The following is a 57,671-nucleotide window of genomic DNA, read 5'->3' on the forward strand; positions in this document are numbered from 1 at the left end:
CCGCCGAGGCCGACTTCGAGAATCATCACGTCGAGTCCGGCGTGCGCGAACAGATGCACCGCCGCCAGCGTGCCGTACTCGAAGTACGTTAGTGGCACATCGCCGCGCGCGGCCTCGACCGCGGCAAACGAAGCACACAGGGCTTCGTCGCTCGCTTCGGTCAGATCGATGCGCACACGCTCGTTGTAGCGCAGCAGATGGGGCGATGTGTACAGGCCGACCCGATAGCCGGCGGCACGCAGGATCGCTTCGAGCATGGCGCAGGTCGAGCCCTTGCCATTGGTGCCGCCGACGGTGATCACCACCGGCAGGGCCGGCAGGGCCAGCGCGTCGCGTACTTGCGCCACGCGCGCCAGGCCGAGCTCGATGGGACGGGAATGCTGCTGTTCGATGTAGGCCAGCCATTCCTGCAGGCTGGTCGGTTGATTCGCCATCAGTTGGTCACAGCCGGCTGACGGGACAGGAGCGTCACAACGCTGGAGAGGCGCTCACGCAGTTGGCGACGGTCGACGATGATGTCGATGGCGCCCTTCTCGAGCAGGAACTCCGAGCGCTGGAAGCCTTCCGGCAGCTTTTCGCGCACCGTCTGCTCGATCACGCGAGGGCCGGCAAAGCCGATGAGCGCACCGGGTTCGGCCATCACCACGTCGCCGATGAACGCGAAACTGGCCGACACACCGCCCATGGTCGGGTCGGTCAGCACGGTCACGAACGGCAATTGCTGCGCAGACAGACGATTGACCGCCGCCGTGGTCTTGGCCATCTGCATGAGAGAGAACAGGCCTTCCTGCATGCGCGCACCACCCGTGGCGGTGAAACACACGAACGGCAGCCCTTGTTCGACGGCGGCATTGACGCCGCGCACGAAGCGCTCGCCCACCACCGAACCCATCGAACCGCCGAGGAAGTCGAACTCGAATACCGCGACGACCATCGGCACGTTGCGTACGGCGCCCTGCATGACGACCAGAGCGTCGACTTCGCTGGTTTCCTCGACGGCGGCGGCAATACGGTCGGGGTATTTCTTGCTGTCCTTGAACTTGAGCGGGTCGACCGGCACGACTTCGGCGCCAATCTCAAAACGGCCTTCCGGATCGAGCAGCAGGTCGAGCCGATGGCGGGCGCGGATGCGCTTGTGGTGGCCACACTTGGGGCAAACGTATTCGGAGGCTTCGAGGTCCGAGCGGTACAGCACCGCTTCGCAGGACTCGCACTTGCTCCACAGCCCCTCGGGGATCGACTTGCGTGTCGGCTGGTCGCGATTGATCTTCGGCGGCAACAGTTTGGTCAGCCAACTCATGCGTGTGCTCCTTGGGTCGCAGCGTCCATGGCGCTGCGGATGGACTTGATGAAGGCCCCGACGCGCGCGGCCAGTTCTTCACGCGGAGATTGTTCGATTTCTTCGACGAGGCGGCTGCCGATCACCACGCCTTCGGCGGTGGCGCCGATGCGCGCGGCAGATTCGCCATCACGGATACCGAAGCCGACAGCCACCGGCAAGCCGGATTTCTGGCGGATCAACGGCACGCGACGCGCAACTTCGTCGACGTTGAGCAAATGCCCTGCTCCGGTCACGCCCTTGAGCGAGACATAGTAGATGTAGCCACTGCCGATCTTGCCAACCTCTTCCATGCGCGCTTCCGTCGAGGTGGGCGCAAGCAGGAAGATCGGATCGATGTTCACCGCCTTGAGCATGCCACCCAGCACTTCGCATTCCTGCGGCGGGTAGTCGACCACCAGCACGCCATCGACGCCAGCTTCCGCAGCGCCCTTCGCGAAGGCATCAAAGCCCATGGCTTCGATCGGATTGGCGTAGCCCATCAGCACGACCGCGGTGGCGTTGTCGGTCTGGCGGAACTTGCTCACCACGCCCAGCACGTCGGCCAGCGACACGTTGTGACGCAAGGCGCGTTCAGATGCGCGCTGGATCGTCGGGCCATCGGCCATGGGGTCGGAGAACGGCACCCCCAGTTCGATGACGTCGGCACCGGCGGCAACCATGGCATGCATGATCTCCAGCGTGGCTGCGAGATCGGGGTCGCCGGTGGTGATGAACGGAATCAGCGCCTTGCGGCCTTCGGCTTGCAGACGCTGAAAAACGGTTTGGATTCTCGACATGTTCTGTTCACACGACGAACCCTCGCGGGTCAAGCCAAGCAGCCTGGCGCGAGGGTTCAGGTTCTCGAAATTTTAGAACTTGATACCGGATTTTTCAGCAACGGTGTGCATGTCCTTGTCGCCACGACCGGACAGGTTCACCAGCAGCACTTTGTCCTTCGGCAATGTGGGCGCCAGCTTGGCCGCGTAGGCCAGTGCGTGCGACGACTCCAGCGCCGGGATGATGCCTTCGAAGCGGCACAGGTCGTGGAAGGCCTGCAGTGCCTCTGCGTCGGTGATGCCGACGTAGTCAGCACGACCAATATCCTTGAGCCATGCATGCTCGGGGCCAACGCCCGGATAGTCGAGACCGGCGGAAATCGAGTGCGTTTCGATGATCTGGCCGTTGGCATCCTGCAGCAGGTACGTGCGGTTGCCGTGCAGCACGCCCGGGCGCCCCTTTTGCAGCGACGCTGCATGGCGGTCGGTGTCCAGTCCGTCGCCAGCGGCTTCGACGCCAATCAGTTTGACGTCGGAGAAGTCGATGTACGGGTGGAAAATGCCGGCGGCATTCGAGCCACCGCCTACGCAGGCGATGACGTAATCCGGCTGGCGACCGGCCATGTCCGGCATCTGTTCGATGCATTCCTTGCCGATCACGGTCTGGAAGTCGCGCACCATTTCCGGATAGGGTTGCGGACCGGCCACGGTGCCGATGATGTAGAACGTATTGCCGATGTTCGTGACCCAGTCGCGCATCGCTTCGTTGAGCGCGTCCTTGAGCGTCTTGGAGCCGGACTCGACCGGCACGACCGTCGCGCCCAGCAATTTCATGCGGTAGACGTTGGCAGCCTGGCGGCGAACGTCTTCGCTGCCCATGTACACCACGCACTCCATGCCGTAGCGCGCCGCCACGGTGGCCGTCGCTACGCCGTGCTGGCCAGCGCCGGTTTCAGCGATCACGCGGGGCTTGCCCATGCGGCGAGCCAGCATGGCCTGGCCGATGCAGTTGTTCACCTTGTGCGCGCCGGTGTGGTTGAGGTCTTCGCGCTTGAGGTAGATCTGTGCGCCCCCCAGCAACGAGGACCAGCGCGCAGCGTGGTAGATCGGGCTCGGACGCCCGACGAAATGCTTCAGCTCGTAGGCCAGTTCGGCCTGGAACTCAGGATCGGTCTTGCTCTTGGTATAGGCCTGGCGCAACTCATCGAGCGCGGGGATCAGCGTTTCGGCGACGAACAGACCGCCGTAGGGACCAAAGTGCCCGTGCTCATCCGGCAGGTCATAGGGCTTTTCAGCCATCTGCATTACGAACTCCTGAAATGAATGCTTCGATCAGCGCCGCATCCTTGATGCCCTTGCCCTGCTCCACGCCGCTGCTCACATCTACCGCCCACGGCCGCACCTGGCGCACCGCCTGCTCGACGTTCTGGGGGTTGAGGCCGCCCGACAGGATGAGGGGCAGCGAAAGGCTGGCCGGAATGAGGCTCCAATCGAAGGTTTGTCCGCCGCCGCCGTAGCCGTCGACAAATGCGTCGAGCAAAAGGCCGGAAGCCGACGGAAATCCAGCCGCGTAGTCTACCAGATCGAGCCCCGGCATCACCCGTGCCGCTTTGATGTACGGACGCGCGTAGCGCTCGCAGTCGGCCGCGCGCTCGTCGCCATGGAACTGCAGCAAGGACAGAGGCACTTCGGCGAGGACTTCGCGCACACGGCCCGGGTCTTCGTTGACGAACAGCCCGACGGTGCTCACGAATGCGGGCACGACACGACACAAGGCGCGTGCGCGTTCGATATCCAGCGCCCGCGGGCTTTTGGCGTAGAACACGAACCCGATGGCGTCGGCGCCCGCCCGCACGGCGGCGGCAATGTCGGCCTCGCGCGTGAGGCCGCAGATTTTGATTCGGGTGCGATTCATGGTGTTTCCGTTGGGCCGAGCATGGGCCCGAGGGGCGCGATGATACGGCCACCGCCGGGCAACTGCCAGTCATCAGGATACTCGACACCGCACAGGTACAGCCCTGCGGGTGAGAAGGTCGGTGGCGAGCGACGACGGTCGCGTTCGTCGAGCAGGCGTGCGATGTCCTCGGACCGCAACCGCCCGTTGCCGACATATACCAGCGCGCCGACCATGTTACGGATCATATGGTGCAGGAAGGCGTTGGCTTCGAAGTCGAAGAAAATCCATTCGCCACGCCCCCCGACGCTTGCTTCCGTCAGCGTGCGCACGGGCGATCTTGCCTGGCACTCGGCGGCCCGGAACGCAGAGAAATCGTGTTCGCCACGCAGATGGGCCACGCCCGCCCGCATGGCGTCGATGTCGAGCGGCGCGTGATACCAGCCGACCTTGCCATCGAAAAGCGCACTGCGAACGGGAGAATTGAACAACACGTAGCGGTAGCGGCGCGAGCGCGCGGAAAAACGCGCATGAAAACTGTCGTCCACCCGACACGCCCAGCGCACGGCGATCGATCCCGGCAGATGAGCATTCACGCCGCGCACCCAAGCGTTGTCGGCACGCTCGACATCGCAATCGAAATGCACGACTTGCGCGGACGCGTGCACACCGGTGTCCGTGCGCCCTGCACAGACGGTTTCAATGCGACGCGCAGCAATCACCGCAAGCGCATCTTCCAGCGTGTCCTGCACAGTCCGGCGATGCGGCTGGGTCTGCCAGCCTTCAAAGGCGCGCCCGTCGTATTCAAGGCCTAGCGCGATGCGAGCCACCACAACACTCCCGTTCCCAAAACCCATAAGGCCGCCAGCAGCCCCCAATCCCGCAGTCCGGGCCATTCGATCGCCCACGACGCCGCTGGCACGGCTTCGACATCGTCGGACAGCCATTCGCGCCAGCTTCGCCGCTGCGTACTGTCAGCCGCCCGCAGCACAAGGTTCAAGCGGACGGCAAAACGCTCCGGGGACACGCCGATCAGGCGCAAAGGCATCGCGAGCACGAACAGCCCGGCAACCCAGCTTTCGACACTGAGGGCGCTCATGAGGATCGCCACCACATCGACGACCGCCACGAGACGCAGGACGTGCATGAGCGCCTGTACGGCACCGTCCACCGTCGGACTCCACCCGCCCAGAGCCGGAATCAGGAGCGTTCCCGGTGTCTGCCACAGGAAGAGCACGCACACGGCCAACAGAATGTATCGCATGCGCCGCAGCAGGCGCCACCAGCGCGCCGCATCGCGGACCAGCGCGACGACCGTGAACAGCGCCACGGACACCACGAGCGGCAACCCTTGCAGTAACTGCAGCAGCACCAACAAAAAGCATCCGGCCGTCACTAGGACGGCCGGATGGATACTGGAATGTCTCAACGACAAGCTGGAGCGTCAGGCGATACGCGCAAGCATCGAGCGAGCCTGATCCTGTTGCGCACCCTTGCCGCCCGCGACAACCTCTTCGAGCAACTCGCGGGCCCCTTCGACGTCCCCCATTTCTTCGTAGGCTCGCGCGAGCTCCAGCTTGGTGCTGATTTCGTCATCGACGTCGATGTCGTCGATGGCGGCGGCACTGCTATTGGCGGCGGCCAGGGAAACGCCGCCGGTGCTGACTGCGGCCGATTCCGTGTGCAGACGCACCCCGGTCAAGTCAACGCTGCGATCGGCCGGCACGTTGCGCGCCTTTTCGTCGCCAAGTTCAAAGTCGAAATCGAGCAAGTTGCCCTCAAAGTTGGTGGTTTCCAGATCGACAACCGACAGCGAGGCTTGCTCGGCGGCTGGTTCGATACCGATGTCGAACTCAGTCTGATCGCCCGCCGGCACGATCGGCGCGGCCTTCGCAACAGCCGGCGCGGATACGGGTGCCGCGCTCGCCGCGAACTCCAGCGGCGCGACCTCGTTTTCGGGCGCTGGCGCAGGGGCGCTTTGTTTTGTCGGGAATTCCGGCAGGCTGGTACTGAAATCCAGTGGCGCGATGTCATGCTCAGCAGCGTCTGCCACGACGGGTGCCGGCGCAACAGCAGCGGCTTCCGCCTCTTCCGGCAATTCGAGATCGAGGTTGAAGTCGAGATTGAGATCGGGCGAGGTTGCCGTCGCGGCCTGGGTCGCCGTATCGACGACTTCGGCCGTGCTCGTGGCATCCGGCGTGAACTGGTTCAGGTCTCCCGGCAGCGTCCACGTAGCACGCATCTGCGACAGGCTTTCGGTCCCGAAGGTCACGGCCGGGGCCGCGCTTTCTTCGCTCGTGGCGCCAGTACTGGCCGCAGCAGCGACGGCAGCGAGCGCGACGGGTGCGGCCGCTGCCGCGACGTTCGTTGCGGAAGCCTGGACGGCGGCAGAACCTGCACCTTGGTAGAGCGGATTGGCGGGGTCGATACGCGCACCCAATGCGACGGCCTTGGCCCAGTCATCCCCAGTACCGCCGGTTTGCGCATACAGATCGCTGGCAACGTTCTCGAATTGCTTCGTGGCGCCGCGCTGCGCGTAGATTTCGAGCAGCTTGAGGTAGACCGGAATGCGCACCGGGTCATTCTTGAGCGCGTCGAGGAGGATTTCCTCGGCCTGCGCGTCGCGCCCATAGGCCATGTAGACATCGGCTTCAGCGACGGGATCGACGCCTTCATCCGTATCGATGGCCGACAGGCCCGATTGGCTGAAGTCCGTATGCAGCATGCTCGTGCCGGTATCGATCGTCTGCCCGCCGGCATTGCCGAACACCGAATTCGGACTCGTCGACAGTTCGGACAAGCTCGCTTGCGTCAGCCCGGTCGTCTGCGGTTGGCGACGACGGTTGCGCAGGGCGACATAGCCGGCGCCCAGCAGTGCGATCAGGATGGCACCCAGCGCAAGCGGGCTCGTAAAGAAGTTCTCTTCTTCCACGGCCGGTGCCGGCGCAGGGGCGACCTTCTCATGGATGACCGGCGCAGCGGGCTTGGCCGCTTCGGGGGCGGAGGCTGGAGCGCCTTCAGCGCTGCCCGCAGCAGTGGCCGGTTCGGACGCGGCACCAGCCTCGGGCGCAGAAGCCGCAGCCGCACTGGCTGCCGCTGCTGCAGTTGCCGGTGCGGCGGGAGTTGCGGCGGCCTTCGAGGCATCGGCAGCCGCTGCGGCCTGTTTCTGCAGGTCGGCCATGCCTTGAGATTTCATCTCCAGCAGTTTCTGCAGTTCGGCGACGTTCTTTTCGAGATCGGCCACGCGCGAATTGGCTTCCTGCAACGCCTTGCTGCGAGCGGCCACATCTTCTTCAAGTGCCTGCACGCGCGCATTGCTGCCATTCGCGCCCGCCTCGGCAGCGCTGGCGACCTGGGTCTTGCTGATCTTGAGCTGGTCACGCGACGGCGTCTGGGTCGGAACGGACTCCTGGATCTTCGGGCTGACTGCGCCGCCGCCACTCTGAGTGGCTTGCGTCGTCTTGGCCGGCCCTGCCGCGGCGGCGGAGGCCACCGACTGGCGGTAACTGTCGAAATTCGAGGCCTTGAGGATGATCTGGCGGGCTTCGCTGCGCGAAATGCGCTGAGCGTCGGAGTTCTCCGGCACCTTCAGCACGCGGCCCGCTCGCAGACGGTTGATGTTGCCTCCCGTAAAGGCCGCGCTGTTGGCCTGGTAGAGGGCGGCGATCATCTGGTCCTGAGTGACATCGTCGTTACGCGCATCGTTGGCGATGCTGCTCAACGTGTCGCCCTTCTGCACTGTGTATTCGCTGCCAGCCGCCGCCGATCCGGAGGTTTGCGCAGCCGGACGTGCAGCGGCGGCCGGTGCAGGACGCGCTGCCGCAGGGGCTTGGCGGCTCGCCGCCGGCGTCGACGGGGCGGTTGCACGCGGAGCCGTTGGGTTGGCCTGGGCAGCAGCCGGGGAACGTTCGCCGGATTCTGGGCGGCCCAGTTGCGGAGCATTGACGCCCGGGCTCGCCAACTGCCCACCGTTGGCACTGCTCGGATCGAGCAGGAAGGTGTATTCGCGCAGCATGCGCCCGCCTGCCCAGTTCAGTTCGACAAGCATGTCGACGAACGGGTCATTGAAGGGGCGATCGGAATTGACCCGGATGACGGCAGCGTCGCCAGAACGGCGCTCAATGACCATGCGCACGCCGCTCAGCGCAGGCGCAAAGTCGATGTTGGCCTTGGCGAAGGCGTCCGGCGTGGCCAGACGTGCGCTCATCGTCTCCAGTTCGGCAGGAGTGGCTGCGATTTCGACTTCTGCACGCAGCGGCTGCCCAAGGGCGCTGAAGACGCTGATGCGACCCAGTCCGGCTGCGTTGGCGCCGCTGCAAAGGGCAGCGACGGCTACAGCCAGCAAGGTGCTACGAACGATTGGTGTGTTCATTTGGTGTCGACGCGGCATGCGAGCCCATTCAATTCCGGTTTAAAACGGGGAACCCGGCCGATGCCGCGAGCGCTGCGCGACGTATCGGAAAGCCACAAAAGTTCCCGGATCAACATAACATCAGCAATTTACCGCTGCAAGCTAATGCTTTTCCTCAAAATCGCGCCGAACGACAAGCCCGAGCCCCTTGGGCGGCGCCCCGGAGCGGACGGACGCTGTCTATGCCTTAGGCATCAACGGCCGCTGAAACAAAAAACGGAGTCCGAAGACTCCGTTCTTTTCGCTCATCGTTCAATGAGGATGCGCAACATACGACGCAACGGCTCGGCAGCGCCCCACAACAACTGGTCGCCAACCGTGAATGCCCCCAGATAATCGTCGCCCATCGCCAGCTTGTGCAGACGCCCTACCGGCACGTGCAGGAAGCCCGTCACCGCCGTCGGCGTCAGTTCGCGTTCGGAACGCTCACGCTCGTTCGGTACCACACGAACCCAATCGTTGGCCTGCGCGATGATGTCGTTGATCTCGTCCAGGGGCACATTCTTCTTGAGCTTGATTGTCATCGCTTGGCTGTGACAACGCATGGCACCGATCCGGACACAGAGACCGTCGATCGGAATGCTGCCCGGCGTGCGGAATGCGGGACGGCCGAGAATCTTGTTGGCCTCCGCGCCGCCCTTCCATTCTTCCTTGCTTTGGCCGTGGTCGACCGGCACGTCGATCCAGGGGATCAGGCTGCCTGCCAGCGGCACGCCGCGGAAATTCTGGCGCGGAAAATCGTCCGAACGCATGGTTTCGGCCACCTTGCGGTCGATTTCGAGGATGGCCGATGCAGGATCTTCCAGCAAATGGGCGACCGATCCGTGGATGCGGCCCATCTGGGCGATCAGCTCGCGCATGTTCTGCGCACCGGCGCCCGAGGCGGCCTGGTAGGTCATGGAGGTGGCCCACTCGACCAGGTCGTGCTGAAACAGGCCGCCCAGCGCCATCAGCATGAGCGAAACCGTGCAGTTGCCGCCGACGTAGTTCTTCACGCCACGCGCCAAACCGTCCTTGATCACATTCAGGTTGACCGGGTCGAGCACGATGATCGCGTCGTCCTTCATGCGCAGGCTGGATGCCGCATCGATCCAGTAACCGTTCCAGCCTGCGGCGCGCAGTTGCGGGAAGATCTCGTTGGTGTAGTCGCCCCCTTGGCAGGTCAGCACGACATCCATTTCGCGCAGCGCGTCGATCGACTTGGCATCCTTCAGCGGCGGCGTGTCGCGACCAATGTCCGGGCCCTTGCCGCCGACGTTGGAGGTGGTGAAGAACACTGGCTCGATGTGTGCAAAATCGCCCTCTTCGCGCATGCGTTGCATGAGCACGGAGCCCACCATGCCGCGCCAACCGACTAGACCTACTCGCATTGCAGATTTCCTTTTTGATGACCGCTGTTTGTTCCCGCCGACTTTTCCCGCCTGTCCCACCGCGGCGGGAACCCAGGCGGCAAAACAGGCGCAAATCAGCCGGTAACGATAATGATCGTTTTCGTGGTGATGATCGTAGTGGACGCAACGACGCCTGCGCGGATTGCGCAAGCAGGCGTCGGGCAGAAATGTTCGCGTCCGGTGATCATGTGATGTGTTCTTGAGCGAGCTTCGGGGCCTTACAGGGCGGCCAGCACGGCGTCACCCATTTCGCGGGTGCCAACACGCTTGGCGCCTTCTTGCCAGATATCGCCGGTGCGCAGGCCCGAGGCCAGCACACTGCGGACAGCTTGCTCGACGCGCGCAGCCGACTGCTCATCGCCGAAACTGTAGCGCAACATCATCGCTGCGGACAGGATGGTTGCCAAAGGATTTGCAACGCCTTTGCCTGCGATGTCGGGCGCCGAGCCGTGAATGGGCTCGAACATACCCTTGTTGCTGTCGTCGAGCGAGGCCGACGGGAGCATACCGATAGAACCGGTAAGCATGGAGGCCTCATCCGAGAGAATGTCGCCGAAGATGTTGCCGGTGACCACGACGTCGAACTGCTTGGGTGCCTTGACCAGTTGCATGGCGGCGTTGTCCACCAGCATGTGGGACAGCTCGACGTCCGGGTATTCCTTGGCCAGTTCGATCATGACGTCGCGCCAGAGCTGCGTCGTTTCCAGCACGTTCATCTTGTCGACCGAGCACACGCGACGATTGCGCTTGCGGGCAGCTTCGAAGGCAACGCGGCCGATGCGGACGATCTCGGATTCCGAGTAGATCATCGTGTTGAAACCGACGCGTTCGCCATTGCGCTCTTCGATGCCCCGCGGTTCGCCGAAGTAGATGTCGCCGGTCAGCTCACGGACGATCAGGATGTCGAGCCCCGCCACGACCTCAGGCTTGAGCGTCGAAGCACCGGCCAGTTCCGGATACACCACGGCCGGACGCAGATTGGCGAAGAGGTTCAGGTCCTTGCGGATGCCCAGCAGGCCGCGCTCCGGGCGCTGCGGGCGCGGCAGCGAATCCCACTTGGGGCCGCCAACGGCGCCCAGCAGCACGGCGTCGGCTTCGCGCGCCAGCTTTTGGGTGGCCGCCGGATATGGCTCGCCGGTGGCATCGACGGCACAACCGCCCAACAGGGCGTTTTCCATCTCGATCTTGAGGCCATCGGCGCGCAGTGCTTCGAGCACACGGACGGCTTCGCCGACGATTTCGGGGCCGATGCCATCACCGGGCAGGACACAGACTTTCATCAAAACTCCAATCTGGGCGCAGGCCGCACGTGCGACCCGCTCGTTATCAGGCGAACAGCCAGGGTTGCTCGGCGCGGCGCTTTTCTTCGAAGGCGCGGATCTTGTCCGCGTGGCGCAGTGTCAGGCCGATGTCGTCCAGCCCGTTGAGCAGACAGTACTTGCGGAATGCATCGACGTCGAAGTGAATGGCACGGCCATCGGGACGCGTCACGGTCTGCGCATCGAGGTCGACACGCAGGCGGTAACCCGGCGTGCTCATGGCGCCGTCGAATAGTGCGTCCACTTCTTCCTTCGGCAGCACGATCGGCAACAGGCCGTTCTTGAAGCTGTTGTTGAAGAAGATGTCGGCGTAGCTGGTGCCGATGATCACGCGGAAGCCGTAGTCGTGCAGCGCCCACGGGGCGTGCTCGCGCGACGAGCCGCAGCCGAAGTTTTCGCGCGCCAGCAGGATGCGAGCGCCCTGGTAACGCGGGTCGTTGAGCACGAAGTTCGGATTCAGCGGGCGCTTGGAGTTATCCATGCCCGGCTCGCCGTGATCCATGTAGCGCCATTCGTCGAAGAGGTTCGGGCCAAAGCCGGAGCGTTTGATCGACTTGAGGAACTGCTTCGGGATGATCGCGTCGGTGTCGACGTTGGCCCGGTCCAGCGGCATCGCCAGACTGTCCAGGACGGTGAACTTTTCCATTTACTTCTTCGCTCCGCGTTGCATGGATTCGCCGACGTGTTCGACGTCCTTGCCAAAACCGGCGACCGTGTTGCAGGCAACCACGTTGAGCGCGGCAATCGCGCAGACCAGGAAATACAGCGTTTTCTTCATGGCGAGCTCTTTCAGGCTTTCGATGTTCAGAGGATTTCGCGCACGTCGACAAAACGACCTGCGATGGCGGCGGCGGCGGCCATTTGCGGGCTGACGAGGTGCGTACGGCCCCCCGGCCCCTGACGGCCTTCGAAATTGCGGTTCGAAGTCGACGCGCAACGCTCGCCCGGTTCGAGGCGGTCGGCGTTCATGGCCAGGCACATCGAGCAACCCGGTTCGCGCCATTCAAAGCCGGCTGCCGTGAAGATCTTGTCCAGGCCTTCCTGCTCGGCCTGCGCCTTGACCAGGCCGGAACCCGGCACGACCAGTGCCAGCTTGACGTTGGTCGCAACGCTGCGCCCACGGACCACGGCAGCCGCCGCACGGAGGTCTTCGATGCGGGAGTTGGTGCACGAGCCGATGAAGACTTTGTCGATCTTCACGTCGGTCATGGGTGTGTTCGGAATGAGGCCCATGTACTGCAGGGCTCGCTCCATGCCGCCACGCTTGACGGCATCGCCTTCCTTCGCGGGATCGGGCACACGACCGGTGACGTCGGTCACCATTTCGGGCGACGTTCCCCAGGTGACCTGAGGCACGATCGCACGTGCGTCGATGTTGACCACGCGATCGAATTGCGCACCGGCGTCCGAGACCAGCGTGCGCCAGTATTGCGTGGCGCGATCCCAATCTTCGGCCTTCGGGGCGAACGGACGGCCCTTGAGGTAGTTGATGGTGGTGTCGTCGACCGCCACCAGACCGGCGCGCGCACCGGCCTCGATGGCCATGTTGCACAGGGTCATGCGCCCTTCCATCGACAGACTGCGGATGGCCGAGCCAGCGAATTCCACCGCGTAGCCCGTGCCGCCAGCCGTACCGATCTGGCCGATGACGTAGAGGATGATGTCCTTTGCGGTCACGCCGCGACCCAGCGGGCCGTCGACGTGCACGAGCATTGTCTTGGACTTTTTCTGGATCAGGCACTGCGTGGCCATGACATGCTCGACTTCCGACGTGCCGATGCCGTGTGCCAGGCAGGCAAATGCGCCGTGCGTCGAGGTGTGCGAGTCACCGCACACGACCGTCATGCCGGGCAGCGTGGCCCCGTTTTCCGGGCCGATCACGTGCACGATGCCCTGGCGCTTGTCCTTGAACGGGAAATACGCCAGCGCGCCAGTCGCACGGATATTTGAGTCGAGCGTTTCGACCTGCAGACGCGAGATCGGGTCTTCGATACCACGATCCCAGTGGTCGGTCGGGGTGTTGTGGTCGGCGGTGGCGACGATCGAGCTGATGCGCCACGGCTTGCGGCCGGCCAGCTTCAGGCCTTCAAAAGCTTGCGGGCTGGTGACTTCGTGTACCAGGTGACGGTCGATGTAGATGAGCGCGGTGCCGTCATCTTCTTCATGCACCACGTGGCTGGACCACAACTTGTCGTACAACGTTTGCAACATGCTCGAATTTCCAGGCAGTTGGGCGGAAAAGTTCATAATTATTTCACGCGACGGGGTTACTTGGTAGCGCGGCCCCGTGCTGATTCGTAAAGAGGCATGACACGCTGGGCGTAATTCGCCAGGTCAGCCTGGCGTTCGGCGCTTGGCGGGTGGGTCGACAGGAACTTGGGCGGAGCCCCGCCGCTATCGGCCTGCCCCATCTTTTGCCACAGCGTCACAGCAGCGCGCGGATCGTACCCGGCACGTGCGGCCAGTTCGACACCGATGCGATCCGCCTCGGTCTCCTGCCCCCGCGAATTGGGCAGCTCGAACATGACCTGGTAAGCCATGCCCGCCATGTCCATGCCTCCGCCACCCACGCCCAGCAAAGCGCCGGCGATGGACATGCCGAGGTTGGCGTTGGCCGCCTGAGAGGCACGCTCCCAGGCATGTTCGCGTAGCGCATGAGCGATTTCGTGGCCCATCACGGCCGCGATTTCGTCGTCGGTCAGCTTGAGCTTGTCGATCAGCCCCGAATACACCGCGATCTTGCCGCCCGGCATGCACCAGGCGTTAAGTTCGCTGGATGAGATGACGTGCGTCTCCCATTTCCATTGCTGCGCGTCGGGACGGAACACCGCAGTCTGTGGAATCAGGCGCCCTGCGATGCGTTGCACGCGCTCGGTCATTGCCTTGTTCTGATCGAGCTGGCCCTTGGTGCTTGCCGCATCGAGCGTCTGGCGGTATTCCAGCGCCGCCGCCTGGGTGAGCTGGCTGCGATCGACAAGCGGCGAGACCGTCTGCTTGCGATCGATCCCCACCGTGCCGGGCGCGGTGGTCTGCACGGTCTGGCAAGCAACAACGGCTGCCACCGCGCCGCCCGCAAGCAGCATGCGGGCGGTGGCCCATCGTTTCGAGTGCTTCATGGCTCCCTCCTCTCGCAGACGTATCTGGCCGAAGATCAGACCTTCGGGCTGGGAATGTCCTGCACGCCGTCCGGCGCCAGTCCGGCAATGCGCGGCGCGCGCGGCGCGACGTCGCCGTTTTGCGCGCGCTGTCGCAACGCGTGATCAATCAGCACCAAAGCCAGCATTGCTTCGGCGATAGGGGCTGCACGCATACCCACGCAAGGATCGTGACGGCCGGTGGTCATCATTTCGACCGGGTTGCCGTCGAGGTCGATGGAGCGGCGATTCTGCGGAATCGAAGACGTCGGCTTGATGGCCAGCGAGACGCGCACATCCTGTCCGCTGGAAATGCCGCCAAGAATGCCACCAGCATGATTCGACAGGAAGCCGGCGGGCGTGAGTTCGTCGCCATGCACCGAACCACGTTGCGGAATCACTCCGAAGCCGTCACCGATTTCGACGCCCTTGACGGCGTTGATGCTCATCATCGCGTAGGCAATGTCGGCATCCAGGCGGTCATAGACCGGCTCGCCCCAGCCCGGAGGCACGCCGGTGGCGATGACGTCGATGCGCGCGCCGATCGAGTCGCGTTCGGCACGGATGCGGTCCATGTACGCTTCGAGTTCGGGGACAATGTCCGCGTTGGGCGCAAAGAACGCGTTTTCCGAAACGTGCTCCCAGCCCTTGAACGGGATGGCGATCTCGCCAAGCTGACTCATCCATGCCCGGATGACGATTCCATGCTTTTCCGCCAGCCATTTCTTTGCGACGGCACCTGCCGCGACGCGCACGGCAGTCTCGCGGGCGGACGACCGGCCGCCACCGCGATAGTCGCGCACGCCGTACTTGTGTTCGTAGGTGTAATCGGCGTGGCCGGGGCGAAAAGTGTTCGCGATCTTGGAGTAGTCGCCGCTACGCTGGTCCTGGTTGCGGATCAATAGTGCGATCGGCGTGCCAGTGGTCTTGCCCTCGAAAACACCGGAGAGAATCTCGACGGTGTCCGGCTCCTTGCGCTGCGTGACGTGGCGCGAAGTCCCGGGCTTGCGGCGGTCCAGTTCCAACTGGATGTCCGCTTCGGTCAGCGCCAGTCCCGGGGGACAACCATCGACAACGCAGCCGATGGCAGCGCCATGCGACTCGCCGAATGAGGTGACGGTAAACAAGGTACCCAGAGTGCTGCCTGACATGGCTTTCTTGCGTCCAGTACGTGTCTGTCGGGGGTCGTGATTTTAGCATGCGGCAAGGCCCCTAGCGGCCCTGCCCGCCCGCCGCGCCGTGCGGGCGGGCGTGCCATATTCCGCCGCATCGCCAGGCAAAGTGTCTTAGCATATCGCCGCCCCCGAACAAGAGCCGCCAGGGCCATCCCAGACAGTCAGCCCAACCCGACGGAGCACGCAGATTACCGCCCTGCCTTCAACCCAGACCGCGTCGTTCCTTCGCCGCAGTGCCACGACGGTAGCCGTCGTGCCGTTCTGGCGCCGCACGATGGTCGGCATTGTTCTCGTCAGCCTGCTCTGCGCCGGCGAAATCGTCCTGCGGCTCAACCAGGCTCGCCAGTACGAGGGTTCTCGCACGCTCGTCACCGGCAAGCTGGCGCATGTGCGGGCCAAGCTCGAAACCGAACTGAACAGCACCCTGTTCCTGACGGCGGGTCTCGTCGCCTATGTCAGCTCGCACGAGGGCGGACTGACCGAAGCCCACGCCAACGCACTGCTGTCGGCGCTCTATGCCAACGGGCGCAATATCCGCAACATCGGCATCGCGCCCGACAACCGACTGCGCTGGATCCAGCCGTTGCAGGGCAACCGCAAGGCGCTCGGTCTGTACTACCCCAACCAACCGGATCAATGGCCAAGCGTGAGGCGCGCCATCGAAGGGCGGCAAACCGTCGTGGCAGGCCCCGTCCTCCTCCTGCAGGGCGGCCAAGGGCTCATCGCCCGCACACCGGTGTTTCTGGCCGACGGTAGTTACTGGGGATTGCTCAGTCTGGTCGTTGACTGGGACAAGCTCAAAACCGCCGTGGGGCTCGCTCCGGTCATCGACGGCATGCAGCTCGCGATTCGCGGGCGCGACGGCACGGGTGCGGCCGGATCGGTATTCTTCGGCGACGGCGAGGTTTTCGCCGACAACCCCGTAACTACGCTTTTGACGCTCCCCGGCGGCGAATGGCTGCTCGCCGCAACGCCGGTCGATGGATGGCAATCGGGCGACGGTGCCCGCCAGCGATTGATCTACATCCTCGTCGCCCTGCTCATCTCGGCACTTGTGTTGTCCGCACTGCGCGACGCAGCCGACCGGGAGAGCCTCAATAGCGATCTCGAACACCGCGTCATGGCCCGCACCAGGGCGCTGCAGGCATCCAACGACCAGCTCACCAACACCCTCGAGACCCTCAAGAAAGCGCAGGATCAACTGGTGCGCAGCGAAAAACTCGCCGCCCTCGGAGGACTCGTCGCGGGCGTTGCACATGAGCTGAATACCCCCTTGGGCAACGGCATGCTGGCCGCAACTGCGCTGACGCGTCGCACGCGCGCCCTGCGCGAGCAGCAGGCGATCCGGCGTTCCGAATGGATCGCCGCACTGGACGACCTGGAGCAAGCCAGCGGCATCATCCAGCACAGTCTCGAACGCGCATCGGAACTGGTCACCAGCTTCCGGCGGGTCGCGGCTGACCGCAGCACTGAACATCGCCGCCGTTTCCGGCTGAACACCAGCATTCACGATCTGGCCGTCACGCTACGACCGACTCTCGCCCAGGCCGGCTTGACGCTGCGCTCATCGGTGCCACCGAACATCGAATTGGACGGCTACCCGGGGCTGGTCGACCAGATGCTCATGAATCTGGTGCAGAACGCCGTCGCCCACGCCTATCCGGACGGACGCAGCGGCATCATCCACATCGACGCGCACAGCGAGGGCAACGATCTCATCCTGGAGGTGAGCGACGATGGCATTGGCATTCCGCCGGACAATCTGTCGCGCATCTTCGATCCGTTCTTCACGACCCGACTGGGCCGTGGCGGCGCCGGACTGGGATTGAATATCATCTACAACATCGTGACCGGCCCGCTCGGCGGCGAAATCTCGGTGCTCAGTTCATGCGGCCAGGGCACACGATTCACCATCAGCATGCCGCTGGTCGCGCCCGCCGAGTCCGTCGGCATCAATGTCTGAAGAACGACTCGAGCTGCTCGAAGATGCGATGCTCTGCGCCGTGACGCCTCACTGACAGCACATCTTCGAGCTTCTCGACCTGGTTGACCATCTTCGGCAGGCGCTCGTCATCGCGCACCGACAGCCAGATGCGGCTTTCGTCACCGTTGCCGATCGGCATGCACAGAATGCCCTCGACGTTGAAGGCACGTCGCGCGAACAGGCCGCACACGTGCGACATGACCCCCGGGTGATTGCGCACGGCCAGCTCCAGCACCACCTTGTCGTTGCTCATCTCAGCCTCCGATCATTTCGGTATTGGCCGCACCCGGCGGCACCATAGGGAACACTTTCTGTGCGACGTCGATCGACGCATGGATGAGGCACGGACCGCTCGAGCGCAGTGCGGTACTCAACAGGCCGCGCGGGTCTTCCGCGGCATCGAGATCGTAGGCGCCCAGACCGAAGCCTTCCGCGATGCGGACAAAATCCATGGGACGGCGGTAATCGGCGGCGAACACCCGCTTTCCGTAGAACAGATCCTGCTGCTGGTGCACCAGACCGAGCGACTGGTTGTTCATCAGCACGATCTTGACGTTGGCGCCCTCCTCGACTGCTGTCGCCAGTTCCTGGATATTCATCTGCAGGCTGCCGTCGCCAGAGAAGCACACCACCGTGCGCGACGGTTCGGCCAGCGCCGCGCCAATAGCCGCCGGCAGACCGAAGCCCATCGTCCCCAGGCCGCCGGATGTCAGCCACTGGCGCGGACGCGCAAAGGGGTAGGCCTGCGCCACCCACATCTGGTGCTGACCCACGTCGGTGGCGATGATGGCCTCGTCGTCGAGCAACGAAGCGACGGCGCACACAAGGCCATAGTGACTGCGCGGATCGTCGGCGTCGGGCATGGCAAGTGGATGTGCGGCCTTGAGGCTCGCCACGCGGGACAGCCACTCTTTGCGCAAGGTGATCGTGACGTGCGGCATCAGCATCTGCAGCGCCTGACCGACGTCGCCATGGACTGCCACATGCGGACGGCGGATCTTTCCCAATTCCGCAGCATCGATGTCAATGTGAATGACGTTGGCGTTGGGGCAGAACTTCTCGGCCTTGCCGATGGCGCGATCATCAAAGCGCGCACCCAGCACAATCAGCAGATCGGCTTCTTCGAGCACGAAATTCGTGAAGCGCGCCGCATGCATGCCAAGCATGCCCAGCGCCAACGGGTGATCCGACGGCATTGCGCCCAGCGCCATCAGCGTGGAAGTTGTTGGCAGCGCAGCTTGTTCGGCCAGCATCACGGCCGCTTCCGACGCGCCCGACTGGATCACACCGCCGCCGATGTACATCACCGGTCGCTGCGAGGCGTTGATCATCTGTGCGGCGCGCTCGATGTCCGCCATGTCGATCGTCGGCGTGGCGTCGGTGCCGCCTGGGGCGGGCAATTCGTCGATATCGATGGAGGCGGTCTGAACGTCCTTGGGAATGTCGATCCAGACAGGACCGGGACGCCCCGATTCCGCGATCCGGAAAGCTTCGGGAATCACTCGCAGCAACTCGCGCACGTCGCGCACAAGGTAGTTGTGTTTGGTGACCGGAATACCGATGCCGTAGGTGTCGACCTCCTGGAACGCATCGGTGCCGATCATGCCCAGCGGCACCTGCCCGGTGATACACACCATGGGAACCGAATCCAGCTTGGCGTCGGCGACCGCCGTCAGCAGGTTGGTGGCGCCCGGACCGCTGGACGCCATGCAGACGGCAGCCTTGCCCGTCACACGGGCAATACCTTGAGCGATGAATCCTGCGCCTTGTTCGTGGCGCGCCAGCACGTGCCGGATGGCGCTCTGTGAAAAAGCGTCATACAGCGGAAGGGCCGCTCCGCCGGGAATACCGGCGACGATGGAAATCCCCTGCTGCTCGAGCAGGCGGACAATGAGCTGAGCTCCGGTGATTCGCATGGCACGTATCCTTCAATTCGTGCCGGCATCACAAGACCGAGAGGGGGAGATACAAAAATAAACCCCGCTCGGCTCGCGCCGGCGGGGTTGGAGACTTTTGGTTCGATCCGTACCCGTTACAGCGCGAGGCCGCCTACGCCTACTACGCGTACGACTACTACGACCGCGTTAGCGGCAGCAGCAGAGTCGAAGGTACGGAAGTTGGCGAGGTTCACGGTAGTGCGGGCCGAACCCAAGTGAGAAACGCAGGGGCGATTGAATCACAAGCCATCGCCCTGCACAAGCTGTACGAACGAACTATATCGACGCTCACGCTGCTTTCTTGAGCACTTCATCGCGTAAAGCGCGACGCAGGATCTTTCCGACGTTGGTCTTGGGCAGCTCTTCGCGGAACTCTACGGAGCGCGGCACTTTGTAGGCAGCAAGGTTGGCGCGGCAATGGGCAATGATCGAATCGGCATCTACTGCCGGGTCCTTGCGCACGACGAACAGCTTGACGGCCTCCCCGGCCCGCTCGTCCGGCACGCCGACGGCGGCCACCTCGAGCACGCCAGGATGAGTGGCCACGACGTCTTCGACCTCGTTCGGATACACATTGAAGCCGGACACCAGGATCATGTCTTTCTTGCGATCCACGATCCGCACGAAACCGGCTTCGTCGACCACGGCGATGTCGCCGGTGCGCAGATAGCCATCTTCGGTCATGACCCGCGCAGTTTCGTCCGGGCGCCGGTAGTAGCCTTTCATGACCTGCGGGCCGCGCACGCACAGTTCGCCAGCCTGACCGATGCCAAGTTCCTGGCCGTCTTCGTCACGAATGGAAATATCCGTGGATGGCACCGGCAAGCCGATCGAACCGGTAAAGTCCGCGACGTCCAGAGGATTGACGCATACCGCGGGAGATGTTTCGGTCAGGCCGTAAGCTTCAGCAAGCGCGCAGCCGGTCACCCGCTTCCAGCGCTCCGCCACGGCATGCTGCACTGCCATGCCGCCGCCCAGGGCCACGCGCAGGCGCGAGAAGTCGAGCGAGGCGAAATCGGGGTTGTTGAGCAAAGCGTTGAAGAGCGTGTTGACGCCAGTGATCGCCGAGAACGGGTACTTCTTGAGCTCTTTGACGAAGCCCGGAATGTCCTTGGGATTGGTGATCAGCACATTGGTCGCACCGATCTTGAAGAACGTGAGGCAATTCGCCGTGAGCGAGAAGATGTGGTAGAGCGGCAGCGCCGTGATGATCACTTCGGCACCATCGTGCAGGTAGGGGCGTACCCACGCGTGAGCCTGTTGCAGGTTCGCAATGATATTGCCGTGCGAGAGCATCGCCCCCTTGGCTACGCCGGTCGTGCCACCCGTGTATTGCAGGAACGCGATGTTATCGTGAGTCACCTCGACCGACTGCAACTTGCCGTTGGCGCCACGTGCCAGCGCATCGTTGAACCGCACGACCCCGGGCAAGCGCCACGGCGGCACCATTTTCTTGACGTGGCGGATGACGAAATTCACCAGCCAGCCTTTGGCTCCGAGCATGTCGCCGATCGAAGTCACAACGACATGCTTGACATCGGTTTTCTCGATGACGTCGGCCAGGGTATGCGCGAAATTCTCGACGATGACAATGGCGTGCGCGCCCGAGTCCTTGAGCTGATGCTCAAGCTCACGCGGCGTGTACAGCGGATTGCAGTTGACGACGGTATAGCCGGTGCGCAACGCTCCCCACAGGCAGACCGGATATTGCAGGAGATTGGGCATCATCAGGGCAACGCGGGCGCCCCGAGGGAGTTTGAGTGTGTTCTGGAGATAGCCGCCAAAGGCCGCCGACAGGCGATCGAGCTCGGCGTACGTCAGGCTCTTGCCCATGTTGATGTAGGCAACGCGATCGGACCATCGCGAAACGCCTGTCTCGAACAGATGTCCGAGCGAACGAAACTCTTGCAGGTCTACTTCGGCAGGCACCCCTTTGGGGTAGCTCTTGAGCCACACCTTTTCCACGGCTGTCTCCTCGATTGAGGTGTTTATATTGTTTCCACTCATCCGGTCGATACGGTCGACCGCGCCTGGGCGCCAGTAACTCAACCGCACCCCAATCCATCATCCTGCCCGGGCCGCCGTCAGCCGTTGCGGCGCCCCTCCGCCACCATTTCCAGTGGCGGCGGCGATACCGGCAACTACTCGCGCGACTCGTCCGCTTCGGTTTCTGGCCAGTTGCGGATGTAATTCTTGAGCATGCGGTTCTCGAAGCTCTGTTCTTCGAGCACCGCACGCGCCACGTCGTGAAACGAAATCACGCCAAGCAGCGTGCTGCCCTCCATGATGGGCAGGTAGCGCTGATGGTGATTGATCATCTGACGACGCAATTCGTCGAGTTCCATCTGCGGCGTACCCACCCGCGGCTGCCGGATCATGGCTTCGCTGACCGCGGCCGACTCCCACGCAGCCCCGGCGCGCCCGATGGCCGCCAGCACTTCCCGGAACGTCAGCATGCCCACCATGGCGCCGCTTTCCATCACGACCAGCGAACCCACGTCCTGGTCGTTCATCACCGCCACGGCCTCTGCCAGCGTGCGTTGAGGAGCGGTGGTGTACAGCACCTTGCCCTTAATGGCGAGGATTTCACGAACCAACATCTTCACTCTCCTTGGGGTGCGCCGAAGCGCCCGATTTCTCTAGTCCAGCACGGTTCTGCGACCGTGCGCGGATGTTAGTCCAAGGCGGCACGCTGGGGAAATCCCATTCCCATACCGTACCGTATGGAACAACTTAATGCAATTGCGGTTGACAAGCATCAACGACACCAGATCAAACCGATGAGCCGATGTTGCGCCATTGGGATCGGAGCTGCAGCGAGGATTTCTCAATCAGAGGGACGCACCGGGAAGGTGCTGGGCGAACTCAGACAAGCAGCGCCGCGTGTGGGATCAGCCAGGCACAGGCGTCGTCGCGCGGCAACAACGACGCCCACCGCAATCAGCGCTCGAGCTTGTCGAGCTTGTCCTTCACCTTGACCCATTCGTCAGCATCGGCGAGCGGTTCCTTGCTTTCGACGATCGTAGGCCAAGCTTTGGACAGCTCTGCGTTCAGCGCGAGGAAATGCTGCTGATCGGCAGGCAGATCGTCTTCGGCGAAAATCGCCTCAGCCGGGCATTCGGCCACGCACAGCGTGCAATCGATGCACTCGTCGGGATCGATGACGAGAAAGTTCGGGCCTTCGCGGAAGCAATCGACAGGGCAAACATCGACGCAGTCGGTGTATTTGCACTTGATGCAGTTTTCGGTCACTACGTAAGTCATGAATCTGATCTCCTACAGGGATCCCGCCAACTCACCAAACACGGCCGAGCGCGGATTTCGCCGCGAATATACCCGATTGCCCGCCACCTGTGCGGCCCTCTGCTGGGCATGAGGGCATAACGTCGACAAAAAAGGCGCCCGGCCATGGGGCCAAGCGCCTTTGATTCGCCCGTATGGCGCACGGACGGTTTATTTCTTCGCTGCCGGGGCCTTGCTGGCGGGAGCGGCACTCACCGTCAATTGCGGCTTGAGCTTTTCGAAGGTCGACGGACCGATACCCTTCACCTTCTGAATGTCTTCCACTGCCTTGAACCCGCCATTGGCCTTGCGATAGTCGACGATCGCCTTGGCCTTTGCCGGGCCAATGCCCGGCAACGTGGACAATTCACTTTCCGACGCGGTATTGATGTTGACTGCCGCCAGCGCCATCGAAACGCTGGCAAACAAGGTTACAGCAGCGACAATCAGCCTTTTCAGCATATCTCCTCCTATGTGGAATAAATATGCGCATTGAATAAATCAACTGCGCTCAAGCAACTTAGCGCAGTAGGCCGAAACCCCCGTTGACACATCGTAAAACGGTTTGTCATATCCAGCACCGCGCAGAGCCGAGACATCAGCCTGCGTGAAGCTCTGATACTTGCCCTTGAGTGCGTCCGGGAACGGGATGTACTCGATGATCCCCTGCGACTGCAACTGCTCCAGCGTGAGCGCACCCTCGCCCTTTGCCTGGCGGCAGGCATTGACGGTCGCAACAGCCACATCGTTGAAAGTCTGGGCACGGCCCGTGCCCAGATTGAAGATGCCGGATCGCTCGCCATGCTCAAGGAAATACAGGTTTGCGCTGACGACGTCGTCTACGTAGATGAAGTCGCGCATCTGTTCGCCGTTGCCATATCCGTCGGCGCCCGAAAAAAGCTTGACGCGCCCGTCGGCCTGGAACTGGTTGAAGAAGTGGAACGCGACCGACGCCATGCGCCCCTTGTGCTGTTCGTTGGGGCCATACACGTTGAAGTAGCGGAAACCAACCACCTGCGACGAAAGGTCAGCCAGGTTGCGACGCACCACCTGATCGAACAGCAGCTTGGAGTAACCGTACACGTTGAGCGGGCGCTCGTAAGCCGGGTCTTCCTTGAAAACGCTGCTACCGCCGTAGGTTGCCGCGGACGAGGCATACAGCAGCGGGATCTGCTGATCGACGCAAAAATCGAGCAATGTCAGCGAGTAACGGTAGTTGTTACTCATCATGTATTGACCGTTGTGCTCCATGGTGTCGGAACAGGCGCCCTGGTGCAGGATGGCTTCGACCCCACCATCGAACTCGCCGGCCTCGATGGCTTCAAGGAATTCGGTCTTGTCGAGGTAATCCTCGATCTCGCAACCCAGCAGGTTGCGGTACTTGTCGCCCCGCGTCAGGTTATCGACGGCGATGACGTTGGTAATGCCCTTGGCATTGAGCCCTGCAACGATATTCGAGCCAATGAGGCCGGCCGCGCCGGTCACGATGTAATAACGAGACATGATCAATTCTCCGTGGCGCTGCGTTGCAGCTCATCAAGCGTAACTGTGGCCGTACCAAGCTTGCCGACGACAATGCCAGCAGCATGGTTCGACAGGCGCATGGCCGAAACGAGGTCCGCCCCTGCGGCGAGCATGACGGCAAAGGTGGCGATGACGGTGTCGCCCGCGCCGGATACATCAAACACCTCACGGGCGCGCGTGCCTTCGTGCACGGCACCATCTGCCCGGAACAACGTCATGCCCTCTTCCGAGCGCGTGACCAGCAGCGCATCGAGCGCAAGGCGACTGCGGAGCGCTTGAGCGCGCGCAGCCAGATCGGCTTCGTCGCGCCATTTGCCAACCACTTGCTGCAGTTCCGAACGATTCGGCGTCAGCAAGCTGGCGCCGCGATAACGGTCGTAGTCGTCCCCCTTTGGATCGACCAGCACGGTCTTGCCGGCATCGCGGGCCAGCCGGATCATTTCCTGGATGTGGAACAACCCACCCTTGCCATAATCCGACAGCACGACGACGTCGTGCTCATTGACAAGCTTGCGGAACTCCTCGAGCTTGTTGCCCAGCACTTCGCGCGTCGGTGTGTTTTCGAAATCGATACGCAGCAATTGCTGTTGGCGTCCCAGCACGCGCAACTTGATGGTTGTCGACAGCGCGGCATCGCCGTGCAGGCTCGTCCTGACACCATCAGCCTCGAGCAACCGGTTCAACGCCTCAGCGGCCTCGTCTTTGCCGACGACGGACAACAACGACGCCTGGGCCGCCAACGCAGCCGCATTGCGTGCCACGTTGGCCGCGCCGCCGGGGCGCTCTTCAGTCCGCTGCACGTTGACCACCGGCACAGGGGCTTCAGGCGAAATCCGACTGACGTCGCCGAACCAGTAGCGGTCCAGCATCACGTCACCGACGACCAGCACGCGCGCAGAGCGCGTATCGGGAATGGGAGGGAGATTCAGCGAGTTCATGGAATCCTATTTCCGGCCGATGCCGTGGTATTCGATGCCGGCTTGACGCGGCAGTGCCGGCGAGAACATGTTGCGCCCATCAAAGATCACCGGCTCTTTGAGCTTGGTTTTGATCGCATCGAAATCGGGGCTGCGGAACTCCTTCCACTCGGTGACGATGAGCAGCGCGTCGGCACCGTCGACCGCAGCCATCGGCTGATCGACGTACGTCAGGCGCTCGTCGTCGCCGAACACGCGCTGCGCTTCATGCATGGCGACCGGGTCATAGGCGGCTACGGTTGCACCACGGGCAAACAGTTCAGCCACGATGGCACGCGAAGGCGCCTCCCGCATGTCGTCGGTGTTGGGCTTGAAGGCCAGACCCCACAGGGCAAAGCGACGGCCGGCGAGGTTCTCGCCAAAGCGCGCGACGACCTTATCGACCAACACCCGTTTCTGGGTTTCGTTGGCATCTTCGACCGCCTGCAGCACCTTGAGCCCCTGCCCCGCGTCGTTCGCGGTGCGGATCAACGCCTGCACGTCTTTCGGGAAGCACGAACCGCCGTATCCGCAACCGGCATACAGGAAGTGATAACCGATACGAGGGTCGGAGCCGATACCCTGGCGAACCTGCTCGATATCGGCGCCGAGGCGCTCCGCCAGCAAGGCCATCTCGTTCATGAACGAGATCCGGGTCGCGAGCATGGCATTCGCCGCGTACTTGGTCAGCTCGGCCGAACGCACGTCCATGACGATCACGCGCTCGTGGTTGCGCTGGAATGGCGCATACAGCGCGCGCATCAGATGAATGGCCTGTTCGTCTTCCGCGCCGACGATGATGCGATCCGGGCGCATGAAGTCTTCGACCGCGGCGCCCTCCTTGAGGAACTCTGGATTCGACACCACGCTGTACGGCACTTCGACGCCGCGTGCGGCCAGTTCTTCGGCGATGGCGGTGCGCACCTTATCGGCCGTACCGACCGGCACAGTCGATTTGTCGACGATGACCTTGTAGTCGGTCATCGACTTGCCGATGTTGCGCGCTGCAGCCAACACGTATTGCAAGTCCGCCGAGCCGTCTTCGTCCGGCGGCGTACCAACGGCGATGAATTGGATGGTGCCGTGGTCGACGGCGCGCTCGATGCTGGTCGTGAACTTCAGCCGCCCCGCTGCCACATTGCGGCGAACCATTTCGAGCAGCCCCGGTTCGTAGATGGGGATATCTCCGCTTTCCAGGATCTCGATCTTCCGCGGATCGACATCCAGGCACAGCACATCGTTGCCCACTTCCGACAGGCAAGCGCCTGAAACGAGGCCGACATACCCGGTGCCAATGACTGTGATTTTCATGATGCTGTCTTTCGTGTTTGTCGTGACGGCAAACGGCCGGGCCGTCTACATCACTTTTCCAGATCGAATTCTTCCGTGCGGCGCGGCGGATAGGTCTCCCACCCACCGCAGGCCGGGCAACGCCAATAGAACTGGCGCGCCTTGAAGCCGCATTCATTGCAGCGATAGCGGGCGACGCGGCGCGTATGCCCGTGAATCATGCCGCGCACCATTTCAACGTCGTGACGCTTGTCCGGCGGCGCCGTGAGAATGGCCGCTTCAAGCAGCTTGTCCAGGCCGAGGATGGTCGGATTGCGGCGCAGTTCGTCGCGCACCAGCGCGTAGGCAGCTTCGGCGCCCTGTTTCTCGATTTCCCACTGAAAAACAGCTTCCAGCAAATCGAGCGAGGGATATTGCGACAGATACGAACGCAGCAACTGGATGCCTCGCGCCTCATTGTGCGTGCGGCGGAAGGCATCCATCATGCGCTCGGCCACCAAGGCAAGATAGCTCGGATCCAGGCGCTCGATACTCTGCCAGGCTTCGAGAGCGTCGTCGTCGCGCCCTTGGGCAGCGAGAATATCCCCCTGCTGGATTGCGGCACGGACACACTTGCGATTGACAGAGAAAGCGTCCAGCGTGTGTTGCCAAGCCTTGTCGTACTGGCCGCGGCTGAATTCGACGGCAGCCAGTTCGCAATGGAAGTTGGCGACTTCCTGCTCCCACAAATGACTGTCGCGATCAGGCAAACGCTTGGCCGTTTCGATCGCTTCCGTCCAGTTCTTTTCCTGCTGGTAGATTTCCAGCAACGCTTTGAGCGCCACCTGCTGGCGAGGCGTATCGCGAAGCTGACGATAGATGTTCTCGGCGCGGTCCAGCAGCCCCGCCTTGAGGAAGTCCTGCCCCAACTCATCGAGGGCCTGCAGACGCTGTTCTTCGGTCAGATCCTCGCGATCGATGAGGCTTTGGTGAATGCGGATCGCACGATCCACTTCTCCGCGCCGGCGAAACAGGCTGCCCAGAGCAAAATGCAGCTCGATCGTCTGTGGATCGATCTGCACCGCCTCCAGAAACGCGTCGATTGCCTTGTCCGGCTGCTCGTTGAGGAGAAAATTCAGACCCGTTAAAGTTGAACGCGGCAAGGTCGACGATTCGCGTACCAGATGCTTGATATCGATACGCGCTGCCAGCCAGCCAAGCAGAAAAAACAGCGGCCAGGAAAGCAGCCACCACAGCTCAAAGTCCATAGATTTTTCAGAATGCTTCGGGAATGTCCGCACTGACCGTGCGAGGACGATTGGTGGTTGATTCGGTCACCGACGCTCGGCGCAGGCGACGAATCTCACGACGCTGCGAAAACAGCGTCGCCACGGTGGCAGTGGCGCCCAACAGGACACCACCCGCAAACATGACCAGCATGACAACGATGAGCGGAACCATCCACTCACTGCCAAAGAAAACGCGCACGGCCACCACGCTGTCATTCTTGATGGCGAATGCCAGCAGCAGCAGGAACAGCACGATACGGAAGATCCAGACGATCAATTTCATAACGCGCGATTATCCTTCATTCGGGCGCCGCTTCAAACTCGCCCATCGGAAAGATGCCCTCAGGGACGTCGCAGCGCAAAAAAAAAAGCGGCCATGGGATGACCGCTTTTACCTATTGCCTTGTGGCGCTTGAATTCAGCGTTGCACGCCGTCCACGCGCTCCCGCAATTCCTTGCCCGCCTTGAAATGCGGAACGTATTTTTCGGGGACCATGACCTTGTCACCCGACTTGGGATTGCGGCCCACACGCGGTGGCCGATAGTTGAGCGCAAAGCTGCCAAACCCGCGGATCTCGATCCGATGGCCGCGCGCAAGGCACGCCGCCATCTCGTCGAGAACGACCTTCACCGCGTAATCAGCATCTTTTACACCCAACTGCGGGAATCGCGCAGTCAGCTGCTCGATGAGCTCCGACTTGGTCATGAGGCGCCGAATTACTGTTGTTGCGCGTTGTTCAGCTTGGCCTTGAGCAGCGCACCCAGGTTGGTGGTGCCGCTCGCAGCGTTGCCAGCATCAGCCGCCAGCTTCGACAGTGCGTCGCTTTGCTCAGCCTGATCCTTGGCCTTCACGGACAGGTTGATCGTGCGCGACTTGCGATCGACGTTGACGATCATCGCTTCGAGCGATTCACCAGCCTTCAGGACGGAGGTCAGGTCTTCGATGCGGTCGCGCGAGAACTCGGAAACGCGCAGGTAGCCTTCAACGTCACCACCCAGGTCGATCACAGCGCCCTTGGCGTCAACCGACTTGACGGAGCCCTTGACCAGGCTGTTCTTGTCGTGGGTTGCCACGTACGAGGTGAACGGATCTCCATCCAGCTGCTTGACGCCCAGCGAAATGCGCTCCTTCTCGACGTCGATGGCCAGCACTACGGCTTCCAGCTCATCGCCCTTCTTGAAGTTGCGGATCGCCTCTTCGCCCGGCAGGGACCACGACAGGTCGGACAGGTGCACCAGACCGTCGATACCACCCGGCAGGCCGATGAACACGCCGAAGTCGGTGATCGACTTGATCGCGCCCTTCACACGGTCGCCCTTCTTGTGGTTCTGGCTGAACTCTTCCCACGGGTTCGGCATGCACTGCTTCATGCCCAGGGAGATACGGCGACGGTCTTCGTCGATTTCCAGGATCATCACTTCGACTTCGTCGCCCAGCTGGACAACCTTGGTCGGGTGGATGTTCTTGTTGGTCCAGTCCATTTCGGACACGTGCACCAGACCTTCGATGCCTTGTTCGACTTCAACGAACGCACCGTAGTCGGTGATGTTGGTGACCTTGCCGAACAGGCGCGTGCCAGACGGGTAACGGCGCGAGATGCCGACCCACGGATCTTCGCCGAGTTGCTTCATGCCCAGCGAGACGCGGTTCTTTTCCTGATCGAACTTGAGCACCTTGGCGGTGACTTCGTCGCCCACGGCCAGCACTTCGGACGGGTGACGGACACGGCGCCAGGCCAGGTCGGTGATGTGCAGAAGGCCATCGATGCCGCCCAGGTCGACGAACGCACCGTAGTCGGTGATGTTCTTGACGATACCCTTGACGACGGTACCTTCCTGCAGGGTTTCGAGCAGCTTCTGGCGCTCTTCGCCCATGGTCACTTCAAGCACGGCGCGACGCGACACGACGACGTTGTTGCGCTTGCGATCCAGCTTGATGACCTTGAATTCGAATTCCTTGCCTTCGTACGGCGTGGTGTCCTTGACCGGACGCATGTCAACGAGCGAACCCGGCAGGAACGCGCGGATGCCGTGGGTCATGACGGTCAGACCGCCCTTGACCTTGCCGGTGACCACACCCTTGACCAGGGTGGATTCGTTCAGTGCCTGATCGAGGAAGTTCCAGGCGGCGATGCGCTTGGCCTTGTCGCGCGACAGACGGGTTTCGCCGAAGCCATCTTCCAGCGCTTCGATGGCGACCTGGACGTAGTCGCCCGGGGTCACTTCGATTTCGCCGCGGTCGTTACGGAATTCGTCGACCGGGATGTAGCTTTCGGATTTCAGACCCGCGTTGACCACCACGAAGTTCTGGTCGATACGGACCACTTCAGCGGTGATGACTTCGCCGGCGCGCATTTCCTGACGCGAAAGGCTTTCTTCGAAGAGCGCGGCAAAGCTTTCCATCGAGTCTTGTTGGAGTTCAGTAGAGGTTGACATAGAAAAGTGATGCATCGGATGCCGTCATGCATCGGCATCGAGGTTAATTGCGCAACAAATGTTGCAATACCTGACGCGGGCACGAACCCGCTCAGACCTGGCGCGACTCCCCGGGATGGTGCAAACGCTGCGTGGCGTGCATGAGGACGAACTGAACTGCTTGTTCGATGCTACGGGCGGTTGTATCCAGCAGAAGCGCGTCTTCGGCTTGCTTCAAGGGCGCAACGGCGCGGGACATGTCACGCGCATCACGTTCTCGGAGGTCAGCCGAAAGACGCTCAATGTTAGCCGACATTCCCTTGTCGATCAACTGCTTATATCGCCTCTCCGCCCGCGCCTCGACGCTCGCCGTGAGGAATATCTTGAGGAACGCATCGGGAAACACGACGGACGCCATGTCTCGTCCATCGGCCACCAATCCGGGGGCCTGCCGGAAGTCGCGCTGGCGTTGCAGCAGCGCTTCGCGCACGTCGGGCAAGGAAGCCAAGCGCGAGGCCGCGTTGCCGGTTTCCTCTCGACGCAGATCCTCGGTGACCTCGCCACCATCGAGCATGACGCGACTGCCCGGCAGGAAACGGATATCGAGCGCGGCCGCCAACCGGCACAGCGCCGGGCCGTCGTCGACAGCCACGCCGCGCGTCAGCGCAGCCCAGGCCAACACGCGGTAAATCGCGCCTGAATCAAGCAAATGCCAGCCGAGCGCTTCGGCAACGAGGGCGGCGACCGTCCCCTTGCCGGACGCGGTAGGCCCGTCGATGGCAATGACCGGGGCTTGCTGCATCATCGGAATTCCTTGTTGTTTCAATAGGCTGCAAGCACCGGCCGGCCACATGCAAAAGGCCGGTCAAACTGACCGGCCTTGTTTTTCGCCTCGTAGAAGGCTGCCTTGGGTGTTGCGCTGCGCAAGTATACGTCCAACCAGGCAACGCGCGAACCCGGGCATCAGTTACTGTGGGACACCGTCAGCGAGTATAACTTGGCGATTGCGCTGCCGCCCGTGGGCGAGTTGTCCTGCACGTAATTACCGGCCTTGAAGTAGTACTTCAGATTCTTCCAGCCGGCGTCCTTGCCGACAAAATCCACGCTGCGCGTGTCGCCGTTCACGGTGACAAAGGCGACCCCGTCGGTCACGCGGATCTCCATCGTGTACAGGTCGCCCAGCCTGATGCCAGTAAAGTAATTATGGACATCCGAGCCGGTGCCGTCGGAATTCTGTTTGACCTGCATGTCAAGCTGCCCATCCTGGAATACGGCCTTGACCAGCGGCGGAGCGTTGGTGCCGTCGTCCATGATGCCGTGGATCTGCGCCACGATGATTTTGCCGCTCGACGGTAACTGCACTGTCTTGCCCGAGAGCTTCATGACGTGCGTACCCTGCCAGCCCCAATTGACCTTGGAGTTGCCCGGATCGAGCATTTCACGCAGTTCCGAACGCGGATAGCTGCTGTTGGCGGTTGTCCCCCCAGTGGTGGGCGCCCAGAACGTCATGGCGCCATCCGTATCGGTATAGAAATACTGACTGGTATAGCCCGCGCCGAGGTTGGCCGAGGAGATTTCGGTCGTCGCCGCGTCCGGCAACTGGAGCTTCCAGTGGCTCAGGTCGAAGTTCTTGCCGGGAGCCGCGCTCGGATCAAGTGATGCCGCGGACGATTGGCTGCTCGACGACGATCCGGCACTGCTTGAAGCTGCGCTGCTCGACGAACCTGCGCTACTGGATGTGCTACTCGACTGAGCGCTGGAAGCCGCCGACGACTTCGAACTCGAGCTACTGGACGCGGGCGAACCGTTATCGCTCCCGCCCCCCCCGCCGCATGCAGCCAACGTCACACATAACGCTACCGCGTACCACCCGCACTGCTTTTCCACGACCCATCCCCTCGCATCTCGTTATATGGCATCCGCCATGCGGCGCCGATGCAACGATACACAGCGCCTCCGACTGCCGCGAGGGGGTGTTTTTGGAAAAAAACGGAAATTTCGAAGATGCGCGGCGCCCATGTATTGCCGGGGCGCCGCGCCGGGATTACATCGACTCGAGAACGTCGATTCCGAGCAGACCGAGGCCGGTCTTGAGGGTATTGGCCGTCAGGCGACAGAGTTGCAGCCGGCTCGCTTGGGTAGCCCCCTCGCTCTTGAGCACCGGACAGGTCTCGTAGAAACGCATGAACTGCCCGGCCAGTTCGTACAGATAAGCACAGAGGAAGTGCGGCGATGCTTCGCGCGCCACGGCATGGACCGTATCGGCGAACCGTGCCAGCTCCAGGGCCAGCATGCGTTCAGCCGGCTCATTCAGTACGATCGCCGCGGCAGCATCCCACTGCCCTGCCTTGCGAAACACGCTGCTGATCCGCGCATAGGCATATTGCAGATACGGCGCCGTGTTGCCCTGCATGGCCAGCATGGTGTCCCAGTCAAAGGTGTAATCGCTGGTGCGATTCTTCGACAGATCAGCGTATTTCACCGCGCCGATGCCAACTGCGTGGGCGATCTTGCGGCGCTCGTCCTCGGGCAGATCGGCGTTCAATTCGCTCACCAGAGCGAAAGCACGCTCATCTGCTTCGACCAGCAGATCGGCCAGCTTGACCGTGCCGCCGCTGCGGGTCTTGAAGGGTTTGCCGTCATCACCCAGCATCACGCCGAAACCAACGTGCTGCAACTGCACGGCGTCGGACGCATAACCTGCCTTGCGGCAGACCGTGAACAACTGCTGGAAGTGCAGACCCTGACGCGCATCCACCACATACAACACGCGGTCTGCGTGGAGTGTGCCGACGCGGTAGCGCACCGCTGCAAGGTCGGTCGTCGCGTAGAGATAGCCGCCATCCTGCTTGCGCACGATATAGGCCTGCGGCTGCCCTTCCTTGTTCTTGAACTCCTCGAGGAAGACGACCTGCGCGCCATCGCTTTCCACTGCCAGCCCCTTGGCCTGCAGATCGGCGACCACGACCGGCAGATCGTCGTTGTAGGCACTCTCGCCGCGCACGTCAGCACGTGTCAGACCGACGCCGAGCCTTTCGTAGACCGCTTCGCAGTGATGAAGCGATACATCGAGGAAGCGCCTCCACAGCGCGTTGACCTCGGTGTCCCCGCCCTGCAGCTTGACCACGTATTCACGGGACTTCTCCGCAAATGCGGGGTCTTCGTCGAAACGTTGCTTGGCATTGCGGTAGAAGCCTTCCAGATCCGACAAGGCCAGCTCCGCATCGCCTGCCGCCGAGGTCTCGATCATGTATGCCGTGAGCATGCCGAACTGCGTACCCCAGTCGCCGACGTGGTTCTGGGCGATGACGTCGTGCCCCAGGAAGCGCAATACGCGCGCGATCGCGTCGCCGATGATGGTCGAGCGCAGGTGGCCGACGTGCATTTCCTTGGCAAGGTTGGGCGACGAATAGTCGACCACCACATGCTGGCGCGCGGGATGCGGCACAGCGAGATCCGCACGCGACAACGCGGTGTTCGCGCGCTCGGCCAGGAATTCCGGCGACAAGGTGATGTTGATGAAGCCGGGGCCTGCGATATCAACCTTGCTGGCGATGCCAGCCAGATCAAGCTTGTCGATCACAGATTGCGCCAGTTCGCGCGGATTCATCTTGCGCGCCTTGGCTGCCGCCATGACGCCATTGGCCTGGTAGTCGCCAAATTCCGGGCGCGCCGCCGGTTGCACGATGGCGGCCGCGCCTTCGCAACCGGCTGCCGCCAGAGCCGCGCTCACGCGCGTGTCGATCAGTTCGAGAAGAGTCTGGGTCATTGTTGTGATTCCAGGGCAAATGTATCGTCGCCGCCGGCGCCGCACATCGGGGCCCACGTCCGCCGCCCCTGCCCGCAAATATGAAAAGCGCTACTTCGTTACCGACGCGAAAACGTCGAAATATTCAGGAAAGGTCTTCGCCGTGCAGCGGGGATCGTTGATCCGCACCGGCACACCGCCGAGCGCCACCAACGAGAAGCACATCGCCATGCGGTGATCGTCGTAGGTGTCGATGGCTGCGTTGGGCGTGAGCTTTTCCGGCGCCGTCACGCGCAACCAATCGTCGCCCTCTTCCACCGCCGCGCCAACCTTGCGCAACTCGTTCGCCATGGCCGCGATGCGGTCGGTTTCCTTTACGCGCCAACTACCAATGTTGGTCAAACGGCACGGGCCGTCGCAGAACAGGGCCGCTACGGCCAAGGTCATCGCAGCGTCAGGAATGTGATTGAAGTCCATGTCGAATGCGCGCAGCTTGCCGCCCTCGGGCAGGCGCGCTTCGATCCAGTTGTCGCCCAGGTCGATCTGCGCACCAATGGCCGACAACGCCTGCGCAAACTGCACGTCGCCCTGAATGCTGTCGCGTCCCACGCCCTCCACACGCACGGGGCCTCCGCCAATGGCGCCAGCCGCAAGGAAGTACGACGCAGAAGAGGCATCCCCTTCAACGTAGACCACGCCCGGAGACCGATACGATGCGCTGCCCGGCACGATGAAGCGCTGCCAGCCTTCGCGACGCACGACGACCCCGAATTGCGCCATCAGCTTGAGCGTGATGTCGATATAAGGCTTGGAAATGAGCTCGCCGACGACTTCGATGGTGGTTTCCACGCCGGTGGTTGGAAGCGCCATGAGGAGCGCTGTCAGGAACTGGCTCGAGACATTGCCTTTGACCTTGACCACACCGCCCGCAACGATGCTGGCAGGCTTGATCTCCAGCGGCGGAAAGCCTTCGCTGCCCAGGTACCTGACATCGGCGCCGAGCTGGCGCAAAGCGTCGACCAGGTCGCCGATCGGACGCTCATGCATGCGCGGCACGCCAGACAAGCGGTAATGACCGTTGGCCAGAGCGAGTGCGGCGGTCAAAGGCCGGAATGCCGTGCCGGCATTGCCGAGAAAGAGATCAGCGGCCTTCACCGGGAAGGCGTCGGCGCCGCCGATGCCAGTGACCTCATAGCTGCGCTCACCGGTCTTGGTCCAGGCGACGCCCAGTGCACGCAACGCCTCGAGCATGCGGTCGGTGTCGTCCGAGGACAGTAGATCTTCAATGCGCGTTGTGCCGCTGGCCAGCGCTGCCAGCAATAGCGTGCGATTCGAAATACTCTTGGAGCCTGGCAGGCGAACGCTGCCTTGCGCGCGACTCAGCGGGGGAAGGTCGATATATTCCATCGTGTTCATGTCTTGGTTCGGGGTTCGCAGGCCAAGGCCCGCTCAACCACGGCGTTCGCCCCACGCCGTGCGGGCTTCGCGTGCGCAGGCAAAGATTTTCTCCAGGCCCGCACCGTCCCCTGCGTCGAGCAGTTCGCGCAGGCGGGCGAGTTCGGCCACGTAGGCATCGAGTTCTTTGAGCAGTGCCATTCGATTGGCTACGCAGATGTCGCGCCACATCTCCGGATGACTCCCCGCAATGCGGGTGAAGTCGCGAAAACCCGAGGCGGCGTAGTCGAAAAGCTGCTCCGCATTCGGGCGACGCGCAAGATCGTCCACCAACCCGAAGGCCAGTAGATGCGGCAAATGGCTTACGGCGGCGAACACGCCGTCGTGTTCGGCGGGCGTCATCTGGTGCAATTCCGCACCACAAGCCGCCCAGGCTGCGCGAACCGCCTCTATCGCGTGTGGAGCGTTCTGCTCCAGCGGCGTCACCACTACCTTGCGGTGGCGGAACAGATCCACGCGAGCCGCCGAGGGGCCGCTCTTCTCTGCGCCCGCGATCGGATGCGACGGCACCACATTGGCGAGCCGACTCCCGAAGTACCGGTAAATCGCGTCGACCACATCACTCTTGGTACTACCCGCATCCGTGACGATGGTATGCGGCTCAAGGTGCGGAGCCGCAGCCGCCATGACGTTCTCCATCTGGCCGACGGGCATCGCCAGCAAGAGGAAATCCGCCCCGCGCAGCGCGGACGCCCAGTCCACCGAAGCTTCGTCGATGATGCCGAGCGCCAGCGCTTCGTCCAGCGTTTCCTTGCGCCGGCCGACGCCCACGATGTGGCGCGCCACGCCGGCCGCCTTCAACGCCAGTGCGAATGAACCACCAATCAGACCTACGCCGGCGACGACAACGCGATCGAAAACCACGTCAGCCTTTCTTGAGAATGGTCGCCAACGCTTCGAGGAAGCGCGCGTTTTCCGCTGGCGTGCCAATCGTCACGCGTATCCACTGCGGCATGCTGGGAATGGCGCGCACAATCACGCCCACGCGCAACAACCCCTGGAACACGGCCATGCCGTCTCCGACATTGATGGTGAGGAAGTTGGCCGAAGACGGGATGACTTCCAGCCCGAGCTTTGCCACGCCCTCTTCGATCTGGCGCATGCCTTCCTGGTTGACGCGGTAACTCTCTTCGAGGAAAGCGACGTCATCGATGGCAGCCTCGGCCGCAGCCAACGCCACGCTGTTAGCGTTGAACGGGGCGCGCACGCGGTTGAACAGGTCGGCGACCGCCGGATTGGCGACCGCGTAGCCGATACGCAGGCCAGCGAGCCCGTAAATCTTGGAGAAGGTCCGCAGCACGACCAGATTCGGGAAGCGCGTCATCCACGCCAGTGCATTGAAGCGCTGCTCGGGGCGCATGTATTCGTTGTATGCCTCGTCGAGCACCACCACGATGTCTCGCGGGCATTGCTCCAGAAAGGCTTCGATCTCGCCCGGCGACAGGTAGGTGCCGGTCGGGTTGTTCGGATTGGCGATGAACACCAGGCGCGTATCGCGGCGGATCGCTGCCGCCATGGCCGCCAGATCATGCCCATATGCCTTGGCGGGCACTTCGATGCGCTCGGCGCCAGCGGCAAGCGTGGCGATCGAGTACACCGCGAAACTGTGCTGCGAATATACGGCGGAAGAACCCGGGCCGAGGAAGGCGCGCGCCGCCAGATCGAGCAGATCGTTGGACCCGTTGCCCAGCACCAGTTGATCCATCTTCACGCCGTACTTGCGGCACAGCGCCTGCTTGAGCGCGAAACCATTGCTGTCCGGGTATCGCCCCAGGTCGGCGAGCGCGGCCTGCGCGGCCACTTGCGCCTTGGGGCTCATGCCCAGCGGGTTCTCGTTCGATGCAAGCTTGACGATGCTCGCCTCTTCCAGGCCCAGCTCGCGGGCCAGTTCAGAGGTCGGCTTGCCGGCGACATACGGAGAAATCGCGCGGATATACTCCGGCGCGCGATCAGCAGCACTCATGGTCAACTCCAGGGGTAAGACTCGGCTAAATGGCGGCCGCCGGGTAAGAGCCCAGCACCTTCAGAAAACCCGCACTCGCGCGCAATGCGTCGAGCGACCGGGCCACCTGCGGATCGGCGCGGTGGCCTTCAACATCGATATAGAACACGTATTCCCACAGCCCCGTGCGCGACGGACGCGACTCGAACTTCGTCATGCTCACTCCTTCGTCGGCGAACGACTGCAGGAGGTGGCATACCGAGCCAGGGCGATTCGGCGCCGAACACACGAGTGAGGTCTTGTCGCGGCCCGACGGCTCGGCATCGTGCTTGCCGATGACGAGGAAACGCGTGGTGTTACTGGCGTCGTCCTCGATGTTCGCCGCCAGGATGTTCAAGCCATAGTGCGCCGCCGCGGTCGCGCCAGCGATGGCGGCGGATTCCACGTCCTCCGACGCCAGTCTCGCCGCCTCGGCATTGCTGGAAACGGCCAGGCGCTCCACGCCCGGCGCGTTGCGCGTCAGCCAATCCGTGCATTGACCGAGCGACTGGGCGTGCGAATACACCCGCTTGACACCGGCGATGCTGTCGGCGCGCGACATGAAGTTATGGCGCACGCGCAGTCCGACTTCGCCGGACACCTGCACGTTGCCAGCCAACAGCAAGTCGAGCGTACGACCGACCGCGCCTTCGGTCGAATTCTCGACCGGCACGACGCCGTACTCCACCGCGCCGGCTTCGACGGCATGGAAGACTTCGTCAATGCTCTGTTGCGGCAGCATCTGCGGCGCGCTGCCGAAATGCTTGGCGGTGGCGGCTTCCGAATAGGTGCCTTGCGGGCCAAGGTAGGCCACTTTCAGCGGCTGTTCGAGCGCCAGACTCCACGACATGATTTCGCGGAAGATGCGTTGAACAGCCTCGTCGGAGAATGGCCCGGGATTCTTTTCGGCCATGGCGCGCATTACCTGCGCCTCGCGCTCGGCACGATACAGCGGGCCTTCTTTGAGCGAGCCGATCTGGCGGGCGCATTCGCCTCGCTGCGACAGGCGTTCGAGGATTTCGACGTCGAGCCGATTGATCTCGGCGCGCAATCTTGCGAGTTCGTCGCTCACGACATCAGCCTCGTTCGCGCTCGAACTCGCCCAGGTATTGCACGAGCGCTTCAACGCCCTGCACGGGCATGGCGTTGTAGATCGAAGCGCGCATGCCGCCGACCGACTTGTGGCCCTTGAGCTGCAGCAGACCGCGCGCCTTGGCACCGGCCAGGAAGGCGTCGTTCAGTCGCTCGTCCGTGAGGAAGAACGGTACGTTCATGTACGAACGGCAGTCGCGACGCACGTGGTTCACATACAGTTCGCTATTGTCGATGGCCTCGTACAGCATCTCGGCCTTCTCGCCATTACGGGCGTGCATAGCGGCCACACCGCCTTCGCTGCGGATCCACTGGAAGACAAGCCCTGCGATGTAGATCGCATACGTAGGGGGCGTGTTGTACATCGACTCGTTCGCAGCGACGGTCTTGTAGGTAAAGGCCGAAGGGCACAGCGCATGGGCCTGATCGAGCAGATCCTCGCGCACGATGACGATCGTCAGTCCGGCCGGGCCGATGTTCTTTTGTGCGCCGGCGTAGATCAGCCCGAACTTGCTCACGTCGATAGGCCGCGACAGGATGTGCGATGACATATCGACCGCCAGCGGCACTTCCGGAGCCCCGAGCCTGCCCATATCGGGCCAGTCGTGGAACTCGACACCGTCGATGGTTTCGTTGCCGCACAAATGCAGATATGCGGCGTCCCGACGCAGCCTCCACGATGCCGGATCGGGAATCGAGGTATAGCGGCCCTGTGTTGCCGAGGGGTCGAAGCTCGACGCTGCGACGCTCACGTCGCCATAACGGCGCGTCTCGGCAATGGTCTTGGTCGACCACGACCCCGTTTCGACAAAATCGACCTTGGGATTCTTGCCCAACAGATTCAGTGGGACGATGGCGTTTTCGGCAATCGCCCCGCCCTGCATGAACAGCACCTTGTAGTTGTCGGGCACAGCCAGCAGATGGCGCAGATCGGCGTGCGCCTTGTTGATGATTGACGTGAACTCGGGGCCACGGTGACTCATCTCCATGACCGACATGCCGCTGCCGTGCCAGTCGAGCATTTCTGCTGCCGCCTGCTGAAGAACGGTCTCAGGCAGCACGGCCGGGCCGGCCGAAAAATTGAATGCGCGACTCATTGACTGCTTCCTTCTTGTGCTTTCGATGACTTACTTGCTGGCGGATTTATTGCAGAACTTCGGCGTTTTGTCGGTGCACAGGCGCGCATCGACGATGTCGGCGAACACCGGCGACGATGCGGCCTTGCTCAGGACTGCGGGCAGTTGTTCGGCCATGCGCCCCATGACCTGTTGCGACGTCTGCGCCATGAAGGCGGGCTGGATCTCGCGCAACTTGGCGGCCACCGGCATCTTCTGGAAGGCCAGGATTTGGCGCAATTCGGCTTCAGTGAAGTTCTGCTCGTACCACCCCTGGAACGCGGTGGCCATGTCCTTGGCCGGATCAAGGCGCACATACATATCGCGCAGCCCCTTGTCGAACTCGGGCAGCATGCGCTTGCGATAATCGTCCACCAACGCAGGTTTTTCGGCTACGAGCTTGGCTTTCTCGTCGGGCGTCAGATTGCGCACCTTGGTAAAGGCTTCGATCGATTCATCGACCATGCGCGGCATGAGCTGGGCCACCTGGGCCGTCATGGCGCGCGACACGTCGTTGAGCATGCGTTGCGTGGTCTCCTTGGGCAGCGAGACGGCGATGATTTCCTTGGCCAGCGCCGCCTTGGCGGGACTGGGCGACGGCGTTGCCGCCGCGCCGCCTTGGGCGAAGGCCGGGCCTGCCACAAAACACGTCACGGCGATCGCCGCGATGCTGCCTGCAAGGGTTTTACGCATCATTGCTCTCCGTTGTCTGCAGAACCTGCTTCGCCCTCCGCGCCATCGATGTCGGCGTCGTCGGACTCGATGATTTTTTCGATGCTCGACAGCTTGGCGCCATCGTCCAGGTTGATCAGCGTGACGCCCTGCGTCGAACGGCCCAGTTCGCGGATGTCCTTCACCGGCGTGCGGATCAGCACACCGTTGTCGGAAATCAGCATGACTTGGTCGGTCGGATCGACGAGCACCGCGCCCACCAGTTTGCCGTTACGTTCGGAAGCCTGGATGGCGATCATGCCCTTCGTGCCCCGGCCATGCAGCGTGTATTCGCCGATCGGCGTACGCTTGCCAAAGCCATTCTCGGTGGCGGTCAGCACGCTTTGGTATTCGCCGTTCGCGACCAGCATCGACAGTACGCTCTGACCGTCTTCCAGCATCATGCCGCGCACACCGCGCGCGGTCCGGCCCATCGGGCGCACATCGCTTTCACGGAAACGCACCGCCTTGCCCGCATCGGAGAACAACATGACGTCGTACTCGCCGTCGGTGATCGCCACGCCAATGAGGTAGTCCCCCTCATCCAGCGCGACGGCGATGATGCCGGCCTTGCGCGGGTTCGAGAAATCCGTCAGCGGAGTCTTCTTCACGGTGCCCTGCGAGGTCGCCATGAAGATGAAGTGCCCTTCGTCGAACTCCTTGACCGGCAACACGGTGGTGATCTTCTCGTTCTCCATCAGCGGGAAGAGATTCACGATCGGCTTGCCGCGCGAGTTACGGTTGCCCTCAGGGACTTCGAACACCTTCAGCCAGTACAGGCGACCGCGGTTGGAGAAGCACAGGATGTGGTCGTGCGTGTTGGCCACGAAGAGCTGATCGACGAAATCGTCATCCTTCACCGCTGCGGCCTGCTTGCCGCGCCCGCCACGACGCTGCGCACGGTAATCGGCCAGGGGCTGACGCTTGAAGTAACCGGTATGCGACAGCGTCACAACCATGTCTTCGGGCGCGATGAGGTCTTCGATGTTGATGTCGGCCGTGTTCATCACCACTTCGGAGCGGCGCGGATCACCGAATTGATCGCGAATGGCGCGAAGTTCATCCGAAATGATCTGGGTGATGCGTTCCGGGCGGGCAAGGATGTCGAGCAGGTCGGTGATGACGTCCATCACTTCACGGTACTCGGCGACGATCTTGTCCTGCTCCATGTTGGTGAGGCGCTGCAACTGCATCTCGAGAATGCGTTGCGCCTGAACGTCCGACAGGCGATAGCCCTGTGCGGACAATCCATATTCGGGCAACAGACCTTCCGGACGATAGGAGTCGGCAATCGCGCGCGCGAGCATTTCTTCGACCAGCGGCGAACGCCACACGCGGTCCATCAACTCGCGCTTGGCTTCGGACGGCGTCGGCGCAGCCTTGATCAGCGCGATGATTTCGTCAACGTTCGACAGCGCGACCGCCAGGCCTTCCAGCACGTGACCGCGTTCGCGGGCCTTGCGCAGCTCGAAGATCGTCCGACGGGTGATGACTTCGCGGCGATGCGCCAGGAAACATTCGAGCATGTCCTTCAGATTGAGCAGGCGGGGCTTGCCATCGACCAGCGCCACCATGTTCATGCCGAAGGTATCCTGCATCTGGGTCTGCTTGAACAGGTTGTTCAGCACGACCTCGGGCATTTCGTTGCGTTTGAGCTCAATGACGACGCGCATGCCCGACTTGTCGGATTCATCGCGCAGATCCGAAATGCCCTCGATGCGCTTGTCCTGCACCAACTCGGCAATCTTCTCGAGCAGGCTGCGCTTGTTCACCTGGTACGGCAGCTCATCGATGATGATCGATTGCCGATTACCCTTTTCGAGATCTTCAAAGTGCGTGCGGGCACGCATGATCACGCGACCGCGACCGGTGCGATAACCCTCGTGTGCGCCCGAAAGACCGTAGATCAAACCCGCGGTCGGGAAGTCCGGTGCCGGTACCAGCTTGATCAGCTCATCGACCGTCGTCTCGGGATTCGACAGAATGGCCAGGCAAGCCTCGACCACTTCGCCCAGGTTATGGGGCGGAATGTTGGTCGCCAGACCCACGGCAATGCCCGAACTACCATTGATGAGCAGGTTCGGAATGCGCGCGGGCAGGATCAGCGGCTCTTTTTCGGACGCATCGTAGTTAGGCCCGAAATCGACGGTTTCCTTGTCGATATCGGCCAGCATTTCGTGTGCGATGCGCGCCAGGCGAATTTCGGTGTAACGCATGGCCGCGGCTTCGTCGCCGTCGACCGAACCAAAGTTACCCTGCCCATCCACCAACATGTAGCGCAGGGAGAAGTCCTGTGCCATGCGGACGATGGTGTTGTAGGCTGCCTGATCGCCGTGTGGGTGGTACTTACCGATGACGTCGCCGACGATACGCGCTGACTTCTTGTAGGCACGATTCCAGTCGTTGTTGAGCTCGTGCATTGCAAAGAGCACACGACGGTGAACCGGCTTTAGACCATCCCGCACGTCTGGCAGCGCCCGCCCCACGATCACGCTCATGGCGTAATCGAGGTACGAGCGGCGCATTTCGTCTTCGAGACTGATCGGCAGCGTTTCCTTGGCGAATGAGTTCATATGTCCGCTTAGGCAGCAAGTGGCGCAATAAAAGTGCGAAATTGTAACATGCTGACAAGTTCAACCCGTTTGCCCTGAACTCGGCGCGACAACACACACCTCCCGGATGACGACACCTCGACACGAAGACTTCATTATCGAAGCCCGCTGGATGGTCCCCATCGAACCGGCGGGCATCATCCTCGAAAATCACGCGATCTTCATTCAAAAAGGCCGCATCGCCGACATCTTTGCCATCGACATCGGCAGAGCCCGCCACCCCGACATGGCGCGCGTCCAACTCCCGCATCACGTGCTCATGCCAGGACTGGTCAACACCCATGCCCATACGGCCATGAGCCTCCTGCGGGGAATCGCCGACGATCTGCCGCTCATGCGCTGGCTGCGCGAAGCGATCTGGCCACGCGAAAGCAAGCACGTCTCAGACTCGTTCGTATATGAAGGGACTCTGCTCGGCGGCGCCGAAATGCTTCGCGGCGGAATCACCTGCGTCAATGACCTCTACTTCTACCCCGACGCGAGCGCGCGTGCCTATGACGCACTTGGCATGCGCGCGCAAGTTGGCATGACGGTCATCGATTTCCCAACGCCGTATGCGTCCGACGTCGACGACTACCTCCGTAAGGGATTGGCCGCACGCGACGCATGGGTAGACAGTTCGCGAATTGGTTTTTTCTTTGCGCCACACGCTCCATATACGGTGAGCGACGCCAGCCTGGAGCGCATTCGGGATCTGGCCGAGCAACTCGATGCCAACATACATATTCATTTGCATGAAACGGCGAACGAAATTTCCGATGCCATTCAGCGTGACGGAATACGCCCATTAGCCCGTTTGCAGGCATTAGGATTGCTTGGCCCGAACCTGAGCATCGCCCACGCGGTGCATATGACCGATAACGAACTGCGCACACTCGCCGACGCGCGCGTCGGCGTGGCACACAATCCGACCTCGAACATGAAACTTGCGAGCGGCATCGCTCCGGTTGCACGCATGGTCGCGACAGGCATTCATGTTGGCCTGGGCACGGACGGCGCAGCGAGCAACAATCGGCTCGACATGTTCCAGGAGATGCGACACGCGGCACTGTTGGCAAAGGTCAGCACGGGGGATGCCGCCGTCCTGCCGGCTCACCAGGTGCTCCGCATGGCAACGCTCGACGGAGCACACATACTTGGCCTCCAGGATCAAATTGGATCGATAGAAATTGGAAAATTCGCCGATCTTTGCGCTATCTCGGTGAACAATGCGTTTCACCAGCCATACTTCGACCCCGCCTCGCACCTGATCTACGTTGTCGGGCGCGAGGAAGTCACCGATGTGTGGGTCGACGGCATACGTCGTGTACAAGATGGAACGCTGTTGCATCCACACAACAAAGAATTGATGCGAATTTCAGGCATGTGGCAAAATTCTTTGAAAGCCTGACTAGCTCATGCCAAAAATCAATCAGGCATTGGGCGTTACGCCTGGCCATAGCAAATTGGCATGTTTGGGGTATATTGCCATTCGCTGTGGCTTTAATCCGCAAGTGCTGTTTCAGGACAGCCTTAAGGATTTGGGGGGCTCACAAGCGGGATCGAGCTATCCTTTTGTTCGCAATCAGCCTTGCTACGAGGAGAATATGAAAAAAAGTCACAAACTGCTGCTTACGGCGTTGATCGCCTCTGCGGGTTTCGCTGCCAACGCCTACGCCCAAACCAAGGACGTCGTCGTTGACACCAAGAGCGGCACCGTCCCCTATCTGATCGACTCGCGTGGCGTGCTGGTTCGTAGCGGCACCGGTCTGTGCTGGCGCACGGGCTACTGGTCCAAGGAACTGGCCCAGTCCGTGAAGACCGTCGGCGGCGACAACCTGCCGGTCGGCTGCTTCTGCGACAAGGATCTGCTGCCCAAGGACGTGTGCGAACCGCCGAAGGTTGCTGCTCCGGCACCCGCTCCGGCCCCGGCACCCGCTCCGGCCCCGGCACCCGCTCCGAGCAACGAAAAGGTCACGATCCCGGCCGATACGCTGTTCGAATTCGACAAGGCTGACATCACCCCGGCAGGCAAGGAACGCCTGGGCGCCTTCGCCGAACGCGTGAAGCAACTGAACATCGAAGTCGTGATCGCCGTCGGCCACGCTGACCGCATTGGTTCCGACGCATACAACCAGAAGCTGTCCGAGAAGCGTGCTGCTTCCGTGAAGGACTTCCTGGTTGGTCAAGGCATCGAAGCCAACCGCGTCTACACCGAAGGCAAGGGCGAATCGCAGCCGGTGACCGGCGACAGCTGCAAGAACAAGGGCGCTGAAAACCGTCACAACAAGAAGCTGATCGACTGCCTGGCTCCGGATCGTCGCGTGGAACTGGAAGCCGTCGGTACGACCAAGAAGTAATTACGGCTCAGGCTGTAATACAAAAAAGCCCTGCTTCGGCAGGGCTTTTTTTGTTTTTGCGCGGCCAATGAACGCATCTTGTCCACGTGAATCATCGCTGGATGCGAGTAGCTTTTCGTGTTTTCATTTGCCCTCCCCTCGCAAACAAATCAGAGACCCGATAATGGAAACCATTAATGCCGATGCCGCAGAGCTGGCCAAATTCGGCGAGCTTGCGCACCGCTGGTGGGACCGCGAATCCGAGTTCAAACCTCTGCACGAAATCAATCCGCTGCGCCTTGAATGGATTGAATCCGGTTGTGGGGGCCTCGCGGACAAGCGCGTCATCGACATCGGTTGCGGCGGAGGCATCCTGTCCGAAAGCATGGCAGCCAAAGGCGCACACGTGACCGGCATCGATCTGTCGGACAAAGCTCTCGGCGTGGCACGCCTGCATCTCTACGAGAGCGGACAGCAAGTCGAATATGTCAAGATTGCAGCGGAACAGATGGCTACACAACGCGCCGGCCAGTATGACGTCGTCACGTGCATGGAAATGCTCGAACACGTACCCGAGCCAGAGAGCGTCATCCGCGCGTGCGCAGCACTGGTCAAGCCCGGAGGTTGCGTGTTTTTCTCAACGCTCAATCGCAACCCCAAGTCTTATCTGCTCGCGATCGTGGGCGCCGAATACGTGCTGAACATGCTTCCGCGTGGTACTCATGACTACGCACGCTTCATCAAACCCTCTGAACTTGCTCGAGCGGCACGGCAAGCGGGGCTCGAAACGAACGAACTGATCGGCATGACCTACAACCCGATCAGCCGAGTTTATGCGCTCGGCAAAGACGCGGACGTCAATTACCTCGTGCGTTGCACGCGGAGCGCCTGAGCATGATACGGGCGGTGCTGTTTGACCTTGACGGCACGCTTGCCGACACGGCCCCCGATCTGGGAGGGGCTCTGAATCGCGTGCTGACAGCGCACGGGCGCGATGCCATCCCGCTGCACGCGCTGCGTCCATTTACATCCCAAGGAGTTCGCGGCCTGCTACGCGCGGGGTTTGGTATCGGGCAGGACTCGCCTGACTACACAAGTCTGGCCGATGAAGTTCTGCAGCAATACCAGGCGCACATTTGCGATGAGACGCGTCTGTTCCAAGGCATGGACCAGTTGCTCGATGAACTCGAGGCTCGCGGCCTGCGCTGGGGAATCGTGACCAACAAGCATGCCCGCTTCACGACACCGTTGATCGACGCATTAGGCTTGGGCAAACGGGCTGCCTGCATCGTGAGCGGCGACACCACGGCCCGGGCCAAGCCTGCGCCCGACTCTCTGCTTTTTGCTGCGCGTGCTATTGAGATTTCCGCCGACGCCTGCATCTACGTTGGAGACGACAAACGTGACATCGTGGCTGCGCAATCGGCTGCGATGCTGCCTGTCGCTGCGCAGTGGGGGTATCTGGGTGTCGACGATCCCATCGAAACCTGGGGCGCAAGTCACATCCTGCAACACCCGCTGCAAGTGTTGGACTGCCTTGGCGCTGCCGGGTAGAATGGAAACACTGTCGGTTCGTTACCGATAGTCTGCAATTGGGGACGACCTGGCTTCGACGGGGGTCGCAAAGCAGCTTGGTGCATACCGAGGACCAGTTCCCTCGTAAATCTACTGGAAATTTATACTCGCCAACGACGAGCAATTCGCTCTGGCCGCTTAAGGCCTAAGCCGCTGCACTGATTGGTCTCTGGGTCAGATCGGGCAACCGATAGCAGCGTCATTCACAGGGACTCGTGCCGCTTCGGGTTACTTGGAGCGGAGCTAAAACCAAGGTGACTCGCTGCAGGTCGGCCTGCCTATCGGCTAAGCCTGTGGTTAAATCCAAATAGTTAGGCTAAGTATGTAGATCCGGTTGTGGAGGGCTTTCGGACGCGGGTTCGACTCCCGCCGTCTCCACCAAATATTTGCTTTATAATCAAAGCGTTAAAAAACGGTCAGCGTGAGCTGACCTTTTTTTTTTCGGCTTATCAAAGCAGTTCCACGCGCGGGCAGCCGGCGGCGCCTGCGCTATGATTTCGCATTCTCGAGGCGCCGCCTCTGCTGGATTCAGATATTTCCGAGTGCCTTTGGACCGGGAAGCATCCTCTTTCAGCCCCAGCGCACAGACATCTGTTCGCGGGGATATTCATTTGCAGGTCTGCCGTGCTCAAGTTCTTCGAAAATCTCATCCATCCCTATCCCGATGCCGTACCTGGTCCAGCGCCCAAGACCTTGTTCGGCTTTCTGTGGGCGTGCTCAGACGGGCTGCGCCGCCACATTTTCGTGATGGCGACCCTCACTGCGGTGATGGGCATTTTCGAGGCGGCGCTTTTCGGCATACTCGGCAAGATGGTGGATTGGCTCGCACACGTAGAGCCTGGGCGCCTGTGGGAACAGCACGGCAGCATGCTGGTTGTGATGGGTGCGGTGCTGCTTGCCAGCCCGATCGTCGTCGCGCTGCAATCGATGCTCAAACAGCAAACGCTGGCGGGCAACTTTCCGATGCTGTTGCGCTGGAACTTCCATCGCCTGATGCTCGGCCAGAGCATGAGTTTCTATCAGGACGAATTCGCAGGCCGCGTGTCGACCAAGGTGATGCAGACCGCGCTGGCGACGCGCGACACAATACTGACCGTCACCGACATCATGCTGTTCGTAGCCATCTATTTCGTCTCGATGGCGCTGGTAGCGGCAGATTTCAGCCTGAGCCTGCTCTGGCCATTCCTCGTGTGGCTCGCGCTCTACGTCGCGTCGCTCCGGTATTTCATCCCGCGCCTGGCTCGCGTTTCGAAGGCGCAGGCCGATGCTCGCGCCTTGATGACGGGACGCATCACTGACGCCTACACCAACATCGCAACAGTCAAGCTGTTTTCGCACGGGCACCGAGAAGCCTCGTACGTGCGCGCCGCGATGCAGGAATTCATGACAACCGTGCACGGCCAGATGCGCCTGGTCACGGGTATCGAGATCGTCAACCAGACGCTCAACATGCTGCTGGTCGTCATTACGGCCGGCGTCTCGCTCAAGCTGTGGGCCGACAACGTCGTAGGCGTGGGGGCCGTGGCGGCGGCGACAGCCATGGCGCTACGCCTCAATGGATTCTCGCATTGGGTGATGTGGGAAACCGCGCGCCTGTTCGAGAACATCGGCACCGTGCAGGACGGCATCAATACGCTCACGCAACCGCTGCGTGTCACCGACGCGGCAGACGCCAAACCGTTGGCTGTCACGCATGGTGAAGTGCGTTTCGATCACGTGAGTTTCTCGTACGGCGGCCCGCGCAAGATCATTGACGACCTTTCGCTCGTGGTTCGCCCGGGGGAAAAGATCGGTCTGGTCGGTCGTTCCGGCGCTGGCAAATCGACGATCGTCAATCTGCTGCTGCGCTTCTACGATGTCGAAGCTGGCCGCATCCTGATCGACGGACAGGATATTTCGAAGGTCACGCAAGAGAGCCTGCGCGCGCAGATAGGCATGGTCACGCAGGACACCTCCCTGCTCCACCGCTCAGTGCGCGACAACATCCTGTACGGTCGCCCCGATGCAGGCGATGCCGCCATGGAGGCTGCCGCGCGGCGAGCCGAGGCGCACGAGTTCGTAGGCACCCTGACCGACCCAACGGGCCGCACGGGGTACGACGCCCACGTGGGCGAACGCGGCGTCAAGCTCTCGGGCGGCCAGCGCCAGCGTATTGCCATTGCGCGCGTCATGCTCAAGGACGCACCGATCCTGCTGCTGGACGAAGCTACCAGCGCGCTCGACTCCGAGGTCGAAGCCGCGATCCAGGGTAGTCTCTATCGGCTCATGGAAGGCAAGACGGTGATCGCGATCGCGCACCGCCTGTCGACGATTGCAGCCATGGATCGTTTGATCGTGCTTGACGAAGGTCGCGTCGTTGAACAGGGAGACCACCGCAGCCTGCTTGCTGCAGGCGGCATCTACGCGCGCCTGTGGGCGCATCAGAGCGGCGGTTTCCTCGGCGAAGAAGCCGATGACGAAACCGCCGAAGCAATGGCGTGATTGAAATGGGCAGAGGCGCCATCAACGCCTCCGCCCGCCGCAGTCGATCAGAGCATGCTGACAGCAGGCAATCCCGAGAGCGCTTGCGCCAGTTCGCCTTCGTCATAGGCGGTGTCCACGAGATTGCCTTCCAGGTAATTCTGGTAGGCCATCATGTCGAAGTGGCCGTGGCCCGATAGATTGAAGACGATCGTCTCGCCGCGCCCTTCTTCCTTGCAGCGCAACGCCTCATCAATGGCGCAACGGATCGCATGGTTCGACTCCGGTGCCGGCACGATCCCTTCCGTTCGCGCAAACATCAGTCCGGCTTCGAAACACGCCGTCTGATGGTAGGCCCGGGCTTCGATCAAGCCCAGGTCCGCAACGTGACTGATCAACGGCGCCATGCCGTGATAGCGCAGACCGCCAGCATGGAAACCGGGCGGCGTGAACGTGGAGCCCAGCGTATGCATCTTCACCAGCGGCGTCAGATGGGATGTGTCACCGAAGTCGTAGGCGAACTTGCCACGCGTCAGCGACGGGCAAGCGGCCGGCTCCACGGCGATGATGCGACGGCGCTTCGAGGTCTCTCCACGCAGTTGCTGGCCAATGAACGGGAACGCGATCCCGGCAAAGTTCGAGCCGCCACCGGTACAGCCGATCACGATGTCGGCGTCGTCCTCAGCCAGTTCCAATTGCGCAATGGCCTCTTGCCCGATCACCGTCTGATGCAGCAGCACATGGTTGAGCACCGAGCCCAGCGCGTACTTGGTGTCCTCGTTCTGCGCCGCGACCTCCACCGCCTCCGAGATGGCGATGCCGAGCGCACCGAGGTGATCCGGATGCTCGGCGAGGATCGACCGTCCAGCATGGGTCAGCGGTGAGGGCGACGGAATGCAGCGTGCGCCGTAGGTTTCCATCAGCGCACGGCGATAGGGTTTCTGGTCGTACGAGACGCGCACTTGGAAGATCGTCACGTCAAGTCCGAACAACTGCCCGGCAAATGCCAACGACGAACCCCACTGGCCCGCGCCGGTTTCTGTGGTGAGCTTCTTCACACCTTCCTGGGCGTTGTACCAAGCCTGCGGAATGGCCGAATTCGGCTTATGGCTGCCGGCCGGCGACACGCCTTCGTACTTGAAGTAAATGCGCGCCGGCGTATCGAGCATTTTCTCGAGACGGTGGGCGCGAATCAGCGGTGCGGGGCGCCACAGCTTGAGCACGTCGCGCACGGGGTCGGGAATATCGATGTAGCGCTCGGTGGACACCTCCTGCTCGATGATCGCCTTGGGGAACAACGGAGCAAGGTCATCCGGACCGATAGGCTGCAGCGTGCCCGGATGCAGGGGCGGCGCAAGCGGAGTCGGAAGGTCGGCGGCGATGTTGTACCAAGACTTGGGAATGCGTGCTTCGTCAAGCAGGAATTTGGTGGTATCAGACATTCAAGAAATCCCGAAAACGGTGGTTGGGGTTGAAGCAGTCTGACAGGATAGCAGCGCGAACAATGAGGACTCTAGCCACCGATACCATCGGTCTTCCCCTACGACGTCTCACACGGCGCCACACCTTGCCCGCACCGGGAAGCGCAACCGTCAGAAAAAACCTAATCCAGGGCCACGGGGTATCGATTGTTTGACCTAATCGTACAAAGCACTCTCAATCCTCAGCGGAAAATGCGCGCGCACGAAATATCCCCTGCCAAAACCTCCTGGAGTATCAGATGTCTCACCACGGCGCCGCCGACACCACTGCCAACCCCGCCCCGCTCGGCCTGCTGGGCTTCGGCATGACCACCGTTCTGCTCAACCTGCACAACGCGGGCTTTTTCGAGCTGAACACGATGATTCTTGCCATGGGCCTCTTCTATGGCGGCCTCGCGCAGGCCATCGCCGGCGTGCTCGAATGGAAGAAGGGCAACACCTTCGGTACCGTGGCGTTCACGTCCTATGGCTTTTTCTGGATCGCGCTCGTCGCCCTGATCCTTCTGCCGCAGGCTGGTCTGGGTCAGGCCGCGTCCGAAGGCGCAATGGTGGCCTTCCTCTCCATGTGGGGCATCTTCACGTTCGTGATGTTCATCGGTACGCTGCGCATGAACCTCGCCACGCAAGTCATCTTCGGTTCGCTGACGGTGCTGTTCGCCCTGCTGGCGCTCGGCGATGCAACCGGCTCGACGGCCATCAAGCATCTGGCCGGTTGGGAAGGCATTCTCTGCGGCGCCTCGGCCATCTATGCCGCTGCCGCGCAGATCCTCAATGAAGTGTATGGCCGTGTCGTACTGCCGTTGGGCGAACGTGCTCCGGCCCACGTCAAGCTGCAGGCTCAAGCTGCCTGATCGCATCCGGGCGGCGTATACCGCGTCGCCCTTTCCCAAGCAGGTTCTCCTTCAGACCGAAGGCACAAGCAGGAATCGTTTGACGACGCCGATCTGCTCGTCGTCCATCAACATGGGAGCATGTCCCACGCCAGAAATGGTGATTGCCTGCGCCCTCGGCCCCCGCTGTGTCATCTCCATGACCGTCTCGGAAGACAGCAGATCGGACTCCGCGCCACGGATGACGAGCGTCGGGCAGCGGACCAGATCGTAAGTCGGCCACACCGCCACATCCGAAACCGCCAGCGAAGGCGCCAGCCGGAAGGCATCGCCGATGCCAGGGTCGTAGACCATGCGGAATTTCTCGCCGCTCCGGCGTACCGAGTGCATCGTCAGGTGATGCCATTGGGCATCCGTGAGAGGCCCAAAGGACGCACTGACCTGCCGCAGGTAGGCTTCGGCCTCGGCAAGACTGGCAAACTCGGGGGCACGACCGACGTATTCGCCGATCCGCCACAGCGCCTTTCCCGAAATCAACGGCCCCACGTCATTCAACACCAGCTTGCGGATGGGCGTATCGGGCAAGGCCGCCAGCGCCATGCCAATGAGCCCGCCCATCGACGTGCCGACCCAATCGACGCTGTCCACGCCGATCCGGGCAAGCAGTGTGACCATGTCGCTGACGTACAGCGGGACAGCGTAGTCCATCTTCACGCGCAGCCAATCGCTGTCGCCACGGCCGACGACATCGGGGCATACCACGCGATAATCATCGGCCAGCGCCTGGGCCAGAAAATCGAAGTCGCGCGCATTGCGCGTCAAACCGTGTACACACACCAGTACACGCGGATTGTCTGGATCGCCCCACTCCACATATGACATGCGATGCAGTCCGTTGACGCCGATGCATTGCACGCGCCGCTGTCGCATCGGGAACGCAGCCCTGGCCGCATCCGAGTACGAGGATTCACCGAAGAGTCGTTTGAGCCATCCCGCCATGGGTACACCTCCGTTTGCGCCGGCCGGGCCGGTTACTGACCATACCAGTATCGCCGCCGTTCATTGCGCCAGCGTGCCAGACTCAGACCATCGGCGCCGAGCATCACCTGAACCGCGCCGTCCTCGTCGGTACGCGCAAGCATCGCGCCGCTGGCTTCATAGCGCGCCACGACTGCTCGAGAAGGATGACGAAAGCGATTTCGATGCCCGACCGAAAAGACCACGGCCTGCGGCGACACTGCGGCCACGAAGTCATTGCGCGACGAGGTACGGCTCCCGTGATGCGGGGCGACCAGCACATCGGCGCGGAGGCCGTCACCGAAGGCGGCCAGGATATCCCGTTCCGCTCGGGCTTCAATATCGCCCGGCAGCAACAGGGTGCCGTGCGCACCGCGCACGCGGAGCACGCATGAATCGTCGTTGGACGAACGCGATGACGATTCATGCGGATGCAGCAGATCGAAATGGACACCATCCCACGACCACCCAAGACCGCGGCGGCACGGAATGTAGCGGACGCTCGTTTCCTGCAGCGGGTGATCGGCCCTCAGGCTTGCCGTCCACCATCCGACGGGCATGTTCTCCATGATCGACCCAGCGCCGCCAGCATGGTCCTGATCGCCATGCGAAACGATCAAGCCATCGATCCGTTGAACGCCCTGCGCGCGCAGGTAAGGCACAACGATGCGCTCGCCGCTGTCGCTCGCGCCGCCAAATGCAGGGCCCGTGTCGAACAGCAGATCGCGCGTCGCCGTCTGCACGTGCACCGCCAGCCCCTGCCCGACGTCAATGGCCGTCATTAGAACCTCCCCCGCTTCGGGCCGGCGCGGAGACCAGCTCAGCAGAACGGGAATCGTCAGCAGCGCAGCCCATCGCCCCGGCATGCCGCGCGGCAGGCAAGCCCACGCCGCCGCCAGTAGAGCCGGTACGATCAACCACACAGGCGGCACGGCCTGCTGCCACACGGCAAATGGAGAATCCGCCATGTGGCCGAGTACCCACATCAGCCCTCGCAGCAGGACTTGCGCCGCCTCGATGATCCACGCCACAGGTAAGACGATATGGAGCAGCGCCAGCGGCGCGATGATCATGCTTACCAGCGGTATCGCCAGCGCATTGGCAAGCGGCGACACCAGCGAAAACTGGCCGAACAGTCCAAGCAATAGCGGCAGACTGAAGATTGTCACCGCCCCCTGCGTGCGCAACCACGACACGATGCGCCCGCCGGCGGCGAACCGGCCCGACGACACCAATAGCAGCGCACCGACTGCACCGAAAGACAACCAGAAACCCGCCGTGGTCACCGCCCATGGGTCGACCAGCAAGACGCCCGCCAGTGCAAACATCAGGCAGCGGACGGTGTCCCGCGCACGGCCAAAGAATGCCGCGACGACGACAATCGCCAGCATGTACAGGGTACGTTGCGCCGGTACGCCAAAGCCCGCCAGCACCACGTAGATGGCCGCGCCCGCCAGACCTGCCAGCGCGCCAGCCTTTTGTGCCGGCAGACGCAGAGCCGCCGAAGGCCAACGTCGCCAGCCAGACTGGACGATCAGCGAAGCGATGACGGCCACCATGGAGACGTGCAGGCCGGAAATCGCCATCAGGTGTGTTGTGCCGGTCCGGGCAAACACCTGCCAGTCTTCGCGCGCCACCGCACCCTGGTCGCCCACGGTGAGGGCTGCGAGTACGCCCGCCTCTGGCGTATCACCGAGCGTAGTGAAGATTCGTGCCTTCAGGCGTTCGCGCCATCGGTCGATCGCCGGCCTCAGTCCCGGTTCGTCGGAGATGCGGCGCGCCGAACCGGCGTCGGCAACGACATAGCCTGTCGCCCGTATGCCGCGCTGGAACAGCCAGCCTTCATAGTCGAACCCGGCCGGATTGGCGTTGCCGTGGGGGCGTCGCAGGCGTACCGTGAATTGCCAGCGCTCGCCGCTCCTGACTTTCGGTGGAGCTTCCACCATATCGCCGAAGCGTCCGGGACCGTACCAAGCCAGGGCGATGCGATGCGGCACCCCCGCTTGAGGATCTGCCACGAAATCGAAGCGCTGGTCCGCCCCGCTGGCGCGCACCAACCCGGATACGTAGCCACTCACCACCAAGGAGCGATCCTCAAGCGCCGCATCGAGCCGATCGGAAAGTCTCAACTCGGCCCGCCACACCGCGTGCGTGAGCCCGAGAAGAAACGCGAGAACAAACATGGCCAAAGTGCGCCATCGTCCGCGGCACGCGACACAGGCAAGACCGGCGCAGACGGTGCCGAGCATCAACCAGGGAAGCGAGGGAAGCGTCGGCAGCACCTGACACACCCAGGTGCCGGCAGCAAACCATGCAATGCTCAACATCGGGCGATTGAAGCACCCGGATACGGATCTGCCGATGAACTATCTCAAAGATATCCATCCAAATACCTTCGACAAACAAAGAATGATCTGACGCCCCACCACACCATGCGAAGGCTCTTCAAACGCTTCACTCCCGGTGCCGAAAACCTGCGGCAGAACCGCTGGTTGAACATGCTCGGCAAGACTTTTCTGCATCCTTCGATGTGGCACCTGAATCGTCGATCCGCAGCAGGCGGAGTAGCGGTCGGCATGTTCTGCGGGTTGATCCCCGGGCCGCTGCAGGTGCTCGGGTGCGTTATCGCCTGCGTGATATTCCGCGTGAATCTGCCGGTCGCCGTCGTCGCCACGTTCTACACGAACCCTTTCACCATCGTGCCCCTGTATGTTGCGGCGTACTGGATCGGCGGCAGCTTGCTGGGCGATGACGGTAAGTTTGTCTATCCGCCTGAAATGGGAGACCAGTCGCTCACCGAGTGGGCGCACGCGCTGCTCGGCTGGCTGGCGGGGCTGGGGACGCCGCTTGCCCTGGGCTTGCTCGTGCTGGCCACCTTGCTGGCAGCCGCGGGATACCTCATTGTGTGGATGGTCTGGCGCTGGCACCTGGTCCGCGAATATCGGCGCCGCAAGCAACAACGCCCGGCGCCTTGATATTCCACTCGTCGCGGCTATGCATGCCGACTACATTGAGTGCATTGTCATCAACGACGGACACCATGCCTCGCCGCGCGACTTTTATCCACGCCCTGCTGTGGTCCGCCTTGCTGTTTGCATGCCCTGTCACGTCGGCGCAGCGGACGAGCCAGGACTCCGCCAACGAACCGCGCCCCGTCGAGGATTCCGACGAATGGGCGCCGTCTGCCGGACAGAACGGCCTGCCGCTGGGCCCCACGCAGTCGTTGCCGGATATCGTGCCCCGAGCTGCGCGCACGGCAGGCGAGTGGATCGTGGTGCCGATCCCTTCATACAACCCTTCGCAACGACTGGGCGTGTCGCTCAAGGCTCAGTACATCTTTCATCCGCCGGGAGCCGGAGGCAAGCCCGACATCATCGGCTTTGGCGTTGGCGGTACGGAGAAAGGCTCCTACGGTGGTGGTGGCGCGTATATCGGACATTTTGACAACGACCGTTGGCGTTTCGTCGGCGCAGGCGGATTCGGGCAATACAAGTACGATTACTATGGGATCGGCAACGAGGCCGGCTCCCGTAACGAATCGATTCCCGTATCGCAAAAAACGGCGCACTTGTTCCTGGTGCTGGCCCGACAATTGTGGAAGGGCTGGTACCTCGGCCCGCGCATTCACTACCAGAGTATCGACGCGACCGCGCACGATATTCCCGAAGACCTCCGCGCGGATCTGCCGGCCGACGGCGCCGCGCAGCAGACGCAGGTGTCGCTCGGCGCACAACTTCAATACGACACGCGTGACAACAACTTCTACCCGACGCGAGGCAGCTTTTTCAACGCCACGGCGGATTACTTCGACAACGCTTTCGGCGCCGCCAACACCTTCAGCGCCTACCAGTTCGCCTATAACCGCTACCTCGGCTACGGCGCTGACGACGTACTCGCGTTGCGTGCCCTGTTGCGCATGAGTTACGGTGACGTGCCGTACTACGAGCTCTCACGGTTCGGTTCGCGCAGCGATCTGCGCGGCTACAAGTCGGGACGCTATCGCGACCGCATGATGTACGCCGCGCAAGGCGAATTTCGCCATCGCTTCAACACCAAATGGAGTGGCGCGGTGTTTGCGGGCTTGGGTGCAGTGGCGCCCCAGGTGAATCAACTGTGGCAAAAGCAAGTGCTGTGGAGCATCGGTGGCGGCATCCGCTACCGGCTCGGCGAGCGCAACCCGGTCGATCTTCGGCTCGACGTCGGCTGGGGACGCGATGGGACGGCTACCTATCTCGGGGTTGGACAGGCGTTCTAGCGTGCAAAAAAAAAGGGCGCCCGCAGGCGCCCGTTTTGATTGCGGCAGATCCGCTCTCGATCAGCCCATTTCCTTGACGTGTTGCACGACGCTTGCCACTGCCTGCTGTGCGCTGCCATAGAGCATGCGGCAGTTGTCCTGGTAGAACAGAGCGTTCTCGATACCCGAGTAGCCCGCGCCCTTGCCACGCTTCACGACGATGACGTTCTGAGCCTTGTCGACGTCCAGAATCGGCATGCCGTAGATCGGGCTCGACTTGTCCGTACGCGCAACGGGGTTGACCACGTCGTTGGCGCCGATAACCAGTGCCACGTCCGCCAGCGGGAACTCGGCATTGATTTCTTCGAGGTCGAAGATCTTGTCATACGGCACGCCAGCCTCAGCCAGCAGCACGTTCATGTGGCCCGGCATGCGTCCGGCAACCGGGTGGATAGCGAACGAGACGTCGACGCCTTCGGCTTCGAGCAGTTGCGCCATTTCCCACACCTTGTGCTGCGCGCCGGCCACGGCCATGCCGTAGCCCGGCACGATAATGACCTTCTGCGCATAGCGCATCATGGATGCCGCATCGAGCGCAGACAGTTCCTTCATGCTGCCTTCGATCGTGCCGCCACCCTCTTGCGCTGCGCCGGAGATCGGCTGGAACAGGATGTTGGTGATCGGACGGTTCATGGCCTTGGCCATCAATTGCGTCAGCAGCGTACCCGCAGCACCCACCACGATACCGGCGATGATCAGCGCAGGAATGCCCAGCACGTAGCCTTCAAAGCCCACCGCCAGGCCCGTGAAGGCGTTGAACAGCGAGATCACCACCGGCATGTCCGCGCCGCCGATCGGCAGAGTGACAATCACGCCCAACGCCAGCGACAGGATGAAGAAAGTGATGATGTGCGCTGCCGTCGGCTTGCCGATCAGCACGATCGCCACGCCGATGACCACCGTGG

The 57,671-nt window shown here is 62.2% G+C and carries 50 protein-coding genes, 1 other RNA gene and 2 pseudogenes (1 of these 53 only partly in view); 11 read left to right on the plus strand and 42 right to left on the minus strand.

What is annotated here, in order from left to right:
* The 15 genes and pseudogenes from ACDA63_RS00355 to aroC form a co-directional block, all read right to left on the minus strand.
* Nucleotides 1–434, minus strand: a pseudogene (locus ACDA63_RS00355) (bifunctional folylpolyglutamate synthase/dihydrofolate synthase); the annotation flags it as partial.
* Nucleotides 434–1,300 (minus strand): acetyl-CoA carboxylase, carboxyltransferase subunit beta, encoded by an 867-nt coding sequence (gene accD, locus ACDA63_RS00360; protein ID WP_373661167.1) that lies wholly within the window; start codon nt 1,298–1,300, stop codon nt 434–436. The pseudogene ACDA63_RS00355 and the gene accD, both read right to left, overlap by 1 nt.
* On the minus strand, nt 1,297–2,118 hold the full coding sequence (gene trpA, locus ACDA63_RS00365) for a tryptophan synthase subunit alpha (RefSeq protein WP_373661168.1): 822 nt from the start codon (nt 2,116–2,118) through the stop codon (nt 1,297–1,299). The genes accD and trpA overlap by 4 nt, the downstream gene beginning before the upstream one ends.
* Before the next feature lie 72 nt (nt 2,119–2,190).
* Nucleotides 2,191–3,402, minus strand: a complete 1,212-nt coding sequence (trpB, locus tag ACDA63_RS00370; RefSeq protein WP_373661169.1) for a tryptophan synthase subunit beta — start codon at nt 3,400–3,402, stop codon at nt 2,191–2,193.
* Nucleotides 3,389–4,012, minus strand: a complete 624-nt coding sequence (locus tag ACDA63_RS00375; RefSeq protein ID WP_373661170.1) for a phosphoribosylanthranilate isomerase — start codon at nt 4,010–4,012, stop codon at nt 3,389–3,391. The genes trpB and ACDA63_RS00375 overlap by 14 nt, the downstream gene beginning before the upstream one ends.
* A complete protein-coding gene (gene truA, locus ACDA63_RS00380) occupies nt 4,009–4,821 on the minus strand; it encodes a tRNA pseudouridine(38-40) synthase TruA (protein ID WP_373661171.1) in 813 nt (270 codons plus the stop codon). The genes ACDA63_RS00375 and truA overlap by 4 nt, the downstream gene beginning before the upstream one ends.
* Entirely contained in the window at nt 4,803–5,426 is a 624-nt protein-coding gene (locus ACDA63_RS00385) for a CbiQ family ECF transporter T component (RefSeq protein ID WP_373661172.1), read from the minus strand. The genes truA and ACDA63_RS00385 overlap by 19 nt, the downstream gene beginning before the upstream one ends.
* 9 nt (nt 5,427–5,435) lie before the next feature.
* Nucleotides 5,436–8,363 carry a FimV/HubP family polar landmark protein gene (locus tag ACDA63_RS00390; RefSeq protein WP_373661173.1) on the minus strand — a complete coding sequence of 976 codons (2,928 nt, stop codon included), beginning with the start codon at nt 8,361–8,363 and terminating at the stop codon, nt 5,436–5,438.
* A 284-nt stretch (nt 8,364–8,647) separates the two neighbouring features.
* Nucleotides 8,648–9,772, minus strand: a complete 1,125-nt coding sequence (gene asd, locus ACDA63_RS00395) for an aspartate-semialdehyde dehydrogenase (RefSeq protein WP_373661174.1) — start codon at nt 9,770–9,772, stop codon at nt 8,648–8,650.
* Nucleotides 9,773–10,011: 239 nt separating this feature from the next.
* The gene (gene leuB, locus ACDA63_RS00400; protein WP_373661175.1) at nt 10,012–11,073 is read right to left on the minus strand and encodes a 3-isopropylmalate dehydrogenase; all 1,062 of its coding nucleotides are present in this window, start codon (nt 11,071–11,073) and stop codon (nt 10,012–10,014) included.
* A 46-nt stretch (nt 11,074–11,119) separates the two neighbouring features.
* Nucleotides 11,120–11,758 carry a 3-isopropylmalate dehydratase small subunit gene (leuD, locus tag ACDA63_RS00405; RefSeq protein WP_373661176.1) on the minus strand — a complete coding sequence of 213 codons (639 nt, stop codon included), beginning with the start codon at nt 11,756–11,758 and terminating at the stop codon, nt 11,120–11,122.
* Nucleotides 11,759–11,890, minus strand: coding sequence for an entericidin A/B family lipoprotein (locus ACDA63_RS00410; protein WP_373661177.1), 132 nt, complete (start codon nt 11,888–11,890; stop codon nt 11,759–11,761).
* Nucleotides 11,891–11,916: 26 nt separating this feature from the next.
* Complete coding sequence (leuC, locus tag ACDA63_RS00415) at nt 11,917–13,323, minus strand: 3-isopropylmalate dehydratase large subunit (protein WP_373661178.1); 1,407 nt, start codon at nt 13,321–13,323, stop codon at nt 11,917–11,919.
* Nucleotides 13,324–13,379: 56 nt separating this feature from the next.
* A complete protein-coding gene (locus ACDA63_RS00420) occupies nt 13,380–14,228 on the minus strand; it encodes a M48 family metallopeptidase (RefSeq protein ID WP_373661179.1) in 849 nt (282 codons plus the stop codon).
* Nucleotides 14,229–14,263: 35 nt separating this feature from the next.
* The gene (aroC, locus tag ACDA63_RS00425) at nt 14,264–15,397 is read right to left on the minus strand and encodes a chorismate synthase (protein ID WP_373661180.1); all 1,134 of its coding nucleotides are present in this window, start codon (nt 15,395–15,397) and stop codon (nt 14,264–14,266) included.
* Between the two features lie 298 nt (nt 15,398–15,695).
* Between aroC and ACDA63_RS00430 the strand changes: the two genes are divergently transcribed.
* Nucleotides 15,696–17,384 carry an ATP-binding protein gene (locus tag ACDA63_RS00430; RefSeq protein ID WP_373661181.1) on the plus strand — a complete coding sequence of 563 codons (1,689 nt, stop codon included), beginning with the start codon at nt 15,696–15,698 and terminating at the stop codon, nt 17,382–17,384.
* On the opposite strand, the gene ilvN is transcribed toward ACDA63_RS00430, so the two are convergent.
* The 15 genes from ilvN to ACDA63_RS00505 form a co-directional block, all read right to left on the minus strand.
* Nucleotides 17,374–17,658, minus strand: a complete 285-nt coding sequence (ilvN, locus tag ACDA63_RS00435; protein WP_373661182.1) for an acetolactate synthase small subunit — start codon at nt 17,656–17,658, stop codon at nt 17,374–17,376. The two genes, ACDA63_RS00430 and ilvN, sit on opposite strands and share 11 nt — an antisense overlap.
* Before the next feature lies 1 nt (nt 17,659).
* Nucleotides 17,660–19,321, minus strand: a complete 1,662-nt coding sequence (gene ilvB / locus ACDA63_RS00440; protein WP_373661183.1) for an acetolactate synthase large subunit — start codon at nt 19,319–19,321, stop codon at nt 17,660–17,662.
* A 309-nt stretch (nt 19,322–19,630) separates the two neighbouring features.
* Complete coding sequence (locus ACDA63_RS00445; protein WP_373661184.1) at nt 19,631–21,307, minus strand: long-chain-fatty-acid--CoA ligase; 1,677 nt, start codon at nt 21,305–21,307, stop codon at nt 19,631–19,633.
* Nucleotides 21,308–21,483: 176 nt separating this feature from the next.
* The gene (locus tag ACDA63_RS00450; protein WP_373661185.1) at nt 21,484–21,942 is read right to left on the minus strand and encodes a CBS domain-containing protein; all 459 of its coding nucleotides are present in this window, start codon (nt 21,940–21,942) and stop codon (nt 21,484–21,486) included.
* Nucleotides 21,943–22,282: 340 nt separating this feature from the next.
* Nucleotides 22,283–22,606, minus strand: coding sequence for a ferredoxin FdxA (gene fdxA / locus ACDA63_RS00455; protein WP_373661186.1), 324 nt, complete (start codon nt 22,604–22,606; stop codon nt 22,283–22,285).
* A 189-nt stretch (nt 22,607–22,795) separates the two neighbouring features.
* On the minus strand, nt 22,796–23,086 hold the full coding sequence (locus ACDA63_RS00460) for a ComEA family DNA-binding protein (RefSeq protein WP_373661187.1): 291 nt from the start codon (nt 23,084–23,086) through the stop codon (nt 22,796–22,798).
* A 39-nt stretch (nt 23,087–23,125) separates the two neighbouring features.
* On the minus strand, nt 23,126–24,127 hold the full coding sequence (gene rfaD, locus ACDA63_RS00465; RefSeq protein WP_373661188.1) for an ADP-glyceromanno-heptose 6-epimerase: 1,002 nt from the start codon (nt 24,125–24,127) through the stop codon (nt 23,126–23,128).
* Nucleotides 24,128–24,129: 2 nt separating this feature from the next.
* Nucleotides 24,130–25,086 (minus strand): D-glycero-beta-D-manno-heptose-7-phosphate kinase, encoded by a 957-nt coding sequence (gene rfaE1 / locus ACDA63_RS00470; RefSeq protein WP_373661189.1) that lies wholly within the window; start codon nt 25,084–25,086, stop codon nt 24,130–24,132.
* 6 nt (nt 25,087–25,092) lie between these two features.
* On the minus strand, nt 25,093–26,415 hold the full coding sequence (locus ACDA63_RS00475; protein ID WP_373661190.1) for a UDP-glucose/GDP-mannose dehydrogenase family protein: 1,323 nt from the start codon (nt 26,413–26,415) through the stop codon (nt 25,093–25,095).
* 50 nt (nt 26,416–26,465) lie between these two features.
* Nucleotides 26,466–27,641 carry a lipopolysaccharide assembly protein LapB gene (gene lapB / locus ACDA63_RS00480; RefSeq protein ID WP_373661191.1) on the minus strand — a complete coding sequence of 392 codons (1,176 nt, stop codon included), beginning with the start codon at nt 27,639–27,641 and terminating at the stop codon, nt 26,466–26,468.
* A gap of 7 nt (nt 27,642–27,648) precedes the next feature.
* Nucleotides 27,649–27,945 carry a lipopolysaccharide assembly protein LapA domain-containing protein gene (locus ACDA63_RS00485; protein ID WP_373661192.1) on the minus strand — a complete coding sequence of 99 codons (297 nt, stop codon included), beginning with the start codon at nt 27,943–27,945 and terminating at the stop codon, nt 27,649–27,651.
* Between the two features lie 135 nt (nt 27,946–28,080).
* A complete protein-coding gene (locus ACDA63_RS00490) occupies nt 28,081–28,368 on the minus strand; it encodes an integration host factor subunit beta (RefSeq protein ID WP_373661193.1) in 288 nt (95 codons plus the stop codon).
* 11 nt (nt 28,369–28,379) lie between these two features.
* Entirely contained in the window at nt 28,380–30,098 is a 1,719-nt protein-coding gene (rpsA, locus tag ACDA63_RS00495) for a 30S ribosomal protein S1 (RefSeq protein WP_373661194.1), read from the minus strand.
* Between the two features lie 91 nt (nt 30,099–30,189).
* A complete protein-coding gene (gene cmk / locus ACDA63_RS00500) occupies nt 30,190–30,930 on the minus strand; it encodes a (d)CMP kinase (protein ID WP_373661195.1) in 741 nt (246 codons plus the stop codon).
* Between the two features lie 110 nt (nt 30,931–31,040).
* A complete protein-coding gene (locus ACDA63_RS00505; protein WP_373661196.1) occupies nt 31,041–31,676 on the minus strand; it encodes a polysaccharide lyase family 7 protein in 636 nt (211 codons plus the stop codon).
* On the opposite strand from ACDA63_RS00505, the gene ACDA63_RS00510 reads away from it, so the two are divergent.
* Nucleotides 31,639–31,830 carry a hypothetical protein gene (locus ACDA63_RS00510; protein ID WP_373661382.1) on the plus strand — a complete coding sequence of 64 codons (192 nt, stop codon included), beginning with the start codon at nt 31,639–31,641 and terminating at the stop codon, nt 31,828–31,830. The genes ACDA63_RS00505 and ACDA63_RS00510 overlap by 38 nt on opposite strands.
* Nucleotides 31,831–32,121: 291 nt before the next feature.
* Here ACDA63_RS00510 and argS read toward each other — a convergent pair whose 3' ends face one another.
* The 8 genes and pseudogenes from argS to gyrA form a co-directional block, all read right to left on the minus strand.
* On the minus strand, nt 32,122–33,846 hold the full coding sequence (gene argS, locus ACDA63_RS00515) for an arginine--tRNA ligase (RefSeq protein ID WP_373661197.1): 1,725 nt from the start codon (nt 33,844–33,846) through the stop codon (nt 32,122–32,124).
* 93 nt (nt 33,847–33,939) lie between these two features.
* Nucleotides 33,940–35,232: pseudogene (gene aroA / locus ACDA63_RS00520) on the minus strand (3-phosphoshikimate 1-carboxyvinyltransferase); the annotation flags it as partial.
* A gap of 42 nt (nt 35,233–35,274) precedes the next feature.
* Nucleotides 35,275–36,144, minus strand: coding sequence for a prephenate dehydrogenase (locus ACDA63_RS00525; protein WP_373661198.1), 870 nt, complete (start codon nt 36,142–36,144; stop codon nt 35,275–35,277).
* Nucleotide 36,145: 1 nt separating this feature from the next.
* Nucleotides 36,146–37,243: a histidinol-phosphate transaminase gene (gene hisC, locus ACDA63_RS00530; protein ID WP_373661199.1), complete on the minus strand. Its 1,098-nt coding sequence runs from the start codon at nt 37,241–37,243 to the stop codon at nt 36,146–36,148.
* 25 nt (nt 37,244–37,268) lie between these two features.
* Nucleotides 37,269–38,333, minus strand: coding sequence for a prephenate dehydratase (gene pheA, locus ACDA63_RS00535; RefSeq protein ID WP_373661200.1), 1,065 nt, complete (start codon nt 38,331–38,333; stop codon nt 37,269–37,271).
* Nucleotides 38,334–38,337: 4 nt separating this feature from the next.
* Nucleotides 38,338–39,450: a 3-phosphoserine/phosphohydroxythreonine transaminase gene (gene serC / locus ACDA63_RS00540; protein WP_373661201.1), complete on the minus strand. Its 1,113-nt coding sequence runs from the start codon at nt 39,448–39,450 to the stop codon at nt 38,338–38,340.
* Nucleotides 39,451–39,480: 30 nt separating this feature from the next.
* Entirely contained in the window at nt 39,481–40,164 is a 684-nt protein-coding gene (locus tag ACDA63_RS00545) for a DUF2059 domain-containing protein (RefSeq protein ID WP_373661202.1), read from the minus strand.
* Nucleotides 40,161–42,752 (minus strand): DNA gyrase subunit A, encoded by a 2,592-nt coding sequence (gyrA, locus tag ACDA63_RS00550; RefSeq protein ID WP_373661203.1) that lies wholly within the window; start codon nt 42,750–42,752, stop codon nt 40,161–40,163. The genes ACDA63_RS00545 and gyrA overlap by 4 nt, the downstream gene beginning before the upstream one ends.
* A 106-nt stretch (nt 42,753–42,858) precedes the next feature.
* Here gyrA and ACDA63_RS00555 point away from each other — a divergent pair, with 106 nt between their 5' ends.
* From ACDA63_RS00555 to ACDA63_RS00580, 6 genes are all read left to right on the plus strand, one after another.
* Nucleotides 42,859–44,181 (plus strand): TRZ/ATZ family hydrolase, encoded by a 1,323-nt coding sequence (locus tag ACDA63_RS00555; RefSeq protein ID WP_373661204.1) that lies wholly within the window; start codon nt 42,859–42,861, stop codon nt 44,179–44,181.
* A 196-nt stretch (nt 44,182–44,377) separates the two neighbouring features.
* Nucleotides 44,378–45,130, plus strand: a complete 753-nt coding sequence (locus ACDA63_RS00560) for an OmpA family protein (protein WP_373661205.1) — start codon at nt 44,378–44,380, stop codon at nt 45,128–45,130.
* Between the two features lie 163 nt (nt 45,131–45,293).
* Nucleotides 45,294–46,001 carry a bifunctional 2-polyprenyl-6-hydroxyphenol methylase/3-demethylubiquinol 3-O-methyltransferase UbiG gene (gene ubiG / locus ACDA63_RS00565; RefSeq protein WP_373661377.1) on the plus strand — a complete coding sequence of 236 codons (708 nt, stop codon included), beginning with the start codon at nt 45,294–45,296 and terminating at the stop codon, nt 45,999–46,001.
* A gap of 2 nt (nt 46,002–46,003) precedes the next feature.
* Nucleotides 46,004–46,663, plus strand: coding sequence for an HAD family hydrolase (locus ACDA63_RS00570; protein ID WP_373661206.1), 660 nt, complete (start codon nt 46,004–46,006; stop codon nt 46,661–46,663).
* Nucleotides 46,664–46,703: 40 nt separating this feature from the next.
* Nucleotides 46,704–47,065, plus strand: a transfer-messenger RNA (tmRNA) gene (gene ssrA, locus ACDA63_RS00575).
* A 243-nt stretch (nt 47,066–47,308) separates the two neighbouring features.
* A complete protein-coding gene (locus ACDA63_RS00580) occupies nt 47,309–49,165 on the plus strand; it encodes an ABC transporter ATP-binding protein (protein WP_373661207.1) in 1,857 nt (618 codons plus the stop codon).
* Between the two features lie 47 nt (nt 49,166–49,212).
* Here ACDA63_RS00580 and ACDA63_RS00585 read toward each other — a convergent pair whose 3' ends face one another.
* Nucleotides 49,213–50,586, minus strand: a complete 1,374-nt coding sequence (locus ACDA63_RS00585; protein ID WP_373661208.1) for a TrpB-like pyridoxal phosphate-dependent enzyme — start codon at nt 50,584–50,586, stop codon at nt 49,213–49,215.
* Between the two features lie 278 nt (nt 50,587–50,864).
* Between ACDA63_RS00585 and ACDA63_RS00590 the strand changes: the two genes are divergently transcribed.
* The gene (locus ACDA63_RS00590) at nt 50,865–51,476 is read left to right on the plus strand and encodes an acetate uptake transporter (protein WP_373661209.1); all 612 of its coding nucleotides are present in this window, start codon (nt 50,865–50,867) and stop codon (nt 51,474–51,476) included.
* A gap of 51 nt (nt 51,477–51,527) precedes the next feature.
* Here the strand turns inward: ACDA63_RS00590 and ACDA63_RS00595 are convergent, their stop codons facing one another.
* Nucleotides 51,528–52,454 carry an alpha/beta fold hydrolase gene (locus ACDA63_RS00595; protein WP_373661210.1) on the minus strand — a complete coding sequence of 309 codons (927 nt, stop codon included), beginning with the start codon at nt 52,452–52,454 and terminating at the stop codon, nt 51,528–51,530.
* Between the two features lie 32 nt (nt 52,455–52,486).
* Nucleotides 52,487–54,799 (minus strand): DNA internalization-related competence protein ComEC/Rec2, encoded by a 2,313-nt coding sequence (locus ACDA63_RS00600; protein WP_373661211.1) that lies wholly within the window; start codon nt 54,797–54,799, stop codon nt 52,487–52,489.
* Between the two features lie 105 nt (nt 54,800–54,904).
* Between ACDA63_RS00600 and ACDA63_RS00605 the strand changes: the two genes are divergently transcribed.
* Nucleotides 54,905–55,447: a DUF2062 domain-containing protein gene (locus ACDA63_RS00605; RefSeq protein ID WP_373661212.1), complete on the plus strand. Its 543-nt coding sequence runs from the start codon at nt 54,905–54,907 to the stop codon at nt 55,445–55,447.
* A 65-nt stretch (nt 55,448–55,512) separates the two neighbouring features.
* Nucleotides 55,513–56,727, plus strand: coding sequence for a BamA/TamA family outer membrane protein (locus tag ACDA63_RS00610; protein WP_373661213.1), 1,215 nt, complete (start codon nt 55,513–55,515; stop codon nt 56,725–56,727).
* Nucleotides 56,728–56,787: 60 nt separating this feature from the next.
* Here the strand turns inward: ACDA63_RS00610 and ACDA63_RS00615 are convergent, their stop codons facing one another.
* Nucleotides 56,788–57,671: the 3' portion of an NAD(P)(+) transhydrogenase (Re/Si-specific) subunit beta gene (locus ACDA63_RS00615; RefSeq protein ID WP_373661214.1), read on the minus strand. It continues 493 nt past the right edge of the window; 884 of the gene's 1,377 nt are visible here — the last part of the coding sequence; the start codon falls outside the window, past its right edge; its stop codon occupies nt 56,788–56,790.

The sequence above is a fragment of the Uliginosibacterium sp. sgz301328 genome (assembly GCF_041807905.1).
GTDB lineage: Bacteria > Pseudomonadota > Gammaproteobacteria > Burkholderiales > Rhodocyclaceae > JBGVSA01.

What these genes read in the sequence shown, in the direction of transcription:
- accD (WP_373661167.1), bottom strand. Translation starts at nt 1,300, where the DNA reads ATGAGTTGGCTGACCAAACTGTTGCCGCCGAAGATCAATCGCGACCAG.
- trpA (WP_373661168.1), bottom strand. Translation starts at nt 2,118, where the DNA reads ATGTCGAGAATCCAAACCGTTTTTCAGCGTCTGCAAGCCGAAGGCCGC.
- trpB (WP_373661169.1), bottom strand. Translation starts at nt 3,402, where the DNA reads ATGCAGATGGCTGAAAAGCCCTATGACCTGCCGGATGAGCACGGGCAC.
- ACDA63_RS00375 (WP_373661170.1), bottom strand. Translation starts at nt 4,012, where the DNA reads ATGAATCGCACCCGAATCAAAATCTGCGGCCTCACGCGCGAGGCCGAC.
- ACDA63_RS00390 (WP_373661173.1), bottom strand. Translation starts at nt 8,363, where the DNA reads ATGAACACACCAATCGTTCGTAGCACCTTGCTGGCTGTAGCCGTCGCT.
- asd (WP_373661174.1), bottom strand. Translation starts at nt 9,772, where the DNA reads ATGCGAGTAGGTCTAGTCGGTTGGCGCGGCATGGTGGGCTCCGTGCTC.
- leuB (WP_373661175.1), bottom strand. Translation starts at nt 11,073, where the DNA reads ATGAAAGTCTGTGTCCTGCCCGGTGATGGCATCGGCCCCGAAATCGTC.
- leuD (WP_373661176.1), bottom strand. Translation starts at nt 11,758, where the DNA reads ATGGAAAAGTTCACCGTCCTGGACAGTCTGGCGATGCCGCTGGACCGG.
- ACDA63_RS00410 (WP_373661177.1), bottom strand. Translation starts at nt 11,890, where the DNA reads ATGAAGAAAACGCTGTATTTCCTGGTCTGCGCGATTGCCGCGCTCAAC.
- leuC (WP_373661178.1), bottom strand. Translation starts at nt 13,323, where the DNA reads ATGTTGCAAACGTTGTACGACAAGTTGTGGTCCAGCCACGTGGTGCAT.
- ACDA63_RS00420 (WP_373661179.1), bottom strand. Translation starts at nt 14,228, where the DNA reads ATGAAGCACTCGAAACGATGGGCCACCGCCCGCATGCTGCTTGCGGGC.
- aroC (WP_373661180.1), bottom strand. Translation starts at nt 15,397, where the DNA reads ATGTCAGGCAGCACTCTGGGTACCTTGTTTACCGTCACCTCATTCGGC.
- ACDA63_RS00430 (WP_373661181.1), top strand. Translation starts at nt 15,696, where the DNA reads ATGGTCGGCATTGTTCTCGTCAGCCTGCTCTGCGCCGGCGAAATCGTC.
- ilvN (WP_373661182.1), bottom strand. Translation starts at nt 17,658, where the DNA reads ATGAGCAACGACAAGGTGGTGCTGGAGCTGGCCGTGCGCAATCACCCG.
- ilvB (WP_373661183.1), bottom strand. Translation starts at nt 19,321, where the DNA reads ATGCGAATCACCGGAGCTCAGCTCATTGTCCGCCTGCTCGAGCAGCAG.
- ACDA63_RS00450 (WP_373661185.1), bottom strand. Translation starts at nt 21,942, where the DNA reads ATGTTGGTTCGTGAAATCCTCGCCATTAAGGGCAAGGTGCTGTACACC.
- fdxA (WP_373661186.1), bottom strand. Translation starts at nt 22,606, where the DNA reads ATGACTTACGTAGTGACCGAAAACTGCATCAAGTGCAAATACACCGAC.
- ACDA63_RS00460 (WP_373661187.1), bottom strand. Translation starts at nt 23,086, where the DNA reads ATGCTGAAAAGGCTGATTGTCGCTGCTGTAACCTTGTTTGCCAGCGTT.
- rfaD (WP_373661188.1), bottom strand. Translation starts at nt 24,127, where the DNA reads ATGTCTCGTTATTACATCGTGACCGGCGCGGCCGGCCTCATTGGCTCG.
- rfaE1 (WP_373661189.1), bottom strand. Translation starts at nt 25,086, where the DNA reads ATGAACTCGCTGAATCTCCCTCCCATTCCCGATACGCGCTCTGCGCGC.
- ACDA63_RS00475 (WP_373661190.1), bottom strand. Translation starts at nt 26,415, where the DNA reads ATGAAAATCACAGTCATTGGCACCGGGTATGTCGGCCTCGTTTCAGGC.
- lapB (WP_373661191.1), bottom strand. Translation starts at nt 27,641, where the DNA reads ATGGACTTTGAGCTGTGGTGGCTGCTTTCCTGGCCGCTGTTTTTTCTG.
- ACDA63_RS00485 (WP_373661192.1), bottom strand. Translation starts at nt 27,945, where the DNA reads ATGAAATTGATCGTCTGGATCTTCCGTATCGTGCTGTTCCTGCTGCTG.
- ACDA63_RS00490 (WP_373661193.1), bottom strand. Translation starts at nt 28,368, where the DNA reads ATGACCAAGTCGGAGCTCATCGAGCAGCTGACTGCGCGATTCCCGCAG.
- rpsA (WP_373661194.1), bottom strand. Translation starts at nt 30,098, where the DNA reads ATGTCAACCTCTACTGAACTCCAACAAGACTCGATGGAAAGCTTTGCC.
- cmk (WP_373661195.1), bottom strand. Translation starts at nt 30,930, where the DNA reads ATGTGGCCGGCCGGTGCTTGCAGCCTATTGAAACAACAAGGAATTCCG.
- argS (WP_373661197.1), bottom strand. Translation starts at nt 33,846, where the DNA reads ATGACCCAGACTCTTCTCGAACTGATCGACACGCGCGTGAGCGCGGCT.
- hisC (WP_373661199.1), bottom strand. Translation starts at nt 37,243, where the DNA reads ATGAGTGCTGCTGATCGCGCGCCGGAGTATATCCGCGCGATTTCTCCG.
- serC (WP_373661201.1), bottom strand. Translation starts at nt 39,450, where the DNA reads ATGAGTCGCGCATTCAATTTTTCGGCCGGCCCGGCCGTGCTGCCTGAG.
- ACDA63_RS00545 (WP_373661202.1), bottom strand. Translation starts at nt 40,164, where the DNA reads ATGATGCGTAAAACCCTTGCAGGCAGCATCGCGGCGATCGCCGTGACG.
- gyrA (WP_373661203.1), bottom strand. Translation starts at nt 42,752, where the DNA reads ATGAACTCATTCGCCAAGGAAACGCTGCCGATCAGTCTCGAAGACGAA.
- ACDA63_RS00555 (WP_373661204.1), top strand. Translation starts at nt 42,859, where the DNA reads ATGACGACACCTCGACACGAAGACTTCATTATCGAAGCCCGCTGGATG.
- ACDA63_RS00560 (WP_373661205.1), top strand. Translation starts at nt 44,378, where the DNA reads ATGAAAAAAAGTCACAAACTGCTGCTTACGGCGTTGATCGCCTCTGCG.
- ubiG (WP_373661377.1), top strand. Translation starts at nt 45,294, where the DNA reads ATGGAAACCATTAATGCCGATGCCGCAGAGCTGGCCAAATTCGGCGAG.
- ACDA63_RS00570 (WP_373661206.1), top strand. Translation starts at nt 46,004, where the DNA reads ATGATACGGGCGGTGCTGTTTGACCTTGACGGCACGCTTGCCGACACG.
- ACDA63_RS00585 (WP_373661208.1), bottom strand. Translation starts at nt 50,586, where the DNA reads ATGTCTGATACCACCAAATTCCTGCTTGACGAAGCACGCATTCCCAAG.
- ACDA63_RS00590 (WP_373661209.1), top strand. Translation starts at nt 50,865, where the DNA reads ATGTCTCACCACGGCGCCGCCGACACCACTGCCAACCCCGCCCCGCTC.
- ACDA63_RS00595 (WP_373661210.1), bottom strand. Translation starts at nt 52,454, where the DNA reads ATGGCGGGATGGCTCAAACGACTCTTCGGTGAATCCTCGTACTCGGAT.
- ACDA63_RS00600 (WP_373661211.1), bottom strand. Translation starts at nt 54,799, where the DNA reads ATGTTGAGCATTGCATGGTTTGCTGCCGGCACCTGGGTGTGTCAGGTG.
- ACDA63_RS00605 (WP_373661212.1), top strand. Translation starts at nt 54,905, where the DNA reads ATGCGAAGGCTCTTCAAACGCTTCACTCCCGGTGCCGAAAACCTGCGG.
- ACDA63_RS00610 (WP_373661213.1), top strand. Translation starts at nt 55,513, where the DNA reads ATGCCTCGCCGCGCGACTTTTATCCACGCCCTGCTGTGGTCCGCCTTG.